Raw genomic sequence first — 57,671 nt, forward strand, 5'->3', positions numbered from 1 at the left:
CTTTCCGACCTGGCGATTGCGCTGGGCTTGCCCGTTATCCTGGTGGTGGGCGTGCGCCTGGGCTGCATCAGCCACGCCTTGTTGACCGCCGAAGCAATCGCCCGCGACGGCTTGCAACTGGCCGGTTGGGTGGCGAACATCATCGATCCGGCCACCTCACGCCTGGAAGAAAACCTAGCAACCCTGGCCGAGCGCCTCCCGGCGCCTTGCCTGGGCAGAGTGGCGCGCATCCAGAGCGTAACCGCCGAGGCTGTGGCCGGGCACCTGCAGATGGACCTGTTGGACTGACGACTTGCCAAGGTTTTGCCTATGACAAGGCACTGTGCCATTAGTGTTTTTGTCGGGCCTTTTGCCAAGCCTTCTGGTTCAATGCCAGTGCCGACCCTTTCAAGAAAACGAGCCCCGCCATGGAAATCTCAGGAAATACCGCGTTCTACGCCGGTCTGAGCACGATTCAGACAGGGCAGAACCGTGTCGACCAGGCTTCCAGCCAGATCGCCAACAACACGATCGAGCGTTCGGTCACCAGCCAATCCTCCGAAGTCCAGGTCGATCGCCTGCGCTCGGTGGATCGCAGCCAGCAATCGGACCTGGCCAGCAACATGGTGGACATGGCCCAAGGCAAGTTCCAGGTACAATTGGGCGTGAACGTCGCCAAGGCTTCCGACGAAATGCTCGGCACTTTGATCGACACATTTGCCTGATCCGACCCGACACGGACTTTGAAAACGCCGCGATAATCGCGGCGTTTTTGTCTCTAACTCCTTCTCCCTCAACTAATCTTTCCCTGCGCGTCCTGCGCACAATTCATAGCGATGGATTTCTCGCGTCCCGAACGCCTGCTAATCGATGACGAATGGCAAAAGATCGATGCTTGACAAGTTTTGGGCGTAAACGTATGTTTCAAACAACTGTTTGACCGCTACAACAAATCCGCGCGGTCGTTCATCCCCGGTTACATCAGCAGAGGTTTATCGCTATGCCTGACTACAAGGCCCCCTTGCGTGATATTCGCTTCGTTCGTGACGAACTGCTCGGCTACGAAGCGCATTATCAGAGCCTTCCGGCTTGCCAGGACGCAACTCCAGACATGGTTGACGCCATTCTCGAAGAAGGCGCCAAGTTTTGTGAGCAGGTGCTGGCACCGCTGAACCGCGTGGGTGACCTTGAGGGTTGCACCTGGAGCGAGTCCGGCGTGAAAACTCCGACCGGCTTCAAGGAAGCCTACAAGCAGTTCGTCGAAGGCGGCTGGCCAAGCCTGGCCCATGACGTCGAGCACGGCGGCCAAGGCCTGCCGGAGTCCCTGGGCCTGGCGGTCAGCGAGATGGTCGGTGAAGCCAACTGGTCGTGGGGCATGTACCCAGGCTTGTCCCATGGCGCGATGAACACCATTTCCGAACACGGCACGCCCGAGCAGCAAGAGGCGTACCTGACCAAGCTGGTGTCCGGCGAATGGACCGGCACCATGTGCCTGACCGAACCTCACTGCGGCACCGACCTGGGTATGCTGCGCACCAAGGCCGAACCTCAGGCCGACGGTTCCTACAAAGTGACCGGCACCAAGATTTTCATCTCGGCTGGCGAACACGACATGGCCGACAACATTGTCCACATCGTGCTGGCACGCCTGCCGGATGCACCCGCCGGCACCAAGGGCATCTCGCTGTTCATCGTTCCAAAATTCCTGCCGAACGCCGACGGCACCGTCGGCCAGCGCAACGCCGTGAGCTGTGGTTCCCTGGAACACAAGATGGGCATCCACGGCAACGCCACCTGCGTAATGAACTTCGACGCGGCCACCGGTTTCCTGATCGGCCCGGCGAACAAGGGCCTGAACTGCATGTTCACCTTCATGAACACCGCACGCCTGGGCACTGCGCTGCAAGGCCTGGCCCACGCCGAAATCGGCTTCCAGGGCGGCCTGAAATATGCCCGTGATCGCCTGCAAATGCGTTCTTTGACCGGCCCGAAAGCGCCAGACAAGGCCGCCGACCCGATCATCGTGCACCCTGACGTGCGCCGCATGCTGTTGACCATGAAGGCCTTCGCCGAAGGCAACCGGGCGATGGTGTACTTCACCGCCAAGCAGGTGGATATCGTCAAGTACGGCGTGGATGAAGAAGAGAAGAAGAAAGCCGATGCGCTGCTGGCGTTCATGACGCCGATCGCCAAGGCCTTCATGACCGAAGTCGGCTTCGAATCGGCCAACCATGGCGTGCAGATCTACGGCGGCCACGGCTTCATCGCCGAGTGGGGCATGGAGCAGAACGTTCGCGACAGCCGCATCTCGATGCTGTACGAAGGCACCACCGGCATTCAGGCGCTCGACCTGCTGGGCCGTAAAGTCCTGATGACCCAGGGCGAAGCGCTCAAGGGCTTCACCAAGATCGTCCACAAGTTCTGCCAGGGCAACGAAGGCAACGAAGCGGTCAAGGAGTTCGTCGAACCCCTGGCTGCGCTGAACAAAGAATGGGGCGAGCTGACCATGAAGGTTGGCATGGCGGCCATGAAGGATCGCGAAGAAGTCGGCGCGGCCTCGGTGGATTACCTGATGTACTCCGGTTACGCCTGCCTGGCCTATTTCTGGGCCGACATGGCGCGTCTGGCAGCGGAAAAACTCGCAGCCGGCACCACCGAAGAAGCGTTCTACACCGCCAAGCTGCAGACCGCGCGCTTCTACTTCCAGCGCATCCTGCCGCGTACCCGCACCCATGTTGCGGCCATGTTGTCGGGCGCCAACAACCTGATGGACATGAAAGAAGAAGATTTCGCGCTGGGCTACTAAGCCTTAGGCGATTCTCCACAAGCCGCTGCTTCTTCGGGAGTAGCGGCTTTTTCATGCCTGCCATAACCCCAATCAAGGCCTTCGACGAACCCGTGGCGAGGGAGCTTGCTCCCGCTGGGCTGCGAAGCGGCACCAAACCTGCCGAATGCGAGCATCAGACACACCGCACCCGCCGGTTTACGACTGCTTCGCAGCCGAGCGGGAGCAAGCTCCCTCGCCACAGGAGGGGCGCGGTGATTCTGAAACAATATTCATCCAATCCAACCCTAAGAAAACTCCCCCCCCTGCCGTTACAGCGATGGCAGTGTGACATCGGTCACACAGCGCAGGCACAATGCCATCCTTGATCAGTCGGGTCGGAGCTTACCCTTGCCGCGTTCTTCCGCTGTACGTCTCAGCCATTTCCTACCGTCACTGTTGCTGTTGTTGGCAGGGCTCGCGGCTGCCTACGTCAAGGATCTCAACGTATTCTTTACCTCCCTGTTCAATGTGCTTCCTACATTGGTATTGCTACTGGGGGGCGCGTATTGCTCCGTTTACCGGCGCCAGCGTGAACTGTTTCTGATGGTCACGGTGTACATCGCCTACTTCCTGCTGGACACCCAAACCGATTTCTACCGCGATAACGGTAAGGTGCGTGAAGACGCGGCGGTGGTGTTCCATCTCGTCTGCTTGTTGCTGCCGCTGTTGTTCGGGCTGTTTGCGGCGTGGCAGGAGCGCACCCATCTGTTCCAGGACATGGTGGCGCGGTTCGCGGTGTTGCTGGTTTTCGGCAGCGTGGCGCTGGCCCTGGAGCAAAGTTTCCCCCAGGCCTTGTTGTTGTGGCTTTCGGAGATCCGCTGGCCCGCGTTGCACGGCGCCTGGATGAGCCTGATCCAATTGTCCTACCCTATGTTCGCCGCCGCGTTCCTGCTGCTGGCCTGGCAATACTGGCGTAATCCCCGGCCGCTTCACGCGGCGCAACTGGTGGGGCTGCTGGGATTGTTCTGGATGCTGCCGAAAACCTTCATCTTGCCGTTCACCCTGAACATCATGTGCAGCCAGGTGATGCTGATGATTGCCGCCGCGGTCGCCCACGAGGCGTATCAAATGGCGTTCCGCGACGAGCTCACCGGCCTGCCGGGACGTCGTGCCTTGAATGAGCGCATGCAGCGCCTGGGGCGCAATTACGTATTGGCGATGAGCGACGTGGACCATTTCAAGAAGTTCAACGACACCCACGGCCACGACGTCGGCGATCAAGTGCTGCGCCTGGTGGCCAGCAAGCTGTCGAAAATCGGCGGGGGCGGTAGGGCTTATCGCTATGGTGGTGAGGAATTTGCGCTGGTGTTCGCCGGTAAAACCATTGATGAGTGCATGCCCCATCTGGAAGTCATCCGTCAGTCCATCGAGACCTACGCTATTCAATTGCGTAATTCCGACAGTCGCCCCCAGGACGATCAGCAAGGGCGCCAGCGTCGCTCGGGCGCTGGCGCCTCCAGCGTATCGGTAACCGTCAGCATCGGCGTGGCCGAGCGCATCGAGCAGCGTACGCCCGAAGAGGTGCTCAAATCGGCGGACCAGGCGCTGTATAACGCCAAGGGCGCGGGGCGAAACTGTGTGGTCGCCTTCGGGCAGAGTCGTCGTGGTGCGGTGCGCATGGAGGCCGCCGCGGGTTGAGTGATGATGGCGCATTCAGCGTCTGGACTGTGATTGTGGGCCCCGGTGGCCGGCAGTAGGTTTAAACGATCTGCTACCGGAGAAAACCACCATGCCCGAGTACAAAGCTCCCCTGCGCGACATGCGCTTTCTGATCGACCACGTCTTCGATTTCCATGGCCGCTATGCCGAACTGGGTGCCAGCGATGCCAGCCCGGACATGGTCAGCGCCATCCTCGAGGAAGGTGCTCGGTTCTGTGAGAATGTGCTGGCGCCGCTCAATCGTCCAGGTGACGAGGAGGGCTGCCATTTCGACAATGGCGTGGTGACTACGCCTACAGGTTTCCGGCAGGCGTTCGCACAGTATGTGGAAGGCGGCTGGCACGGCCTGGCGGCGGACCCAGCGTATGGCGGCCAAGGCCTGCCCAGTTCCCTGGGCCTGGTCATCAGCGAAATGATCGGGTCGAGCAACACTTCCTGGGGCATGTACCCTGGCCTGACCCACGGCGCCATGTCGGCGATCCACGCCCATGGCACCGAGGAACAGAAGCAGACCTACCTCAGCAAACTCACCGCCGGCCAGTGGACCGGTACCATGTGCCTGACCGAAGCCCACTGCGGCACCGACCTGGGCATTATCAAGACCCGCGCGGTGCCCCAGGCTGACGGCAGCTATGCGGTGACCGGCAGCAAGATCTTCATCAGCGCCGGCGAGCACGACATGAGCGACAACATCATCCATCTGGTGCTCGCCAAGCTGCCGGATGCTCCGGCCGGAACAAAGGGCATCTCGTTGTTTATCGTGCCGAAGTTCCTGCCCGACGCCGCAGGCGAGGCCGGGGAGCGCAATGGCGTTTCCTGCGGGTCGATCGAACACAAGATGGGCATCAAGGCCTCGGCGACCTGTGTGCTGAACTTCGACGGCGCCAAGGGGTTCCTGATTGGCGAGGCGAACAAGGGCCTCAACTGTATGTTCACCATGATGAACCATGCCCGCCTCGGCACCGGCATGCAGGGTCTTTGCCTGGGCGAGGCGAGTTTCCAGGGCGCGGTCAGATACGCCAATGATCGTCTGCAGATGCGCTCGCTGACCGGCCCCAAGGCGCCGGAAAAAGCGGCCGACCCAATCATCGTCCACCCTGACGTGCGCAGGATGCTCTTGACGATGAAGGCCTTCAACGAAGGCAACCGGGCGCTGACGTACTTCACTGCGCAATTGCTCGACACCGCGCACTTGAGCCGCGACGAAACCGCCCGCCAAGAGGCCGAAGACCTGTTGGCCTTCCTCACGCCTATCTGCAAAGCGTTCATGACCGACACGGGGCTTGAGGTAACCAACCACGGCATGCAGGTTCTCGGCGGCCACGGCTTTATCCGCGAGTGGGGCATGGAACAATTGGTACGCGATTGTCGGATCGCGCCGATCTACGAAGGCACCAACGGCATCCAGGCCTTGGACTTGCTGGGACGCAAGGTGCTGGGCAGCCAAGGCAAGCTGCTGCGCGGGTTTACCAAAATTGTTCATCAGTTCTGCGCCGCCAATACCGGGCATCCGCAACTCCAGGGATACATTGCGCAACTGGACGGGCTTAATCGGCAATGGGGTGATTTGACGACCCAGGTCGGCATGGCTGCCATGAAAAATCCCGATGAGGTGGGGGCCGCCTCCGTGGATTACCTGATGTACAGCGGTTACATCATCCTGGCTTACCTGTGGTTGCGCATGGCGTTGGTGGCTCAGGCGCAACTCGACAGTGGCGATGGCGACGCGGATTTTTGCCGGGCCAAGCTGGCGACTTGTGAATTTTATTTCAAGCGCCTGTTGCCGCGCACGGCCGCTCATCGCTCAGCTGTCGAGGCGGGAAGCGAATGCCTGATGAAGTTGCCGGCGCAGTTGTTTGCGCTTTGAAGGGCTGAAATATCTCCTTGGCGAGGGAGCTTGCTCCGGCTTGAGTGCGTAGCTCTCAAAAAAGGGCTGCTGCGCACCCCAGCGGGAGCAAGCTCCCTCGCCACGATAAAACATCAAATTTCGATCGTGACTAAAAATTACAAAACGGTCATGGGTTGACCCTATGTGTCGCAAAAGTTGTTGGGGTACACTCTGGCCCATTGTGAAACGCTTTCCCACGAACCAATTGTTTAGATCCTGCGAGGTTTGCCATGGCTGACTACAAAGCGCCCCTGCGCGATATGCGCTTCGTCCTCAATGAAGTATTTGAGGTCGCGAAACTTTGGGCTCAATTGCCGGCGCTGGCCGACACTGTGGACGCTGAAACTGTCGAGGCGATTCTTGAAGAGGCCGGCAAGGTCACCAGCAAAAGCGTAGCGCCCCTCAGCCGCGCGGCTGACGAGGAAGGTTGCCACTGGGCTGACGGCGCCGTCACGACCCCGGCAGGTTTCCCACAGGCTTATAAGACTTATGCCGAAGGCGGCTGGGTGGGTGTCGGTGGTGATCCGGCGTATGGCGGCATGGGCATGCCCAAGGCTGTTTCGGCCCAGGTCGAGGAAATGGTCAACTCCGCCAGCCTCTCATTTGGGCTGTACCCGATGCTGACCGCCGGGGCTTGCCTGTCGATCAATGCCCACGCCAGCGAAGCGTTGAAGGCCGCGTACCTGCCGAATATGTACGCGGGCATCTGGGCCGGCTCGATGTGCCTGACCGAGCCTCACGCCGGTACCGACCTGGGGATCATCCGGACCAAGGCTGAACCCCAGGCCGACGGTTCCTACAAAGTCAGCGGCACCAAGATTTTCATCACAGGCGGCGAACACGACCTCACCGAAAACATCATTCACTTGGTGTTGGCGAAGCTCCCGGACGCACCGGCCGGGCCGAAAGGCATCTCGCTGTTCCTCGTGCCGAAATTCATGGTCAATGCCGACGGCAGCCTGGGCGCACGCAACGCAGCCAACTGCGGTTCGATCGAGCACAAGATGGGCATCCAGGCGTCCGCCACCTGCGTGATGAACTTCGACGAAGCGGTAGGTTATCTGGTCGGCGAGCCCAACAAAGGCCTGGCGGCGATGTTCACCATGATGAACTACGAGCGCCTGGGTGTCGGTATCCAAGGGCTGGCCACTGGCGAGCGTTCCTATCAGAACGCTATCGAATACGCCGGCGATCGCCTGCAAAGCCGTTCGCCAACCGGCGCGCAAAACAAAGACAAGATCGCTGACCCGATCATCGTCCACCCGGACGTGCGCCGCATGCTACTGACAATGAAAGCCTCGAACGAAGGTGGCCGCGCATTTTCCACCTACGTGGCGATGCAACTGGATACCGCGAAATTCAGCGAAGACCCAGCCACGCGCAAGCGCGCGGAAGACCTGGTCGCGCTGCTGACGCCGGTGGCCAAGGCTTTCCTGACCGATCTGGGCCTGGAAACCACGGTCCATGGCCAGCAGATCTTCGGCGGTCACGGTTACATCCGCGAATGGGGCCAGGAGCAACTAGTGCGTGACGTGCGCATCACACAGATCTATGAAGGCACCAACGGTATCCAGGCGCTGGATCTGGTAGGGCGCAAGATCGTCGGCAGTGGTGGGGCGTTCTATAAATTGTTCGCCGATGAAATCCGTCATTTCACCGCCACCGCAAGCAACGATTTGTCGGAGTTCACCCAACCGTTGAACGATGCCGTTGGCACGCTGGACGAGCTGACCGAATGGCTGCTCGATCGGGCAAAAAACAACCCGAACGAAATTGGCGCGGCTTCGGTGGAATACCTGCAAGCGTTCGGCTACACCGCTTATGCCTACATGTGGGCGTTGATGGCCAGGGCGGCCCTGGGCAAGGAAAGCCAGGATGATTTCTACGCAGGCAAGCTGGGCACGGCGCGATTCTACTTCGCCCGCCTGTTACCGCGAATTCATTCGCTGAGCGCTTCGGTGAAGGCCGGCAGTGAGTCGCTGTTCCTGTTGGAGCCGGGTCAGTTCTGAAAACGTGTCGTGATGTAAGCAAATGCTTACATCACGTGCTGGCGATTTCCCTCTATCGGCAGATTGGATCCACGGCTAATCTAGCTTCCATGGACGTAGCGCAGGACGCGCAAAAGTAACAACACGGACACGTAGGATTCTGCCAGGAAGGCGGAGTGAAATGGATGTCAGGGAAACAGTCTGCAAAGCCCCGCTTCGGCGGGGTTTTCTTTTGCCTGCGTTTTTTGTCCGAGCATAACCTTCCCTTTGGGCGCCCCTTGATGGTCCGCACTGAACCCTGACGAGCGGTCAGGTGTCCATGAGCATATGGCAATATGGCCATCGCCAATCAGGGAGTCATCCATGGATATCATTCGCATCATCATCGCCATTCTTCTGCCGCCGTTGGGTGTGTTTCTGCAAGTCGGTTTCGGCGGGGCTTTCTGGCTGAATATTCTGCTGACGCTGTTGGGCTACATCCCGGGCATCGTGCATGCGGTGTACATCATCGCCAAGCGCTGAAAGTTTGCAGCTAGAGGATTGCTCTTGTGGCGAGGGAGCTTGCTCCCGCTGGGTCGCGGAGCGGCCCCAAGCCCTGCGATTGCTGCGCAATCGAGCGGGAGCAAGCTCCCTCGCCACAAGAGCTCGCCACTTTTTATAAGCTCGCTTCTATCACTTTTCGATAAAACAACCACTCATGCTCCAGCGCATGCGCCTGGTTCAACGCCTTGCGAAAGCCGTGGCGCTCGTCCGGGTAGTAGTGCGCCTCCACCGGAACACCGTTGTCTTCCAAGGCCTTGACCATATCGCGGGTTTGCTGCGGCACGACCACGGCATCGAGTTCACCTTGGAAAAAAATCATCGGCGCGCGGATCCGGTCGGCGTGAAGCAACGGCGTGCGGGCCCTGTAGCGTTCGGCGTCCAGTTGTGGATCGCCGATCAGCCAGTCCAGGTAGTCCCCTTCGAATTTGTGTGTCGCGCGGCCCAGGGCAGCGGGGTCGCTGACGCCGTAGAGGCTGGCGCCGGCACGGAATACGTTCCGGAACGCCAAGGCGCAAAGTGTCGTGTACCCACCGGCGCTGCCGCCACGAATGAAGGCGCAGCGGCTATCGATCAAGCCCTGCTCATCCAGATACGCGACAACCGCGCAGGCATCCTCGACATCCACCACGCCCCAGTTCAAATGCAATGCCTGCCGGTAAGCCCGGCCGTAGCCACTGCTGCCGCGGTAGTTCAGATCGGCCACGGCAAAGCCGCGCTGGGTCCAGTATTGGATGCGCGGGTCGAAAATGGGATAGCAGGCCGACGTCGGCCCGCCATGGATAAACACCACCAGCGGCGGTTTAGCCTCGGCGTCCATCGCAGGATAAAAGAACCCGTGGGCCTCGCTTGAAGCGACGGGATAGCGCAAGGTTTGCGGACAGCTGATGTGCTCGGCGGGTAACGGCGAAACGCCGCCGGCCACGATTATGGCTTCGTGGTTTTGTCGTTCAATAGCAATGACCGCCGACGGGCTGGTCGGCGAAGCGGCAATTGCATAAACGAATTGCTCATCCAAGGCCAGGCTGCGAAAGCGGCTGTAGGGTCCGGTGAACTCCTCAATCGCGCCGCTATGGCGCAGGCCCAGCCGGCCAAAACCCGCTTCGGTCCAGCTCGCCAGGTAAATGTCCTCGCCCAAGGGCAGCCACGTACAGCCGCCCAATTGCCAAGGCGCCGGGGCGTGATCGGCTTCGGCGGCAGCCAATGGTTTCAAGAAGCCGGCATCTTCGACCCAAGGCTGCCAATAACCACCCCGATCCGTCAGGCAATAAAGACGATTCGCCGCGTCGAATCGTGGTTGCTGGATGGACTCATCCCCACCTTGGCCGGCCACGCAGCGCGGCTCACTCCAACCTGCATCGTTACGCTCTGCCAACATCAGTCGCGTGGCCGTCCAGGGTTGATGAGGACGGCTCCATTCGATCCAGGCGAGGCGCTTTTGATCCGGGCTCAGGATCGGCGCGGCGTAGAAATCCGCACCCTCGGCCAGCACCTGTCGCTTAAAATCGGCCAGCCCGATCGACACCAGACGATGCTGATTGGCCTGTTCCTCAACCGCCAGCACTCGCCCCGCGGCGAAGTGCAGGTCGCCATATCGCCTCTCGCCCGAAGTCAGCGCCACGGGACGATCGCCGTCCAATGACTGGTGATACAGCTGTTGGTCGGCCTCGTTGACAAACAGCACGCCGTCATCGCTCAGGCAAAACGACCCGCCCCCGTATTCGTAGACCCGACTGCGCGCGCTGAACCCGTCCGGGGTCAGACAGCGGGCCTTGGCATCTTGCCAATGCCAGATCCGGCAGGCGCCATCCGCTGGGCGGTATTCATTCCAGAAAAGCCCTGAAGGCCCGAGTTGCAGTTCGGCAAAGTCGATGCCTGCCGCGACAGCCTGGGCGGCGCTGAGCGGATCAGCCTTTAACGATGAGGCGCGAGTTTCGTTCATTGCGAAAGGCCAATTGTTCAATGGTTTGCGTGGCATGCTCGGCGTCTTCGCGCGCCTGGAGAATCATGCCGTGGTGTTCGGATTTGCTGCACACCGGGTCGGCGTTGCTGGCGTCGCCTGTGAGCATGAACGCCTGGCAGCGGCAGCCGCCGAAATCCTTTTCTTTTTCATCGCACGAGCGGCAGGGCTCGGGCATCCAGTCGTATCCGCGGAAACGGTTGAAGCCGAACGAGTCGTACCAGATGTGCTGCATGCTGTGGTCGCGCACATTCGGGAACTGCACCGGCATCTGTCGGGCGCCATGGCACGGCAATGCGGTGCCGTCCGGCGTGACGGTCAGGAAGATGCTGCCCCAGCCGTTCATGCAGGCTTTGGGGCGTTCCTCATAGTAGTCTGGGGTCACGAAGATCAACTTGCACGGATTGCCTTCGGCTTCCAGCTTGGCCCGGTATTCGTTAGTAATGCGTTCAGCCCGCACCAGCTGTTCCCGGGTCGGCAGCAGGCCGACGCGGTTGAGGTGCGCCCAGCCATAGAACTGGCACGTGGCGAGCTCGACGAAGTCGGCTTGCAGGGCGATGCACAGCTCGATGATGCGATCGATCTTGTCGATGTTGTGCCGATGGGTCACGAAGTTCAGCACCATCGGATAGCCGTGGGCCTTCACCGCCCGGGCCATTTCCAGTTTTTGCGCGAAGGCTTTCTTCGAGCCGGCCAGCAAGTTGTTCACCTGCTCATCGCTGGCCTGGAAACTGATCTGGATATGGTCCAGGCCGGCCTTCTTGAAATCGCTGATTTTCTGTTCGGTCAAACCGATACCGGAGGTGATCAGGTTGGTGTAGAAACCCAACTTGCGCGCCTCCCCGATCAGCTCGGCCAGGTCCTGGCGCACCAGCGGTTCGCCACCGGAAAAGCCCAACTGCGCAGCGCCCATCTCCCGGGCCTCGCGGAACACCTTGAACCACTGCTCGGTGCTCAGTTCCTTGCCTTGCTCGGCAAAGTCCAGCGGATTGGAGCAGTACGGGCATTGCAGCGGGCAGCGATAGGTCAGCTCGGCCAGCAGCCACAACGGCAGGCCGACGGCGGGCTTCTCAGGCAAGGGTGATCCAGTGCTCAGCACGGGCGACCTCCATGAATTGCTCGATGTCGTCACCGAGCTCAGGCACACCGGGAAATTGTTTGTCCAGCTCAGCGATGATCGCCGCCACATCGCGCTTGCCATCGATCAGGCCACCGATCAGCGCAGCGCTGTCGTTCAGCTTGATCATGCCTTCAGGATAGAGCAGCACGTGACCTTTCTGGGCCGGTTCGTACTGAAAGCGATAGCCGGGGCGCCAATCGGGGATTTGGCTGCGATCGAAACTCATAAGGCGATTCCTTTGTGCCAGACCCGTTGGTCGGTCACGGTGTGATAGGGCGGGCGGTGCAGTTCGTAGGCCATGCTCATGGCGTCGAGCATGCTCCAGAGAATGTCGAGTTTGAACTGGAGAATCTCCAGCATGCGTTCCTGGCCTTCACGCGTGATGTAGTGCTGCAAGGTGATCGCCAACCCGTGCTCCACGTCGCGCCGGGCCTGGCCCAGGCGGGTGCGGAAGTATTCGTAGCCGGCCGGGTCGATCCATGGGTAGTGCTGCGGCCAACTGTCGAGGCGCGACTGGTGGATCTGCGGGGCGAACAGTTCGGTCAGCGAGCTGCTGGCGGCTTCCTGCCAGGAGGCGCGGCGGGCGAAGTTGACGTAGGCGTCTACGGCGAAGCGCACACCTGGCAGCACCAGTTCCTGGGAACGCAATTGATCGGGATCGAGGCCCACCGCTTGACCCAGCCGTAGCCAGGCTTCGATGCCGCCGTCTTCGCCAGGGGCGCCGTCATGGTCAAGCAGACGCTGGATCCACTCGCGGCGGATCTCCCGATCCGGGCAGTTGGCCAGGATCGCGGCGTCCTTGAGCGGAATGTTCACTTGGTAATAGAAGCGGTTCGCGACCCAACCCTGGATCTGCTCGCGTGTGGCTCGGCCTTCGTACATCGCCACGTGGTACGGGTGATGGATATGGTAGAAGGCGCCCTTGGCACGCAAGGCTGCTTCAAATTCTGCGGTGGTCAATGGCGTGTCAGTCATTTCGGGGCCTCCTACAGTTCGATGCTCATGCCGTCGTAGGCGACTTCGACATTGCGTCGCACCAGCTCGGCCCGCTCGGGTGAATCCTCGTCGAGTATCGGGTTGGTGTTGTTGATATGAATAAGGACCTTGCGTTGCTCGGGCAGTTGCTCCAGCACTTCGAGCATGCCGCCGGGACCGTTCTGCGCCAGGTGGCCCATTTCCCGACCGGTGCGGGTGCCGACGCCACGGCGCTGCATCTCATCGTCGTCCCACATCGTGCCGTCCACCAACAGGCAGTCGCTGTCGGCCATGATGTCCAGCAGCGGACCGTCGACCTTGCCCAGGCCCGGTGCATAGAACAGCTTGCCGCCGGTGCTCAGGTCTTCGACGATCAGCCCGATGTTATCGCCCGGGTGCGGGTCGAAGCGGTGCGGGGAATAGGGCGGGGCGGCGCTGCGAAGTGGCAGTGGGGTAAAGCGCAGGCTTGGGCAAGCGGCAATAGTGAAACTCTGATCGAGTTGGATGCGGTTCCAGCTCAGGCCGCCGTTCCAGTGGGTGAGCATGTTGAACAGTGGGAAACCCGTGCTCAGGTCTTCATGGACCATGTCGGTGCACCAGACCTGGTGCGGGCAACCTTCGCGCAGGCTGAGCAGGCCGGTGGTGTGGTCGATCTGGCTGTCCATCAGAATGATCGCGCCGATACCGGTGTCCCGCAGGGCCCGGCCAGGCTGCATCGGGGCAAATCCCTGGAGCTGGGCGCGAATGTCCGGCGAGGCGTTGCACAGCACCCAGCTCACGCCGTCGTCGGAAATCGCGATGGACGACTGGGTACGCGCCTGGGCCCGCAGGCTGCCGTTGCGAAAACCTGCGCAATTGGCGCAGTTGCAGTTCCACTGGGGAAAACCGCCGCCCGCGGCGGAGCCTAGAATCTGGACGAACATGGTCGCTCCATCTGCAAACCGAAAATAAAAACGCCCCGGATGACCGAGGCGTGGTGTTGCGTACTACCGCCTGCAGCAATCAACGGCTGGCGAAGTACATGGTGACTTCGAAGCCGATACGCAGATCGATATATGCGGGTTTGGACCAGGACATGGGAATACTCCTTTGGTTGGGATACTTCGGTTAGATGGTACGGGTGGAACCTATACATATAGTCCACCTCCGCTCGGAGATGTTCAGATGCTTAGGCGGCTATGTTACTAAATCTGACAAATTCCTTCGCCGCGATTCTTTGAGAAAGCTCGTTGCATGGCCGGTAACGATCATTGCACCGCGCGCCAGGGCGTTCCCGGGCACGGCGCGTTGCTCAGGCAGGAACGTCCGCCGAGGGCTTCTTTCAAACGGTGCGCGGCGTCGACCAGTTGTCCGCGTGTCATCGATGTTATGACGTCGGATAACCGTTGCAGGTAGTCCGTTGGACGACCGGCCAGTTTGCCCTGCCAGAGCAGTTCGGCTGCCTGGGCGATGGGCATCGCCGCGCTTTGAAGCTGGCTGGCCAAGGCCTGTTGCTGGCTGGTCAGGGTCGAGTCGTCTAGCTGCTGGATCAACTCAGGCAAGGTTTCCAGGAACTGCTCCATATGTTCAGCCAACTGCGCTGCCGAGGCACCGGGTGATTGGGCGCCCAGTAGCAGGCCGGTGCGTCCGTCGATCTGCTTCAGACCACTGAACACCGCATAGCCCAGTTGCAGGTCCACTCGCAGGCGTTGGTAGTACGGGGTTTGGCTCAGATGGGCGAGCAAACGCCACGCAGCCTCGTCGCAAATGTCCTGGGTTGCCGTGGGGCAGAACATCAGTACGGCGTGGTCGTCTCCTGGAATTTCGAGCGTGTGCCAGGTGCGTCCCGGAGCAGCCACGAGCGTCGACACCGCTTCTTCTCGGGCGATCCCAGGAATTCGCGCCAGAACGGGGCCCAGCGCCACTTGAGTGGCCGCCGCCAGACCGACAGCCAAGCCGTCCCATCGGGCGTTCGTCCAGACGCTCTGATCGCTGTCGGACGATGATGGCGATCGTGGGGTTTGCCGCAAGAGCTCCGGCAATTCACGCAACAGCTGTCGGATCGGTATCAAGGGAGGCTCGCTATTGGCCGGGACTGGCGGCAGCGGCTGGCCCAGTTCCACCAGCAGGTGTTCAAGTACTCGCGGCATCGGTGCCTGCAAGCCGGTCAGTTTCAGCAGGCATTGTTCGTCATGAGTCTCGAAGGTAATGTCCACGCCGGCCTGGCGGGCGTCTTCGCGCAGATCCGCCAATTGCCGATCGAGCCTGCGTTGGTGGCCGGGCGATACGGGGGCCGCCAATAGCCAGCGCAGGTACACCGCGCCTTCCGGCGAGGTATCCGGCAATGCCTGGCTGAACTGCATGGGCGAGCGTTCGCGCCGGCCCCGGCTGCGGTCTTGTGCGAATGTTCGTAAGCCGCGGTGGGCACTGGTTTGGCCGCGAATCAATCCGGCGCGGGGTGGTTCGTTGATGCTTTGCAGAAACGGGTTGGGCGAGGGCAATTGCCACGGTTCGACGGGCTGATCGACGGCGTGTAATTGCTTGAGGATTTCCCTGAGGCGCATCAGGTCGTTTTCCGACAAAGGGCCTTGACGTCCTTCGCTGTCCCAACGAGCCAGTTGCAAGGCTGTTGCCGTCTCCAGTTGGCGTTGGCGTAGCGCAGTGAACGCCTGGCGAAGTGATGCCCAGTCATCCTGAGCGGCAAAAAAACCCAGCCAATCGCGCAGCAGCGGTTGGATATCAGTCGGCACCTGGTCGCGGTCGTGCTTGAACTCGATGTGAAGCAGTGCCTGACCAGAAAATTCATACAGGGGCACGGCTTTGAGGCTGTCAGCCAGACCGCGTTGGCGCAACGTTGCAAGCAACCCGCCCGGTTTAGGGGCGTTGAGCCAGTGGCAGAGGAAATCCAAGGCTTGGGGCGAGGCGGCAGGCAAGCTTTCGAAGGCGAACAGTACGTCGAGCGAATCTTGCCGGGCCTGCTGGTACCCGGTCTCGGTTGCTGCCATGAGCCTCGGCGGTGGCTGCCTGACCTGCGTCCTGCCGGTTGGCAGGCTTTCACCGAACTGAGTGGCCAGCGCCTCCAAGGTCCCGATGCGTTGCGGGCCGGCCAGGCTCAAGGTCATCTGGCCGCTCCGATAGAAACGCTGGTAGAAATCGCGCAGCGCGCTCTGGAATTCTGGCTGTGGTACGGCGAGGCTGTCGCGATTGCCCGCATGAAAGCCGCGCAATGGGTGATCCTTCGACAGTCCTTCATACAAGGCAACCTGCCGCTGGGCCGCCGCATCCTGGGACCAGGCAATAAACTCTGCGTGCAGCACTTCCCGCTCTCGCAACTGGTCAGTCTCATCCAGACGCGGATGGGCCAGCATGTCCGCCAACCGCTCAAGCCCACCGGGCAGGGCGGCAGGTGGCAGCTCCAGGATAAACTCCGTGGTGCGTTCACTGGTACGCGCGTTGACCTGCCCGCCGTGGTCCCGCACGTAGGCCATCAGGTTCTGCCCAGTGGGAAAACGCTCCGTCCCCAGGAAGAAAAGATGTTCAAGAAAGTGCGCCAGCCCCGGCCAGGCCTTGGGCGCATCATGGCTACCGGCGGCCACGCGCAACACCGCAGCGCTGCGCTTGAGGCCAGGAGCATGACGCAACGTCAATTTCAGGCCGTTGGACAGGGTTTCGGTATGGGGGCGGAGGGAATCGGGGGCCGGCATGAGCGCTTCCAGGACTGGGATGTGCTCATGCTAGCGGATTAGCCCGGATCAGTGTTTATGCAAGTCGCCGTACAGCGCCGCACGCCGATCGTGCAGGTAGTTGTAGGCTGCCCGCGATTGCTCCATCAATTGTCGATCCAGCTCACCCACGATCAACGCTTCGTCCAGCCCCGCCAACGCCGGGCGGCTGCCGTTCGGGGCGGCAATGCTGCTCTGACCGCAATACTGCAACTCACCTTCGTGGCCGCAATAGTTGGCATAGGCCACGAAACACTGGTTCTCGATGGCCCGGGCGCGCACGGTGACGTCGGCGATGAACTCGTACGGATGCATGTTGGCGGTGGGTACCAGGATAAGCTCGGCGCCGGCCAGCGCCAGGCGCCGGGCATTTTCTGGAAACTCCAGGTCATAGCAGATCAGGAAGCCGAGCTTCCAACCGTTGAGCTCCACGATCGGCAACGCTGAATCGCCCGCGCTGAACATTGTGCGGTCGAGGTCGCCGAACAAATGACTCTTGCGATAATTGGCCAGGCGCTCGCCGTGGGCGTCGATCAATTGGACCGAATTGTAGATCTGCCCATCTTCGCTGCGCTCCGGGTAACCATAGAGAATGGCCAGGCCGGCCGCCTTGGCGATGCGGCCGATTTGCTGCGCCCATTCGCCGTTGTAGACCTCGGCCAGTACATTCACCGCATCGACCCCAATGTTGTAGCCAGTCAAGAACATCTCCGGCACCACCAGCACATCGGCACCCCTGGCTTCCAGCGCGACCTGGTGCAGTCGCTGCAGGTTGCCGGCCGGTTCCATGGGCAGCGGTGGGCATTGGTAAAGGGCTACGCGCATCGACAACTCCTTATTCGGGCAAGGCGATCGGACCGATTTCGTCGAACACATCGCCTGGCCCCGGGTTCTCGGGGTGAGTTTCACCGCCGAAATGTTTCATGATCCCCCACACGGCATTGAGCGAGGTCTGGACCGCGCCTTCTACCCAGGCGGGTGTCCATGAGACGTCATCACCGGCGATAAAGATCCCTTTTTGTTCAGCCGGCATGTCGTCTTGCATGAAGTGTGCATACATGCGTTGGTTGTATCGGTAGTGGCCCGGCAGGGCGCCTTTGAATGCACCGAGGAAATAGGGGTCGGCTTCCCAGGAAACTGTGATCGGATCGCCAATGATCCGCGCGGCGATGTCGACGTTCGGATAGATTTTTTTCAGCGCATCAAGCGCCAGTCTCACGCGTTTTTCCACGGGATACGGCAGCATTTTCAACGCATCGCTCATCCATGAGTAGGACAGGCAGATGACGCCTGGCTTGTCGTCGCCGTTGTCGAACAGGTAAGTGCCGCGAGTCAGCCGGTCGGTGAGGGTCATGCTCATCAAGTCGCGGCCGGTCTGCGGGTCCTTGTCCTTCCAGAAGGGCCGGTCGACCATCACGAATGTCTTCGATGCTTGCATGTAGCGGGTGCGGTCCAGGGCCATCCACATTTTTTGCGAGAACAGCGCTTCTTCACATTCGATCTGGGTGGTCAGCAGCCAAGTCTGGCACGTCACCAGCACGGCGGCGTATTCCCGGGTGTCACCCCAGACGTCGGTCACGGTGAAGCGGTCGTTATCGGCACGGGCAATGCGCTTCACGCCGCTGCGAGGCGCGCCCAGGTGCAACGAATTCAGGCTGGTGCCTTCCGGCCAATGCACGCAGCGCTCTGGCACGTGTTTCCAGATTCCGTGGGGGACCTGCTCGACGCCGCCGACCACCAGGTGCTGATGATCGTCGCAGTTGGTCATCACCACGCGAAAGATTTCGAGCATCGAGTTGGGAAAGTCCGAGTCCCATCCGCCAGTGCCGAAACCAACCTGGCCGAACACTTCGCGATGCTGGAACGAGAGCTTGGCGAAGGCCTTGGACGTAGCGACAAAGTCGTAGAAGGTGCGGTCATCCCACAGCGGCACCAGGGTGTTCCACAGCTCCTTGAGACGCGGGACGTCGCGGTCGCGGATCGCTTGCTGGATATCGCCGAAGCGCGAGCCAGCCTCCAATGCGTCGGCCCAGGCGTCGGCCACTTCTTGGAATAACGCCGGAAGGTCAGCCATGCTTTCTGCGTAATAGGTCTGCCCTTCAAGGTCGATGACCGTGCTGCCCGAGGCCGACGTCAACGGGTTGGGAAAGGGTTTTGTCTCCAGGCCCAGCTTGTCGACGTAGTGGTAGAACGCCGTGGACGACACTGGGAAACGCATGCCGCCGAGTTCGGCGACGATACCTTCGGCGCCGTTGAACGCTTGGGAGCGCAGGCGTCCGCCCAGCTTCGAGGCCTCGTACACCACCGGTTTGAGGCCCATTTTCATCAGCTCGTAAGCCGCCACCAGGCCGGCGATCCCGGCACCGACAATCGCTACCTCGGCGCCGTGATTGTGCTTCGGAATCATGCCCAGGCCGGCTGGGTGTTCGATCCAGTCGTCAAAGGCGAAGGGAAAGTCCGGGCCGAAAATGGTGATGGGTTTCTTGCCGTTGGCAGGGTGGCGATTGTTCTTGTTCATGGCTGACCTTGGGAGGCGACTCGGCGCGGTGTTCGCGTCTGAGTATAGGAAAGATGCCAGCCATTCTAGAGAGCATGAAACACGTTAATAAGACGCAATGTGTCGTCGTTTTGTACGTATAGCCGTCATTTTCACTGGCTAAATAGGCTTAATGACGAAACCAGCTCTTGTAGGAGCGAGCCTGCTCGCGATAGCGGGCCGTCAGCCCGTGCAAATGTTGACTGATCCGCCGCCATCGCGAGCAGGCTCGCTCCCACAGGATTTTGGGCAGGTTCTAGACGGGCTGCCCCCGGTCGATCTTGCTGCTGAGAATGATCGAAGTGGTGGTTTTCTCCACCCCGTCCACGCTGCCGATCTGGTCCAGCAGTTGATCCAGCTGTTCCGGCGAGTCGGTGCGCAGCCAGGCCACGTAATCGAACTCGCCGCTCACCGCGCACAACTGCTGGACCTGGGCCATCGCACTCAAGCGCCGCAATACGTCTTTCCCCGAGCGTGGCTGGACCTTTATGCCGACGTAAGCCTGCAAACCGCCATCGATCACTCGCTGCCCCAGACGCACGCCGTATCCGGTGATGATCTTGGATTTTTCCAGTCGAGCCAGACGCGAGGTCACGGTCGTGCGGGCGATGCCCAACTGCCGGGCAAGCACGGCGACGCTTTCCCGGGCGTTGATTTGCAGCGCCGCGATCAGCTGGCGATCAATTTCGTCGAGGACAGGAGGGCGGGTATCAGTCAAGGTCAGCTCCGGCGCAGGCATCATTGGCGGGCATGTTACAGGCTCCGGCGTTCGAAGTAGCTGATGGCAGGCAAGGCCAGCGCTTGCCAGGCTGGGGCGAGGTGCGCTTGCGAAGGCCTGAGCCAGAGGCCGTCCTCGCCGATCAGTTGTTCCGCGGGCAGCAGCAGCAAATCGTCGAGCGTAAACGACTGCGCCGCGCCTCGATCCTCATCGTCTTCGGTTTCCCAGTCGCGTTCGAAACACCGGACCCGCAGCTTTTCTTCATCGAAGCCTTCGAACTCGGGCCGATTGCCCAGCCATCGCGGATGAATCCGCAGCGTGTGCGCCTGGACATCGAGAAGCATCAGTTGCCAGCCCCGATAACTTCCGCACAGCTGCGCCACGTCAGTTGCCATGCGGGTCAGGGCCAGGTAGCGGCCATCCGAGGACCAGATCATCGAAGGGGCCAGATCGACCAAGGCGCAGCCTGAAGCCGTCAGCAGATAACCGCCAAGCCGCGGCGTACCGGCGCGCACCCAGCTGTCGGCATATTCGGTCTCGCTGCCGAACAGCCAGGCGGCGTCCCGATGAGTCGGCGCGGGCTGGATGAAATCGCCATCGGCAGTCGCCGCCTGCGGCCGATCCACCAAACGCCACGGGGGGATGACGTTCAGTTGCGAGTCTGTGGGCTGCAACTGCACCGTGTTATAGAACAGCCGGGATTGCTCGTTGGGGCGACAGAAAGACGCGTCGCTGCCGACCTCTGGCGCCGCGACATTGAAGCGCCGGAGGGGGCTGCTCTGCAGATCATTGTCGAGACGACCTACGACCACCGCCAGACTCAACCGACCATCGCGAAAGTCGAGGATCCGTTCTACCCACATGGCGGGCCCTTTCAGCAGGCGCCGCTCTTGCACGTCGGCCACCACTGCATGGGTGGCAACGGTCGTTGCCCCTCCAAAAGGCAGCAGCGCCAGGTAGCGACCACAGTCCGAGGCGCGATGATCCAGCAGCCAGCGTTCCGGCAGGAGCCAGTCACCGATCTGGCAGCGATAGCCACCAAGCCCTTCGCGATTGTCACCCTGCCAGCTCAGGCGCGCGTTTGTGCCGCCCAGCAGCGCTTGTGTCTCGATGTGCGAATCGCCCCGGCGGCCCGGGCTGTCCAATGGCATGACGATGGCCATGCGCGTCAGCTTGAACTCGCCCACCTGCACCCGACCCTGGATGTCGTGGCCCGTCTGGGTCTCGGTATCGCTGTGGATGCTGTCCAAGCGGTAGCCATACTGGCCGGAACCCGGTCGTGGATAGTCGAGGTAAGCGTCGATATGCACTTGGCCTGCATCGAGCTTCAGCAAGTCATGCCAATAAAAAGACGGTTCGGTGGTGCTCTTGATCCAAGGTAAGGGCAGGTCGCGCCAGCCTTTGTCCACTTGCCACGACCAATACCGTTCGCCTTGCGCCTCGTTGGCCTGTTCCCCGGCCAGGCACACCAGGGCGCGGTGATCGGTGCTCCACACCAATGGCGCATCGGCGGTCATCAAGAGCCCGGACGGCTGCCCATTGATGCTGACGGCATAGCGCGGCGAATACAGTGGCTCCAGGGGTCGGTCCAAATCGCGCAGCGTAGCCGGCAAGATGATGTTGCCAGCCAGGCATTGTCGACCATCAGCGGACGGACGTTCGAAGGTAGGCTGGAGATTGTCCGGGTGCCAGCCAGGCTCCAGCCAAAGATCCGCGACGGGAATCAGGTCGACTGCCTCTGCGGTTTGTAGCAGCTTTTCCAGGCGAACCTGACGGACGCCGTTATCGACCAATGGGCTGTAGCGGCCGCTCAGTTGATCAGAATCAAAAGCGTCCAGCTCCCAGAATTCGCTTTCGGCGCAGCGGTATAAGGTGCGCTGCTGGCGGTCGAGAATGACCAGTCCCCAATCCTGCCGTGACGGCACCGGCGCGGCAAAATAGCGCCCTTCGCTGGAAAACACCGCCGAAGAGCCGATCCCTTGCAAAAGTACGCCATCTGGAAACAAGTAATCGCAATACACAGGACCGCCCATGGCGATTTCACTGTGGTTGAACACCCGGATTGGCTCGCCTTCCGGGGTCAGAAGCGGCTCGTTACCGCCCCAGGCGCTTGGCCCCTTGGTGGAAACCGGTGCCAACCCAAGGCGCCGCTCCCATTTGCTGACACAGGCGAGCCCGACAATGATGGCGATGATCGCCACGAGAATGCCCCACCACTCCGGCAGCGCCCGGCCCAGGCTGAAGCCCAGGCCAAATACGGCACCCACCGTCAGCCTCGCGATGCCTCGGCCCATCGTCAGAGCGCCCAGGCGCGCGGCGAGGCCCATCAGCGACCCGAGGAAAATCACTGCCAGCAAGGCCAGCGGCGGGGGCAGAACGGTAACGAAAAAGGCTGGCACCACGAGGACGCCGAGTTGCCAGAAGAGTTCGAGGAACAGGCGGGACAGGCTGGGAGTGGCGATGATGGAGGTCTCTCGAAGGCCGGGGTTTGCAATTGTAAGTGAGCCGCACTGAAAAAAACGACGGGTCGAGGCTAACCGGCTTCATGAGGATTTTCAGAAAGGCCTGACATACACGGCCCGGTATCTCTGCTGCAATTGCGTTCCGCTATGAACTGCTCTGCAGTCTTGGGAAACAAGATGGGATCGTTAAAAGATTTTTACTGGAAGCGTTGGGTCAAGAGACACCGGTGCAAGCTTGCTGGCGGCCTCCAATCGCTGAGCAGGAGGACAGAGCTGACCCTGGAAGAGGGCGTTGCCCTTGGGCACGTCGACATTGACTCGCCGCGTCTCGCGATCGGCGCCCACACTTATATCCGCAGTGGCAGCCATCTATCCCTGGTGGCATCGATCGGTCGCTTTTGCTCAATGGGCACTGGCGTGGTGATAGGCCAGGAAAAGCACACGCATCCCACCGATTGGCTCAGCTCTCATCCTTTCCAATACACGGCTTCCCCGCTGAGTTACCGTGCCAGGACCCAAATGGCCACGATTGGCCACGACGTCTGGGTGGGCAGCCATGCCATGGTCATGGAGGGCGTCAACGTCGGCACGGGCGCGGTGATTGCAACCCGGGCAGTCGTGGCTGGGGATGTGCCGGCCTACGCAATCGTAGCGGGCGTCCCGGCCAAGGTAGTGCGGTTCAGGCACGCTCCTGATGTTATCGAGCGCCTGTTGGCGAGTCGGTGGTGGGAAATCGAGGTGGAGGAATTGAAGACGCTGCCCCTCGACGAACCTGAAACCTGCCTGGAGCTGCTGGAGCGCAAAGCTCCGGTGGCTGCTCAGTACCGAAAAATCAGCGTGACACGTAAGGGTTGTCGCGCGGGGGAAATGATGACCGTGACGTAGTGCTTGCGATTGATGGTTGTACGCTTTTTTCTGGCCCCGACAAGTCAAGATGATGACCGTCTGGAAAAGCAAAAGCCGCGCAATGCGCGGCTTTGGAGTTGGTGGGCCCACACGGACTCGAACCGTGGACCAAAGGATTATGAGTCCTCTGCTCTAACCAACTGAGCTATGGGCCCTCAGTAGGCCGCGGATTATAGCGACGGTTTCTCGGCTGTGCTATCCGAAAAATCCGATACGGTTACACGCAGAAACGTTGCGGCGAACTCTTCGGCGCACAGGGGCAGGCTGACAATGTAGCCCTGGATCTGTTCGCAGCCCTCCTCGGCGAGGAATTGTTGTTGGGCCAGGGTTTCGACGCCTTCGGCGATGATGGTGAATTGCATGCTGCGACCCAGGGCGATAATTGCCCGTACGATGGCCGCGTCGTGGGGGTCATCGGGCAGGCCGCGGACGAAGGATTGGTCGATTTTGAGGATATCCAGCGGCAGGCGCTTGAGGTAGCTGAGTGAGGAATAGCCGGTGCCGAAGTCGTCGATGGCCAGTTGCACACCGAGTTTTTTCAACTGGTGCAACACTGCCAGGGCTTCTTCGGCCTGGCTCATGATGAAGTTTTCGGTAATCTCCAGTTGCAATAAGCCCGGTTCGAGATGGTTTTCCCGCAAGAGTTGTTCGATACGACCCAGCAGGTTGGGTTGGCGCAGTTGGACGCCAGCCAGGTTCACTGACAGCGGGCCGAGGCTTTCGTGAGTGCAATTCCATTCGCATAGCTGTCGGCAGGCGGTCTCTAGCACCCAGTCGCCGATCTGCAGGATCATCCCGTTTTCTTCGGCCAGAGGAATGAAGTGTTCCGGGGGCACGTCGCCGAACGTCGGATGGGTCCAGCGAATCAGTGCCTCGGCGCCCACCAGGCTGTTGTCGACCAGGCTGATTTTTGGCTGGAAAGACAACGACAACTCGTTGCGCTCGATCGCCCGTCGCAGTTCGTGTTCCAGCGCCACGCGCTCGCTGGCTTGGGCCGTGAGGTCGCGGGTGTAGCTTTCTACCCGGTTGCGCCCCTTGGCTTTGGATCGGTACATCGCCGCGTCGGCATTCTTGACCAGCGTGGCCACGTCGCAGCCATCCTGAGGATACAGGCTGGTACCAATGCTGGCGCTGATGAAAAACTCGTGTTCACCTGCCTGGAAAGGCGCGCCAAAACAGTTCAGGAGTTTTTGGGCGATGTGCTCGGCGTCGCTGGGCTGTTGCAGGCCAGGCAGCAGGATGATGAACTCGTCGCCTCCCAGGCGCGCCACTGTGTCGATGTCCCGTAGCTGCTCGCGCAGCCGTACGGCGATGCCCTTTAGCAGCAGGTCACCGACCGGGTGCCCGAGGCTGTCGTTGATATGTTTGAAACGGTCCAGATCAAGGAACAACACTGCGCCTTGTCCCCCGTTTTCCTGCTGGCTGTTCAGGGCGGTCAGCAAGCGGCTTTCGAACAAGGTGCGATTCGGAAGGCCGGTGAGCGGGTCGTGGTGTGCCTGGTAATCGAGTCGGGCCTGGGCGTGCTTGAGGCTTGAAATATCGGCAAAAACCGCAACGAAGTGAGTGATTTGATGGCCCCGGTTGCGCACGGCGCTGATGGTTAGCCAGCTGGGGTACAGTTCCCCGTTTTTACGTCGGTTGGAAATCTCTCCTTGCCAATGACCCTCCGCCGTCAGCTGATGCCACATTGCCGCATAGAAGGCACTGTCATGTAGGCCGGAGGCCAGTAAGCGAGGGGTGTGGCCCAATGCTTCGCTTTCGCTATAGCCGGTGATTTCGGTGAAAGCGCGGTTGACGGCGTTGATGTGCTGTTGCGTGTCGGTGATCAGGACGCCCTCGGCGGTGCTTTCGAACACGGTGGCTGCCTGTTGCAGTTTTTCCTGCATGAAGTGGCGCTCAGTGATGTCCCGGGCGATGGTCAGCATGCAGTCTTCATTGCCGATGGGCAGGGGACGGCTGGACACCTCGCAGAGTCGGATCTGCCCATCGTTGCGGCGGATATGACAGCTGAAATCCTTGACGAAACCGTCCCGTTGCAGCAGGTCGAGCATCTGTTTGCGTTCATTGAGGTTGACCCAGATGCCGAGGTCCAGCGTGGAGCGATCCACCGACAGGGCGCTGTTGAAACCGGTGATGCGACTGAAGCCCTCGTTGACTTCTATCAGCAGGCCGTCGCTTTGCCGGGACAGCAACAGGCCGTCGGGCGAGGCATGAAAAGCCTTGGCGAACTTTTCTTCGGAGGTCTGCAGTTGTTGTTGGGTTTCCTTGAGTTGGCTGATGTCGCGCACGACCACCACCAGGGCGGGGGTGGTGTCGAGATCGAAGGGTTCGGCCGAGATCAGGCCGGTAAACACCTGGCCGTTGCTGCGTCGAAAGGGCATTTCGAGGTTGCGGATGCTGCCGGCCTGCAAACGCTGCAACAGGCTTGGCCCGACGCCTTGGATGCCCCAGATGTCCAGGTCCGTAGTGTTTTTGCCAATCACCTGGTCGGCACTGATGCCGATCTGTTCCTCGAAAGCTTTGTTCACTTCCAGCAGGCAGCCGTCCTGCAGGCGCGCAATCACCAGGATGTCGGGGCACTGGCGAAACACCGAGGCGAATTTTTGTTCGGAAAGACGTAACGCTTCCTCGGTGTGCTTGGCTTCACTGATGTCGATCATCAAGCCACGCATCAGCGGCTCGTGGCCGTGCTGGATGAGGCTGACGATATCCCTGACCCAGAGGCAGCGACCATCAGCAGTGATAACCCGGTAATCGACGCAGTGATCGCGGCCGGCAAGCACTTCGTGGTCGCAATAAGTCTGGGCGCGTATGAGGTCTGCCGGGTGGATGATGTTGCGCCAGAAGCCAGGAATGAGCCAATGGGCGAGAGGGTAGCCGAGCAGCTCTTCGGCGTGGGGCGACACGTAGCTGTAGGTGAAATCGCTGACCCTCGCTTCCCATGCGATGGCCGAAAGGCTCTCGACCAATCCCCGATAATGGTATTCGCTGCTGCGCAGTTCCTGTTCAAGATCGACTCGCCGGGCTATTTCCGAGCTGAGGCGACGATTGATGCGAATCACCACGGCCAGGATGCCGCCCAGCAGAAGCATTCCTGGAAGGCCGTAAAGCAGCAGATCTGACCAGAGTTGACGATAATCGCGCACATTGCCGATCCACTTTTCCTGGATCTCGCTGATTTCGGCCGACGTCATATCTGCCATCACTTTGTCCAGAATGCCCACGAGAATCTTGTTTTCCTGGGGGACGGCCATCGCCAATTGATACCGGTAGGGCGTTTCCCCACTTACGTAGAGCCCATCGAGCTTGAGCTGGCGCAGGCTCCAGACGCTGGAAGCAAGGTCACCTACCACGGCATCCACCTGATCCGTCGCCAGCGCCTGCAAGGCCGAGCTGACGTTGGGCAGGGCAACCAGATTCAGGTCGGGATGGTGATTGCGCAACAACTCGTGTGGGGCATAGTTTTCCACCACGGCGATCTTCAAGCCGTACAAGTCCTCCAGCCTGCGCGGTTGGGCGCCACCGTGATGGGCGAGGATGACAATCGGGAAATCCAGGTAGGGACGGGTAAAAGCCAGATAATTCTGGCGTTCGGGGGTGGACATGATGCCCGGCAAAAGATCGATTTTGCCCTGTGCGACCTGCTCCAGCACCACGGTCCAGCTCACTGGCTCGATGGGCGTCAATGTAATCGCCAATCGCTGGCGAATGATATCGACGTAATCGGCAGCCAGGCCTTGGTAGCGCCCCTGATCGTCGCGGAATTCGAACGGCGGCCATGAGGCATCGACACCCAGGCGCAGGTCGGGGTGGTCCTTGAGCCAGCGGCGCTCTTCGTCGGTGAGCGTCAACGCGCCGGCCGTCGCGGTCCAGGTCATCAGTGACAGCAAAAGCACGGCCGTCAGTCTGGGCATCACGGTCTCGTCTTGGCTTGGGGAGGATGTTTCGAGTGTAGACGGGCAAAAGGGCGGGGGTGGCAACGAAAGCGTTTTATCTGCGCATAGCAAAACCCCCGGCAGGGCCGGGGGTTTTGAAGGTCACTCGTCGAGGAAAGAGCGTAGATGCTCGCTTCGCGTCGGGTGGCGCAGTTTGCGCAACGCCTTGGCTTCGATCTGACGAATCCGCTCACGGGTCACATCGAACTGCTTACCGACTTCCTCGAGGGTGTGGTCGGTATTCATGTCGATGCCGAAACGCATGCGCAGAACCTTGGCTTCACGGGCCGTGAGGCCGGAAAGTACTTCGCGAGTCGCTTCCTTGAGGCTCTCAACGGTGGCGACATCGATCGGCGACTGCATGGTGGAGTCTTCGATGAAGTCACCCAGATGGGAGTCTTCATCATCGCCGATCGGGGTTTCCATGGAGATCGGCTCTTTGGCGATCTTCAGTACCTTGCGGATCTTGTCCTCAGGCATTTCCATGCGTTCGCCCAGCTCTTCCGGGGTCGGTTCGCGACCCATCTCCTGCAACATCTGCCTGGAAATACGGTTGAGCTTGTTGATCGTCTCGATCATGTGCACCGGAATACGGATGGTGCGGGCCTGGTCGGCGATCGAGCGAGTGATCGCCTGACGGATCCACCAGGTAGCATAAGTCGAGAACTTGTAGCCGCGACGGTATTCGAACTTGTCCACCGCTTTCATCAGGCCGATGTTGCCTTCCTGGATCAGGTCGAGGAATTGCAGGCCACGGTTGGTGTACTTCTTGGCGATGGAGATCACCAGACGCAAGTTCGCTTCGACCATCTCTTTCTTCGCGCGGCGGGCCTTGGCTTCGCCGATCGACATGCGACGGTTGATGTCCTTGATTTCAGCGATGCTCAGGCCGGTCTCGGTCTCCAGCGCGCTTAGCTTCTGCTGGCAACGAATGATGTCCGGTTGCAGGCGGGCAATGGCTTCGGCGTATTTGCTCTTGCCCTTGGCCAGTGCATCGGTCCAGCTTTCGTCGACTTCGTGACCAGGGAACTGGCGCAGGAAGTCTGCACGGGGCATGCGCGCATCACGAACGCACAATTGCATGATCGCGCGCTCTTGCTGACGCAGGCGATCCAAGGCACTGCGAACACGCTCTACCAAGCCCTCGAACTGCTTGGGTACAAGCTTGATCGGCATGAACAGCTCGGCCAGCGCCAACAGCTCGGCGATTGCCTGCTTGTTGTTGCGACCATGCTTTTTCAGGGCCTTGCGGGTGATCTCCATCTGGTCGGCCACGGCACCGAAGCGCTGGGCAGCGATGACCGGATCGGGACCGCTTTCGGCCTCTTCTTCGTCGTCGCTCGCTTCGGCGTCTTCGTCATCGGTATCGTCGTCAGCCTTGGCGGCTTTCGCGTCGATCGGCGGCGGCACTTCAGCGGCAGGCGGCGCGATGCCGTCGTCCGGGTCGATGTAGCCGCTCAGGACGTCGGATAGGCGGCCACCTTCGGTGGTAACGCGGGTGTACTCGGAGAGAATATGGTCGACCGTGCCAGGGAAGTGCGCGATCGCGCCCATCACTTCACGGATGCCTTCTTCAATACGCTTGGCGATTTCGATTTCGCCTTCACGCGTGAGGAGCTCTACCGTACCCATTTCACGCATATACATGCGCACGGGGTCGGTGGTGCGACCAATGTCGGTCTCGACCGCCGCCAACGCTGCGGCCGCTTCTTCAGCGGCCGCCTCGTCGGTATCGGCGTCGGCCAGCATAAGGGCATCCTTATCTGGAGCAACCTCGAATACGTTGATCCCCATGTCATTGATCATGCGGATGATGTCTTCCACCTGTTCCGGATCTGAAATATCCTCCGGCAGGTGGTCGTTGACCTCCGCGTAAGTCAGGTAGCCCTGCTCACGACCCAATAGGATCAACTCTTTGATACGAGACTGCTGTTGCGCTTTTCCGGACATAACACCCTATCCACTGAAGGTCTTGGCGGGCAAAAAACAAGCCGAGGATTATACCTGAGCTGTGACCTCACGCGCCAGTTGAGGTCGGGTTTGATGCGCAAACATTGCGGCTGAGTAAATCCCGCAATTGGTTTTTCTCTTCGCTGGTCAACTCGCTCTGGCGAGCTTTGCGCAGAAGTTGTTCCAGGTTTCGCTCGCGTTGGCGGGCGGATAAGCTAGTAATGGTGTCGAAAAACTGTTGTTCAAGGTTGTCTCCCTCTATCAGCCATTCCTTCTCGGCCAGCGCCTTCAAGAGGCGCCCCTGCTCGGTGCCATGCCACCGAGCGATCAACTGGAATGAGTTTAGCTTGGGGTTCTTCTGCACGGCTTCAAGGAGTGCGACCAGCAATTGTGTATTGCTGTGGTCCTCGGCGGCAAAATGTCCTGCGTCCTCGACCTTCTCAGCCAGTTGCGGGTGATGCAGCAAGGTGCGCAGGGCGGCCAGTGTTGGTGGTTCGACGGCGGCCGGCACGCGCGGGACACGTGGCTGGTCGCGATCGCCCCGCTTGCCGTTCTTGTCCCAGGGTTTCTTGTCCCATTTCTTGCCGCCACCGGCGGTTTTTTTCGACGTCCATTCCTGCTGAGGCGCGTAATCCTGCTGAGGTTGATGATAGTCGGCGAAATCCGGCATCGCGTCGTAATCGATGCCTGGGTCATACGCTGGCGGTGCTTCCTGCGGAGCGCTGTGCACCAATTGATTCATCGCTTCGTTGTTCAGGCCGGTGATTTCGCTGAGCCGTTGGCGCATGAGTGTGCGCAGGTTGGCACCGGGCACCTTGTCGATCAGCGGTGCCGCGAGAGTGGCCATGTGGGCCTTGCCTTCAAGGGAGCGTGGATCGGCTTCTTCGGTCAGTTGCTGGAAAAAATAATCGGCCAGCGGTTGGGCGTGCTGGTTGATCCGCGCACGAAATGCGTCGGTGCCTTCGGAGCGCACCAGGGTATCCGGGTCCTCGCCTTCGGGCAGGAACAGGAAACGTGCACGTCGCCCGTCCTGCAGGCATGGCAATGTCGCTTCCAATGCGCGCCAGGCGGCGTTGCGTCCCGCCTGGTCGCCATCGAAGCAGAACAGCACGCTGGGCACCACGCGAAACAGGCGTTTCATGTGTTCTTCGCTGGTGGCCGTTCCCAGGGTCGCAACGGCGTTGCGCAAGCCTTGCTGGGCCAGGGCGATAACGTCCATGTAGCCTTCCACGACAATGATCTCGTCGAGGTTGCGGTTGTTCTTGCGTGCCTCGTAAAGGCCGTAGAGTTCCTGGCCTTTATGGAAAACCGGGGTTTCCGGAGAGTTCAGGTACTTGGGCTTGTCATCGCCCAGAACCCGGCCGCCGAAGGCGATGATGCGCCCCCGTGTATCGCGGATCGGAAACATCACTCGGTCACGGAAGCGATCGTAGCGCTTGCCTGTCTCGGCGTTCTCGATGAGCAGGCCTGCGTCGATCATGGCGCGCTGCTGGAGCGTGTCGCTGCTCAGGTGTTTGTACAGATTGTCCCAGCCGGGCGGGGCGAAGCCGAGGCCGAAATCCCGGGCAATCTCGCCAGTCAATCCGCGGCCCTTGAGGTAGTCCACCGCCGCCTTGCGCGCGGGGTGGCTTTTAAGCGCCTGGCGATAAAAATCCGCTGCCGCCGTCAGCAGCGGATAAAGCGGCGAATCGGTGGGTTGGCGTGGCTTGTGCTGCCGGCCGCTCTCTTCCCGTGGAATTTCCATGCCTGCGGCTTTGGCCAGTTCTTCGACTGCCTGGGGGAAGTCCAGGTTGTCGTGGTCCATGATGAAGCCGAGGGCATTGCCGCCCGCGCCGCAGCCAAAGCAGTAATAGAACTGCTTGTCGGGGCTGACGCTGAAGGACGGGGTTTTCTCTTTGTGAAACGGGCAGCAGGCGGTGTAGTTCTTGCCTGCTTTCTTCATTTGCAGGCGAGAGCTGACCACGTCGACGATGTCGGTGCGGTTCAGGAGGTCGTCAATAAAGCTCTGGGGAATTAGCCCGGCCATGGCGTTCTCATCATCACTGCGCGAAATAGGGATCCGAAACCAGCAGGCATGATCGATTCCAGGTTTCGAGGCACGGCAAAAAGGTGGCTCGACCGGATCGTTTGCTTCATTGCTGTCGGAAGTGTATCTGCCGATTGTCCACTGACGTTAATTACTATCAGTACTCGACTGTATGAATGTGTTGCGCTGAATCCGGTAACGGCCGATCTGGCCACGGATAGCTCATGAGGCGGGCACGCAGGCAGGTGCCTTGGGCTGATCGTCGTTAGAGGAATCAGGGTGTGCTCGTCAGTAGCCTTGGAAGGCTCGTCAGAAGAGACGTGCACCGCTGGCAAAAGAGCCAGGTCTGACGCGGTGAAGCGGGTTGTCTAGGTCGCGTCTGCGACTTTGACGGTGAAGCATCAAGCGTTGTTCCGCAAATGCCATAAGCCCGGCTTGAAGGCCGGGCTTGGCAAGAAGCTTGCGACGGGCGTCTGTGTATTAGTACAGACGTACGGCGCGGCGCTGTTCGCGCTGAACTTTCTTGGCGTGACGCTTAACAGCGGCTGCTGCTTTGCGCTTACGCTCGGAAGTCGGCTTCTCGTAGAATTCGCGGCTACGAACTTCAGCCAGAACACCGGCTTTTTCGCAGGAGCGCTTGAAACGACGCAGAGCTACGTCGAAGGGTTCGTTCTCTTTTACTTTGACGGCTGGCATCCAGAGCTACCTTCATTCATTACCGGGGTCAACATCCTCGCGGCAAAAGAGCACTTGAAGACGTCGGTTTTTAAGGGTTGCGGATGTTAACCCCTCATCGCTCGGAATGCAAAGCCTCTGATCGAAAACCGCTGGTCGGGGCACAACGCGGCGACTATTATGCGCGCCTTCGAATTCAGCCTCTACAAGGCGCAAACCCATGCTAGTACTGGGATTAGAAACATCCTGCGACGAAACCGGCGTTGCCCTCTACGACAGTGAGCGCGGCCTGCTGGCTGACGCTTTGTTCAGTCAAATCGACCTGCATCGCGCCTACGGCGGCGTGGTGCCCGAGCTTGCGTCCCGCGACCACGTCAAGCGCATGCTGCCCTTGATCCGCCAGGTCCTGGCCGAAGCCGACTGTGTGCCGACCGAGATCGATGCCATTGCCTATACGGCCGGGCCGGGCCTGGTGGGCGCGCTGCTGGTCGGCGCTTCCTGCGCCCAGGCGCTGGCCTTTGCCTGGGGCATCCCGGCGCTGGGCGTGCATCACATGGAAGGCCATCTGCTGGCGCCGATGCTGGAGCCGCAGCCGCCGCAATTCCCGTTCGTCGCTTTGTTGGTGTCGGGTGGGCATACCCAGCTGGTCCGCGTGGATGGGATCGGTCAATACGAGCTCATGGGTGAATCGCTCGATGATGCCGCCGGGGAAGCTTTCGACAAAACCGCGAAGATGATGGGGCTCAACTATCCGGGCGGGCCGGAAATCGCACGGCTGGCAACCCAGGGTGTTGAAGGACGTTTCGTCTTTCCGCGTCCGATGTGCGATCGACCGGGTCTGGATTTCAGCTTCAGCGGCTTGAAAACCTTCGCGCTGAACACCTGGCAGCAATGTGTCAGCGCCGGGGACGACAGTGAGCAAGCCCGTTGCGACATCTCCCTGGCGTTCCAGCAGGCCGTGGTAGAGACTTTGACCATCAAGTGCAAGCGCGCGTTGAAGCAGGCCGGGCTCAAGCGTCTGGTTATCGCCGGCGGCGTGAGCGCGAACAAGGCGTTGCGGATATCCCTGGAAAAAATGCTCGGCGACATGAAGGGCGACGTTTACTACGCTCGACCACAGTTCTGCACGGATAACGGCGCGATGATTGCCTTTGCCGGCTGCCAGCGCCTGCAAGCGGGCCAGCAGGAGAGCCTGGCGATCAGCGTGCAGGCCCGTTGGCCAATGGAGCAGTTGTCGCCGCTGTGAAGCGATGTTTAGAAATGCCGTTCGCGCCCGGCGAACAGGTCGCGTAGATTGCCCCGGTGACGCCAGACGATCAGCGCGACGAGCGCTGTCATCGGCAGCAGGGCCGCCGGCTCCTGCCAAGCCAGTAATGGCAGGGTGAGCGGTGTGGCGATCAGCGCGGCTAGCGAGCTGGTGCGGGTCAGGTAGAAAGTCAGTAGCCAGGTGCAGACGGCAAGCAGGGCGGCCGGCGGATACAGGCCCAGCAGCATTCCAGCGGCAGTGGCGACGCCCTTGCCGCCACGAAAGCGAAAGTACAATGGGAACAGATGGCCGATGACGGCACAGACGCCGATCCAGGCCTGTTGCTGTAACGACAGTCCTGCAAGGCTGGCGATCAGTACCGGGAAGAGGCCTTTGCAGAGGTCTCCGAGCAGGGTCAGGATGGCGAGTTTTCGTCCGGCCAGGCGTAGCATGTTGGTGGCGCCGGCATTACCCGAGCCACTCATTCGCGGATCCGGACGACCGGTCAGGCGGCTGAGCAAAATGGCGAAGGACAGTGAGCCGAGCAGGTAGGCGAGGATCGCCAGTAACCAAAACATGCTAACCATTCCGGGCGGGGACGCCCTGATTCTAACGGCGCAATGCGCCCTTGTCGTGCTGCGGAGAAGAGTGCTTGGACAGAGTTTTTATCGAAGGCCTTGAAGTCGACACGGTAATCGGTGCCTACGACTGGGAACGAGGCATCCGACAGTGCCTGCGCCTTGACCTGAGTTTTGCCTGGGACAACCGTCCGGCCGCTGCGGGCGACGACCTGACCCTGGCGCTCGATTACGCCAGCGTATCGTCACGCATCCAGGCGTTCGCCGAGCAGGCGCAGTTCCAGTTGGTCGAGACCTTTGCCGAACGACTGGCCCAGGTGCTCATGGATGAGTTCGAAATCACCTGGCTGCGCCTGAAAGTGACCAAGCCTGGCGCCGTACCGGCTGCCAGCGGTGTGGGCGTGGAGATCGAGCGCGGATGTCGCTGACACAGGTTTTCCTCGGGCTTGGTAGCAATATCGAGCGCGAAACCCATCTATGCGCGGGGCTTGAAGCACTGGCCGGTTTCCTGGTGGACATGCGCTGTTCGGCCGTGTTCGAGAGCCAGCCGGTGGGTATCAAGAGTGGGCCTTTTTTCAATTTCGTCTTGTCGGCCTTCACTGACCTGTCGCTGATTGAGTTGGACCGTCGCCTCAAGTTCATCGAGGCCGACAACGGTCGTTATGCACCGGACCGCAAGGGCCTGCCGCTGGACATCGACGTGTTGTTGTATGGCGAGCAGGTAGGCAACTTCGACGGCTTGATCCTGCCGCGTGCCGAAATTCTCAAGAATGCCTTTGTCCTGTGGCCTTTGTCTTTGATCGCGCCGGATCGAATCCACCCTGGCGTGGGCAAAAGCTTTGCCACGTTGTGGGAAGAGGCGCAGATCGACCAGGTATTGGCCCCGGTGGCTTTCCAATGGCGAGGGCAGCAACTTACGCCACCGGATCTGCTCTGAGGCGGCGGAACCCCCGGCGAACACGCGGAAACTGGCACGACCGCCTTTAATTCGCTGCTGCTTCCTTGTAGGCCTTCAATGCCCTGAGGCGCTCACGCTTGATTGCCTCACCCAGTTCCTGTCCCTTGAAGCCCTTTTCCAACAGCGGCTGCACCGCCACTGCGCGAGCCGCTGCCGCGGCTCCCCGCAGATAATCAGCCTGTGGATAATTCCGTTCCTCAAGCCCCTTGCGCCCCCGTGCATCCATTTCGCAGGCCATGATGAACTCCTCGAAGCGCTGGGGACGGCGGTACACATCAAAGCTTTGCAACAGTTCCAGCAGCGTAGACGCCTTCAATTCAAGCGCGCGGTGTCCGTGCGTGTGATATTGGCCAACCAGCAGTGCCAATTCCTGACAGTCGCGTGGCGCCTTGAAGCGTTCGTTGACCGCTTTGATCAGCTTCAGCCCCTTGTGCTCATGGGCGATGTGTCTCGGCCATTCATGCTCGGGTGTCAGGCCTTTGCCCAGGTCATGCAGCAGGCAAGCCCAGCGCACGGTCAGCGGTTGCTTGTGCCGTGCCGACTGTTCCAGCACGCTCAGCGTGTGAGCGCCGGTGTCGATTTCCGGATGATGGACTTCGGGTTGTGGAACGCCAAACAGCGCATCCACTTCGGGCATGAGGATTTTTAGGGCGTCGCAGTCGCGCAGTACCTGGATAAATACCTGGGGCTGGCTCTCCATCAGCGCTCTGGAAATTTCCTTCCAGCTGCGTTCAGCCGTCAATGCCTCCAGTTCGCCGGATTCGCTGAGCTGGCGCATCAGCTCGAGCGTCTCGTCGGCCACCTTGAAACCCAGGGGGGCATAGCGTGCCGCAAAACGGGAAACGCGCAAGACTCTAAGGGGATCTTCGGCGAATGCGGGGGAAACGTGACGGAGCAAGCGTGCTTCCAGATCGCGCTGCCCGTGGTAGGGATCGGTGAGATTGCCGTGGTCGTCCTCGGCCATCGCGTTGATCGTCAAGTCTCTGCGGACCAGGTCTTCTTCGAGCGTGACCTCGGGGCTGGCATGGAACACGAAACCACCATAACCTCGGCCGTTCTTGCGCTCGGTGCGGGCCAGGGCGTATTCCTCGCCAGTCTTTGGATCAAGAAATACCGGAAAATCAGCCCCTACGGGGCGAAAACCCTTGGCGAGCATCTCCTCGGCAGTGGCGCCCACCACGACCCGGTCAACGTCGGTGACGGGGATGCCTAGCAGGCGATCGCGTACAGCGCCGCCGACCTTGTAGATCTGCATAAAAAACCTCCGTTGGGCCGACAGGATAAACCTTTATGTCGGACGTTCGGAGGCGAAAGCGTGATCAAAGATGAATGACGGCCAGATCCAGGCGCCCATAATCTCCTTCGGCTTGTTCGGTGCGTGGCGGCACATGATGGGTTTTCATCACTTGATCGCCCTGCAGGGTTTCCAGATGGATGTCGAACCCCCATAGACGATGCAGGTGCTTGAGTACCTCATCCGTTGATTCGCCTAGCGGTTTGCGGTTGTGCTGCTGATGACGCAGAGTCAGTGAGCGATCACCGCGGCGGTCGATGCTGTAGATCTGCACGTTGGGCTCGCGGTTGCCCAGATTGTATTGCGCCGCCAGGGTTTCCCGGATGACGCGGTAACCACCTTCGTCATGGATGGCGGGCACCAGCAGGTCATCTTTTTGATCGTCGTCAAGGATGCTGAACAGCTTGAGGTCGCGTATTACCTTGGGCGACAGGTATTGCAGGATAAAACTTTCATCCTTGAAGCTGCTCATCGCGAATTTGATCGTCGACAGCCAGTCCGAGCCGGCGATTTCCGGGAACCAGCGGCGATCTTCCTCCGTAGGGTTTTCGCACATGCGCCGGATGTCCCGATACATGGCGAAACCCAGAGCATAGGGATTGATGCCGCTGTAATACGGACTGTCGAAGCCGGGCTGAAACACCACGCTGGTATGGGAGGTCAGGAACTCCATCATGAAGCCGTCTGTGACCAGGCCCTCGTCGTACAGGTCGTTCATCAAGGTGTAGTGCCAGAACGTCGCCCACCCTTCGTTCATGACCTGGGTCTGGCGCTGCGGATAGAAATACTGGGCGATCTTGCGCACGATACGCACGATTTCCCGTTGCCAGGGCTCCAGCAGCGGCGCATGTTTTTCGATGAAGTAGAGAATGTTTTCCTGGGGCTCGGCCGGAAAGCGTGCGTTGTCCTTCTCGTTGTACTTGTCGGCGCCTTTGGGAATGGTCCGCCATAGGTCATTGATCTGTTTCTGCAGATGTTCCTCTCGATCCTTCTGGCGTCGCCGTTCCTCTTCGGCGGAGATCGGATAGGGTCGCTTGTAGCGGTCCACGCCGTAGTTCATCAGGGCATGGCAAGAGTCCAGCAAGTCCTCCACCGCGTCGATGCCATGGCGCTCTTCGCACTGCATGATGTACTGCTTGGCGAAGACCAGGTAGTCGATGATCGAGCTGGCATCGGTCCATGTGCGGAACAGATAGTTGCCCTTGAAAAAGCTGTTATGGCCATAACAGGCATGGGCCACCACCAGCGCCTGCATGCAGATCGTGTTCTCCTCCATCAGGTAGGCGATGCATGGGTCGGAGTTGATCACGATCTCATAGGCCAGGCCCATCTGGCCGCGGCTATAGGATTTCTCGGTACTGAGAAAATGCTTGCCATACGACCAATGGTGATAACCCAACGGCATACCGACGGATGCATAGGCATCCATCATTTGCTCGGCGGTGATCACTTCGATCTGGTTGGGATAGGTGTCCAGGGCATAGCGATCCGCGATACGGCTGATCTCGCGGTCGTACGCTTGTATCAGCTCGAACGTCCATTCGGAGCCGGTGGAAATAGGCTGGCGTTTCTGCTCTTTTTTGGCGGTCATGTCACTAACCTGCGCTGGAAGAGTTCACGGAAGACCGGGTAGATATCCCCGGCCGAGACCAGTTGCTGCTGGGCAAACGTATCGGAAAACGCTTCGGCAATGCGTTCGTATTCATACCACAGCGCTTGATGTTCGCGCGGCGTAATCTCGACGTACGTGTAGTACTGGACGAACGGCATGATCTGGTTGATCAGGATGTCGCGACAAATCGGCGAGTCGTCGTTCCAGTTGTCACCGTCGGACGCCTGGGCCGCATAGATGTTCCATTCGTTGGCGGGGTAGCGTTCAGCCATGATTTCCTGCATCAGCTTCAGGGCGCTGGAAACAATGGTGCCGCCGGTTTCCCTTGAATAGAAAAACTCTTCTTCGTCGACTTCCCTGGCGCTGGTGTGGTGCCGGATGAACACCACATCGATCTTGTCGTAATTCCTCTTGAGGAACAGGTACAACAGGATGAAGAACCGCTTGGCGATGTCTTTGGTGGCCTGCGTCATTGAGCCGGACACGTCCATCAGGCAGAACATGACCGCCTTGGAGCTAGGATTCGGTTGCTTCACCAACAGGTTGTACTTGAGGTCGAAGGTATCGAGGAACGGCACGCGATGGATGCGCGCGCTAAGACGCTCGATTTCCGCTTCCAAGGCCTGGATGTCGCCGAAATTGTCCGGCTCCTCCTGCTTGAGGCGGGCAAGCTCCTCCTTGGCCTCGCGCAGTTTTGCCCGGCTGCTGCCCGAAAGCGCGATGCGACGTGCGTGGGCTGAGCGCAGGGTGCGGATGATATTGATCCGCGCCGGATTACCCTCATTGCTGATACCGGCGCGCACGGTCTTGAAAGTATCGGTGCCGGTCAGGTTGCGTTTGACCAGGTTTGGCAGTTCCAGGTCCTCGAACATGAATTCAAGGAACTCTTCCTGGGTGATCTGGAAGACGAATTCATCCATGCCCTCGCCGGAATTGCCAGCCTTGCCCGGGCCCTTGCCGCCGCCTCCACCGGGTGGACGAGGGATATGCTCGCCGCTGGTGAATTCCTTGTTTCCGGGGTGTACGACGGTCTGCTTGCCGCCCCGGCCATGGTGAAGCACCGGCTCGTCAATATCCCGGCCAGGGATGCTGATCTGCTCGCCATGTTCCATATCCGTAATGGAACGACGACTGACCGCCTCCTCGACGGCCTTCTTGATGTGGTCGCGGTAGCGCCGCAAGAAACGCTGGCGATTTACCGTGCTCTTGTTCTTGCCATTCAGGCGTCGGTCGATCACATAGCTCATGGGTGCCCTCCGGGCAGCTTCAAGTGGTGAGCTGCAAGCTGCAAGTGGAAGCAGTAACCCGGCTCCAGGGTTCACACGCTTTCCTCTTGCAGCTTGTCGCTTGCGGCTTGTTGCTGGCTATTGTGATTTACGGACCCGCAGGTACCACTCGGACAGCAGCCGTACCTGTTTGTCGGTATAGCCACGTTCGACCATGCGTGTAACGAAGTCGTTGTGTTTTTGCTGGTCCTCTTTGCTGGCCTTGGCATTGAAGCTGATGACGGGCAACAGGTCTTCGGTGTTGGAGAACATTTTCTTCTCGATGACCACCCGAAGCTTCTCGTAGCTGAGCCAGGTAGGGTTCTTGCCGTTGTTGTTGGCCCGGGCGCGTAGGACAAAATTGACGATTTCGTTGCGGAAGTCCTTCGGATTGCTGATGCCCGCGGGTTTCTCGATCTTTTCCAACTCTTCGTTGAGCGCTACGCGATTGAGAATCTCGCCCGTTTCCGGATCGCGATATTCCTGGTCCTGGATCCAGAAATCCGCATACAGCACGTAACGGTCGAAAATGTTCTGGCCGTACTCGCTGTAAGACTCCAGATAGGCCGTCTGGATCTCCTTGCCGATGAACTCGATGTACCGTGGCGCCAGGTACTCCTTGAGGAAACGCAAGTAGCGCTCCCGGGTCTCCGCCTGGAACTGCTCCTGCTCGATCTGTTGCTCGAGAACGTACAGCAGATGGACAGGGTTGGCGGCGATTTCGTGGGGGTCGAAGTTGAACACCTTGGACAGGATCTTGAACGCAAAACGGGTGGACAGTCCGTTCATCCCTTCGTCCACGCCCGCGTTGTCCCGGTATTCCTGGATCGACTTGGCCTTCGGATCGGTGTCCTTGAGGTTTTCGCCGTCGTACACCCGCATCTTCGAATAGATGTTGGAGTTCTCCGGCTCCTTCAGGCGCGACAACACAGTGAACTGTGCGAGCATCTTCAGCGTGTCGGGCGCGCAATGGGCCTTGGACAGCGAGCTGTTGAACAGCAGCTTGTCGTAGATCTTCACCTCATCGGAGACGCGCAGGCAGTAAGGCACCTTGACGATGTAGATCCGGTCGATGAAGGCTTCGTTGTTTTTGTTGTTGCGGAAGGTATGCCATTCCGATTCGTTGGAGTGAGCGAGCAGAATGCCGCTGAATGGTATCGCCCCCAGTCCCTCGGTGCTGTTGTAGTTACCCTCCTGGGTGGCGGTCAGCAATGGGTGAAGCACCTTGATCGGCGCCTTGAACATCTCGACGAACTCCATCAGGCCCTGGTTGGCCCGGCACAGCGCGCCCGAATAGCTATAGGCATCAGCGTCGTTCTGTGGGAATTCTTCTAGCTTGCGGATATCGACCTTGCCCACGAGGGCCGAGATGTCCTGGTTGTTTTCGTCACCTGGTTCGGTCTTGGCCACCGCGATCTGGTTGAGGATCGAAGGATAGAGCTTGACCACGCGGAACTGGCTGATGTCGCCGCCGAACTCCGCCAGGCGCTTGGTGGCCCATGGCGACATGATGGTGTTGAGGTAGCGACGGGGAATGCCGAAGTCCTCTTCGAGGATCGCGCCGTCCTCGGTGGCGTTGAACAGCCCCAGGGGCGATTCGAAGACAGGAGAGCCCTTGATGGCGTAGAAGGGCACTTTTTCGATCAGTTGCTTGAGTTTCTCGGCCAGGGACGATTTACCGCCACCGACGGGGCCGAGCAGATAGAGAATCTGCTTCTTCTCCTCCAGGCCTTGGGCGGCATGGCGGAAATAGGACACGATCTGTTCGATGCATTCCTCCATCCCGTGGAAGTCTGCAAAGGCCGGGTAGCGCCGGATCACTTTGTTGGAAAAAATCCGCGAGAGCCTCGAGTTGGTCGAGGTGTCCAGCAGTTCCGGTTCTCCGATTGCCAGCAACAGACGCTCCGCAGCCGATGCGTAGGCACTGCGGTCTTGCTTGCAGAGTTCGAGGTATTCCTGCAGCGAGTACTCCTCCTGCCGCGTGGACTCGAAACGTTGCTGGAAGTGGCTAAAAATACTCATGACGTCACCTCGCTCGATACGTGGAGCCGGTGTCGGATCAATCAGTCGATGCTGGACAGCCGCTGGGACCCCAGTTGCCGTTTTACCCCCCAGAATGCTTTCAAGAATGCGGCTCCTGAAAGCTGACTCCCGATGATCCGCGCGCCGGTGTACCGGCTCTCCCCTGTTTTGGATGGCCTGAGGCTAAGGATAGTTCGGAATCCGAGAGGTAAAGGTTGAATACGTAATTAGTTGTGGCAGACCGTTCGTCCGCCATCGCCCAAGCCCGCGGTTCTCGTGGGCTTGGGTGTCATAAAAAATTATTCGTGGGTGCCTTGCTCTGTTTCATCAGGATAAACCGTGCGCCACAGCTCAAAGCCGCCGTCCATGCTGTACACGTCACTGAAACCCTGGCTGACCAGGTAAGCCGCTGCGCTTTGGCTGGAGTTGCCGTGATAGCAGACTACGATGGTAGGCGCATCGAGATCAGCGCCCTGGATGAAAGCGTGAAGGGAATGGTTATCCAAATGCTTGGAGCCACTGATATGTGAAGTTGCGTAAGTGGCCGGGTCGCGCACATCGACGAGCACCGCGCCTTGTTCACGCAGGGCCTGGGCCTGCTCGGGGGAGATGCGTTTGAATTCGGTCATGAGGTACTCCTGTGGCCTTGGGCGCAACGCCGGTCAAGCGTCGGTGCCGGCCGGCAATGATGCAATGGTCGATGTATTGGGTCTGGCGTGGCCCTTCTCGTCGCAATCGCAGCGCAACAACTCGCCGGTGTCGACGTTCATCAGTGTCATCGCGCTGCCCCAGACGCAGCCGGTATCGAGGGCAATAACCCCGGCTTCGTCAGTTTGGCCTTCGAGTGCCGCCCAGTGCCCGAAAATAATCTTCAGGTCGCGGGTTTTGCGCTCCTTGTGCTTGAACCACGGCGCGTAGCCGGGCGGGGCGGTCTCGATGCCTTCCTTGCCCTTGAGATCGAGCTTGCCGTCGCGGGTGCAGAAGCGCATGCGCGTGAAATAATTGGTGATGACGCGAAGACGGGCCGTGCCGGTGAGGTCGTTGTCCCATTTGACGGGTTCGTTGCCGTACATGCCGTCCAGGTAGGGGCCGAACAGGTTGTCGTCGCGCAACGCCTGTTCCACTTCGCCAGCGCACTTGAGCGCTCTGCGCAGCGACCATTGGGGTGGGATGCCGGCATGGACCAGCGCGAGGTTGCGCGCCTCGTCGTAATGCATGAGTTTTTGCTGGCGCAACCATTCAAGCAGCTCGACGCAATCGGGGGCGTCGAGAATCTCGCTCAAGGTGTCGGATTTTTTCAGGCGCTCGATGTTTTGCCAGGCGGCTAACAGGTGCAGATCGTGATTGCCGAGCACGCATACCAAAGAGTCGCGGATACCATAGAGGAAACGAAGGGTTTCCAGCGACTGCGGGCCACGGTTGACCAGGTCGCCGACTAGCCACAGCGTGTCTTTGCGTGGGTCGAACGCTACCTGCTCCAGCAGGCATTTAAGCGGGTCCAGGCAGCCCTGCAGGTCACCAACCGCATACGTGGCCATCAGTGCAGCGCTCCGGGCACCGCCAGTCGGAAGGGCTTGATGATCGCATCGAAGCGCTTACCGTCTTCGGCGAGCATTTGATAGGTGCCCTCCATGGTGCCGACCTTGGTGGTCATCACTGTTCCGCTGCTATAGCTGTGGCTCTTGCCGGCATCGATCAACGGTTGCTGGCCAACCACGCCTTCACCGCGCACTTCTTCTACATGGCCGTCGCCGTTGGTGATGATCCAATGCCGTGACAGCAGCCTGGCGGGCAGCGAGCCATTGTTGCGCACTGTGATGGTGTAGGCGAAGGCGAAGCGGTCGTGCTCGGGTTGTGACTGTTCAGCGAGGAAGCGGGTGGCGACGCTGACGTCGACCTGGTAACGAGGATCGGACATGCAAAAAGGCCTTGAAAGCGGGACGCGGGAAGAACTGAGGGAGTCAGTCTAGGCCAAGTGTCGGGTAGTAAACCAGACCGGCGTACTTCCCGATAACGGCCTCGCATGTCAAATGGCGTTGTCTTTTGGCGCGACCTGTTCACTGAGCTTGTCGGCCAGGCGCACGAAGGCCGCCAGGTCCAGTTGCTCGGGGCGCAAGCTGCCGTCAACACCCGCGGCTTCGATTTCAGCGCTGCTGAGCAGCAGTTTCAACGTGTTGCGCAGGGTTTTGCGACGCTGGTTGAAAGCTTCGCGCACTACGCGTTCCAGCAGGCGGTGATCCTTGGCCGGGTGCGGAAGGACCGCATGAGGTACAAGGCGGACGATCGCGGAGTCGACTTTAGGGGGCGGGTTGAATGCTCCCGGGCCCACGTTGAACAAATGGTCGACCCGGCAATGGTACTGGACCATGATCGATAGTCGGCCCCAATCACCACCGCCAGGACCGGCGGCGAGGCGCTCGACCACTTCTTTCTGCAGCATGAAATGCATGTCGCGGATCAGTGCGGCATTGCTCAGCAGATGGAAAATCAGCGGCGTGGAAATGTTATAGGGCAGGTTGCCAACCACCCGAAGGCTGCCCGGCGCGGCGTCCAGGCTGTTGAAGTCAAACTTCAGTGCGTCGCCCTGGTGCAGGTTGAAATTGCTCTTGCCGGCAAATTGCTGGTTGAGAATCGGCACCAGATCCTTGTCCAGTTCCACCACGTCCAGTTGCGCGCCGCTACCGAGCAGGCCTTGGGTCAGTGCACCCTGGCCCGGACCGATCTCCAGCAGGCGATCATCGGGCTTGGCATTGATGGAACGCAGGATGCGGTCGATCACGCCAGCGTCATGCAGGAAGTTCTGGCCGAAGCGCTTGCGCGCGCGGTGTTGGTATTGCTCGGTCATAAGTGGGTCTCGGCCATCTGGTAAGCGGTTTCCAAGGCGACTTGCAGGCTGCCGGTGTCGATACTGCCGCTGCCGGCCAGGTCCAGGGCGGTGCCGTGGTCCACGGAGGTGCGGATGATCGGCAAGCCCAGCGTCACATTGACCGCCGCGCCGAAGCCTTTGTACTTCAGCACGGGCAAGCCCTGGTCGTGGTACATCGCCAGCACCGCATCGCAGTGCTCCAGATATTTGGGGGTAAACAGAGTGTCGGCAGGCAGCGGGCCACGCAGGTCCATGCCCTCGCTACGCAGGCGTTCCAATGTAGGTTCGATGATGTCGATTTCTTCACGGCCCAGGTGTCCGCCTTCGCCGGCATGGGGATTGAGCCCACACACCAGGATTCGTGGCCGGGCGATGCCGAATTTTTCCTGAAGGTCGGCGTGCAGTATGCGCGTGACCCGTTCCAGGCGTTGCGGTGTGATCGCGTCGGCGATGTCTCGCAAGGGCAGATGAGTGGTGACCAAGGCTACGCGAAGGCCGCGCGTGGCGAGCATCATCACGACTTGCGAGGTTCGGGTCAGGTCTGCCAGGAATTCCGTGTGTCCGGAAAACTGAATACCGGATTCATTGATGACACCCTTGTGTACCGGGGCGGTGATCATCCCGGCGAAAGCCCCATCCAGGCAGCCTTGGCCGGCGCGGGTCAGGGTTTCCAGAACAAACGCCGCGTTTGCCGTATCCAATTGACCGGTGACGACCGGTGCGCCTAGGGGCGTATCCCAGACATACAGGCTGCCCGCAGGTGCCGGGGCATCGGGCCAGGCGTCTGGCGTAACCAACCGCAGATCGACGGCCAGCCCCAGTTGCGCGGCCCGCTCGAGGAGCAGGTCGCGGCTGGTGATGGCAATCAGGGGGTGAGGCTGGGCTTGCGAGGCGAGCAGCAGGCACAGGTCGGGACCAATGCCGGCAGGCTCGCCGGGGGTCAGCGCGAAACGCTTGGGTTTCACTGCGCGGCCTGGTCTGCACCAGGGAGTTTGATCTCGACGTAGGCTTCGTCGCGAATCTGGCGAAGCCAGGTTTGCAACTCTTCGTCGTATTTGCGGTTACGCAATACCGTCATTGCCTGTTGCTCGCGCGCCTGGGTGGTGCTGTCCGTGGCGCGACGGCCAAGGACTTCCAGGACGTGCCAGCCGTAAGGGCTCTTGAACGGCTTGGACAGTTGGCCCTGGGGTGTTTCGGCCATGACCTGGCGGAACTCGGGGACCAGCGCATTCGGGTCGACCCAGTTCAGGTCGCCACCGTTAAGGGCGGAACCCGGGTCTTCCGAGAAGCTTTTGGCCAGCTCGGCGAAGTCTTCGCCGGCGGTGATCCGCTCGTAGAGCTTCTCGGCCAGGCGCTTGGTCTCGGCTTCGCTACGGATCTCGCTCGGCTTGATCAGGATATGGCGGACATGTACTTCGTCGCGCACCTGGGTGCCGCCGCCGCGTTTTTCCAGCAGCTTGAGGATGATGAAACCACCTGGAGTGCGGGCCGGCTGGGTGATGTCGCCCACGGCCATGGCGCTGAGCTCGCGATCAAACGGAGGCGGCAATTGAGCGGCTTTACGCCAGCCCATGTCACCACCTTCCAGGGCGTTCTCACTGCCCGAACGCGCCACGGCCATCTGGCCGAAGTCAGCACCTTGCTTGAGCTGCTGGTAAACATCCATGGCCTGGCGATAGGCACTCTGAATCGCTTCGGAGTTGGCGCTCTCGGGGGTTGGGATCAGGATGTTCGCCAAGTGCAGTTCTTCAGACAGCTGCATCTTGCCCAGGTCGGAAGCGAGGAAGTTCTTCACTTCCTGCTCGGACACCTGGATGCGCTCGGCCACGCGTCGCTGACGTACCCGGCTGATGACCATCTCACGGCGGATCTGGTCGCGGGCGTCGTCAAAGGACAGGCCGTCGCGAGCCAGGGCGGCGCGGAACTGATCGATGGACATGTTGTTGCGCTGGGCAATGGTGCCGACGGCCTGGTTCAGTTCCTCATCGGTGATGCGGATACCGGAACGTTCGCCAATCTGCAGCTGCAGGTTTTCGACGATCAGGCGCTCGAGCACCTGCTGGTCCAGCACGCCCGGTGGTGGCAAGCCGCCGCCACGCTTGGCGATGGTTTGCTGCACTTCATGGACACGCTGGTCCAGTTGGCTCTGCATGACCACGTCGTTGTCGACGATGGCCACGACCTTGTCGATGGACTGTACCGCGGCGTTCGCTGCGGTACCCAGGAACAGCGCGCCCAGCATCAGCGGGCGCAGACAATCAGAAAGCTTGGTCTTCACGTTCACGATAACCTTGAATGCCTTTGTCGAGGAAACTCTCTACTTTGGCGCCGGTAAGGCCGCCGAGTCCCTTCAGAACAATTTGGAGGAAGACGCCGTGGTCGCCTTTTTCGTTTTGCGGGGCGGCTTGACTGAATTCTTCATAGTCGACCCAGTAACGGTTGATCAGGCGCAGTTTCCAGCAGCAGCTGTCGTATTCGAAACCACCGAAGGCTTCCAGGGTACGGTTGCGGTTGTAGTCATATTGCCAGCGGCTGATGGCGTTCCACTGCGGCACGATCGGCCAGATGATCGAGAAATCGTGCTGCTTGATCTTGTAGTAGTCCTTCACGTAATTCGGATCGCCCGGACGGCCATAGTCGCCACCGCCCACTTGCCATTGGCCGGTGGATTCGTCATAGCGGACCTGGTCGTTGCGATAGCGATAACCGGCGTTGATGACCTTGTTCGGGTTGTCTTCAGGCTGGTAGTGGAACATCGCGCTGCCCGAACGGGGGCTGCGGGTGTCCGGATCCCAGTTGTAGGTCGCCGTGGTGCGCCAATCGCGGTTCCAGCGATATTCGTATTCCAAGGCATACGGGGAAACGTCGGACTTGGCGTCTTCACGTGTCTTGAAGTCGATGCCTGGCAGTTGGACTTCACGATCCTTGAAGTACAAGGCCTGGCCGACGCTGATGCGCTGACGCTCGAACCCGTTTTCTTCGATCCAGCGACTGGTCACGCCAAGGGACAATTTGTTTTCGTCGCCGACACGGTCGGAGCCGGTGAAACGGTTATCCCGGAACAGCGAGGAGTAGCTGAAGGTCGATTCGCTGGTGTCGAACACGGGGATATCGCTCTGGTCCTTCTCCGGTACATAGAGATAGAACAGGCGAGGCTCCAGGGTCTGGCGATAGTTGGTGCCGAACCATTGGGTGTCGCGGTCGAAATACAGGCCACTGTCGATGCTGGCGATTGGAACACCACGGCTCTGGCTGCTGCTGTAGGTGCCGCGCAGGCGATCGGCCTCGGCGTTCTGCGCAGCGACCTGAGATCTGCCCCTGCTATCCAGGTCCAGGTCATATTGAGTGTACTGGTACTTGAGCGACGGCTTGATGTAGCCATAGCTTGCGGTCATCGGCAGGCTCATGACGGGTGCCAGGTTCAGCCGGTCGCCGTTAGCCCTGGCCAAGCCGCGGATGTTGTTATCCAGGAACGGCTCGGTGTTGCCGTCTTCATCGGTGTAGTCACCGGTGCGCAAATCACGATCAAACCGCACCAGTTCGGTCTTGTACGCGAAATCCAGTCCATACGGATGTTCGGGCAGCGAGCCATTGAAGGTGATCTGAGGCAGGCGGTTATATGGCGTGATCTTCGAAATCGTCGCCATCTGGTAAGCCTGGGCATTGAGCCGAGCGGTGTAGTTGTCGCCGCGATAGCTGACAGCGCCTTGCTGGTTCACGTAGTCCCGCGACTCGACGCCGATCTGATCGGTCTGCAGATCCTGGAAATAATACGGATCGCTGATCTTGGTGTAGTCGACTTCTGTCAGCACGCGCGAGTCGAGGCCGCCCTTGTGCTGCCAGTTGTACATGTAGCGGGTCTTGTCGTAGTCGCTCTGCCCGCTGCGCTCATCGTCTTCGTCGTTGAGGTACGCGGCGCCGAACTGGCCTTCGCTGGACTTGGTCAGGTAACGGAACTCGCCTTCCATCAACAAGCCGCGCTTGCTCATGTAGCGTGGGTACAACGTGGCGTCGTAGTTCGGCGCGAGGTTGAAGTAGTACGGGGTGACCAGCAGGAAGCCGGTATCGCTGCCGCTGCCGATGGTCGGCGGCAGGAAGCCGGACTGACGACGGTCGTCGATCGGGAAATAGATATAAGGCGTGTACAGGACCGGGAAGTCCTTGACCCGCAGCGTGACGTTGGTCGCGGTGCCGAAGCCCGTGGCCGGGTTCAAGGTGATGTTGTTGCCCTTGAGTGTCCACGCGTTGCTGCCCGGTTCGCACGTGGTGTACGTACCGTCCTTGAGGCGGATGATCGCGTTTTCGGCGCGGCGGGCGTACAGCGCGTTACCGCGGATGCGCGACTTGTGCATCACGTATTCGGCGTTGTCGACCTTGGCTTCACCGGTGTCCAGCTGCACATCGGCGTGGTCGCCGACAATCAGCGCGCCGTTGTCGCGGACCCGCACGTTGCCGTTCAGCTCGCCACGGTTCTCGGCCTGGTACAGGCTGGCCTCGTCGGCTTCGACCTGCATGCTGCCCTGGCGCATGACCACGTCGCCGGCCAGGGTCGCCACCTGTTGCTCCTGCTCGTAGCGCGAAGCCTTGGCGCCCAGGAAGGTCGGCGCGTCGCTCTTGGCGGTCTTGTCGTTCATGCCCGGACGCGTCGGCTCGATGTACGCGCCAGCGCAGTAAGGACCGGTTTCAGCCAGTTGAGCGGGCGTGAGGTTCTCGCGCGGAACCCAGTCCAAGTGACTGTAGTCTTCACTGCGCGTCTTCAAGCCGCGGCCCTTGGCTTCGGTGACGAGCATCGGCTTGTCGCCGGCCACCTCGCCCGAATCGCTGTCGGCCGGTGCGCTGCCGCTGTCGGCAACCGCGCTGCCTTCATGCACGGGACGTGGCGGCAATGCAGCGGCCGGCGTCTTGGGTGAACAGTCCCAGGCACCCGAAGCGGAGACGGAACAGTCATACTGTTGCGCCGCAACGACGAATGAAGAGGCCAGGGGTTGCAGGGCCAGCAGACTGCCGGTAACCAGCAACGGAAATTTTTTACGAAACGCGGGGGATTTCAATGCCATCTTATTAGTCCGGGCTTCCTGCGTGCCATCTGCCCGCGGTGTGGGCCGCACGCCTCTCGATGGTCTGAAAAAGATGCTGGATAATAAAGCATGACCCGCTTGACGGCTAGCGCCGTCGGAGACCCTTGCAATGCCTGACCAAGATGTACGCTTGCAACACCTGAAAGTTTGGCTCGATGAGCAGTTACCGATCCTTTTCAATCAACAGGGGTGGGGTGCCGTATCCCCGGCCACGTTGACCGCGGCCAGCAGCGACGCGAGTTTCCGGCGATATTTCCGCTGGGAAGGCGAGGGCCGCAGCCTGATCGTGATGGATGCACCGCCGCCCCAGGAAAACTGCAAACCCTTCGTGGATATCGCGTTTTTGCTGGCGAAATCCGGCATCAACGTGCCAAAAATTTATGCCGAAGACCTCGATCGCGGTTTTCTTTTGCTCAATGATCTGGGTAACCAGACCTACCTGGATGTAATCAACGGCGAAAATGCCGACGATTTATTCCGCGATGCCTTGCAGGCATTGTTGGCTTTTCAGCAATTGCCTATGGTGGCTCCGCTGCCCAGTTATGACGTTGCTTTGCTGCGTCGCGAGTTGGAGCTGTTCCCGGAGTGGTACGTCAAGCGCGAGTTGGGCATCGAACTCGATGCGACACAGCAGCAACTTTGGCAGCAGGCTTGCGAACTGTTGATCAACAGCGCCCTGGCCCAGCCGAAAGTGCTGGTGCACCGCGACTACATGCCGCGCAATCTCATGCTCAGCGATCCCAATCCAGGTGTGCTCGATTTCCAGGACGCGGTCTACGGGCCGGTGACCTACGATGTGACCTGCCTTTTCAAGGATGCTTTCCTCAGTTGGCCCGAGGCGCGAGTGCGCGGTTGGCTGGAGGATTATTGGCAGCAGGCCGGTGCCCTTGGCATTGCTGTGCAGCCGGACTTCGAAGATTTCCTGCGGGCCAGCGACTTGATGGGCGTGCAGCGCCATCTCAAGGTGATCGGCATCTTCGCGCGCATTTGCCACCGCGACGGCAAGCCGCGCTACCTGAAGGACGTACCGCGCTTCTTCGACTATATAGAAGCGGTCATCGACCGCCGTCCTGAGCTGGCGCCGCTGGATGAGTTGCTCCGCAGCCTGCGCCAATCGGCCGGGGCAAATGCATGAAGGCGATGATCCTCGCGGCGGGCAAGGGGGAGCGCATGCGCCCGCTGACGCTTACCACGCCTAAGCCTTTGATCCGTGTCGCCGAAATTCCCTTGATCGAATATCACCTGCGGGCGCTGGTCGCCGCCGGGTTTGGCGAGATCGTCATCAATCACGCCTGGCTCGGGCAGCAGATCGAAGACCACCTGGGGGACGGCTCACGGTTCGGCGTGCGCATCGTCTATTCCCCGGAAGGCGAGCCGCTGGAAACCGGCGGGGGGATTTTCCGGGCGCTGCCGTTGCTGGGCGATGAAGCGTTTCTCGTGGTCAATGGCGACATATGGACTGATTTCGATTTCAGCACCTTGCCTCGTTCGCTCGACGCGTCGGCTCATCTGGTGCTGGTGGACAATCCTGAACATCACCCAGATGGCGATTTCGTCCTCACCGACGGAAAGGTTCATGAAGGCGCGTCCACGGCCGACAAACTGACCTACAGCGGTATCGCCGTCCTGCATCCGCGATTATTCAACGGTTGCGCGGCTGGCGCGTTCAAGCTCGCACCGTTGCTGCGCAAGGCCATGGACCATGGGCAGGTCAGCGGCGAGCGGCTGCAAGGTCATTGGGTAGATGTCGGAACCCTTGAACGTTTGGCGCAGGTTGAAAAATTGATAGAAGCGAGCCGTTGATATGTGGTGGCCAGGGACTCTGATCGGAGCGGGAGCAGGCTTTGCCATAGCCAGCATCCCGGGGGCCATGCTTGGCGCATTGCTGGGACAGGCGCTGGACAGGCGCCTGAACGTCCACAGCTGGGCGCAAGTGCGTGAACGGCTGGGCGGGCGCCCGGCGTTGCGCAACGATGAATTATTGTTCGTGTTGCTCGGACGCCTGGCGAAAAGCGATGGGCGGGTTGTGGACGGTCACATTCAGCAGGCTCGCCTGGAAATGCGCGCCCTCGACCTGAGCGAACCGGCGCAGCGTCGTGCCATTGCGGCATTCAACCGAGGCAAGTCCGAGCATGATCGCTTGCGCGGTTATCTGCGTCGCCTCGCCACTCAGCCCCACGCGGCCGAAGGCGTGCTACGCGCCTGCTGGAGGATGGTCTGGGCTGACGGTCGCGCTGGCGCCAGCGAGCGCGAGTTGCTTGTCCAGTGGGGCAAATGGCTGGGTTGGACGCCGCAGCAGGTCCAGGCGTTGGCGATGGATTACGAACCGCAGAAACTGTCGCAACCCTCAAGCGGCGTGACTTATCAGGAGGCATTGCGATTGCTGGGTGTTTCGGCCACCAGCGAGCCGTCGCAAATAAAGCGGGCTTATCGCCGCTTGCTCAGCCGGCATCACCCGGACAAGATCGCCGGCAGCGGCGCCACGCCTTTACAGGTGCGTGAAGCGACCGACAGGACCCGAGAGCTGCACAATGCCTATCGTTTGATTCGCGAGCGGAGGGATTTCCGCTAATACGGGGTGCCTGTGGCGAGGGAGCTCGCTCCCGCTGGTTCACGAAGCGGCGCCTCAACCTGGCGCCGAATTTCTTACGGAGTCTCAGTTGGCTGATGACTGCTGCGCAGCCGAGCGGGAGCAAGCTCCCTTTGCCACAGATAGCTAGCGTCTCGCTTACCGCTGGGAAGGTCTCACTCCCCAGGGTTTTGCGGATTCAACCAACCCCGGACCCGACGGAACAATTGCTCTTGCTCCGCCGAACGGTTCGGCACGGCTTTGAGGGCAACCTGGCTGAAGGTCGATCCTTTCAGGCGTTTGCTCGCTTGCAAGCGCTCCAGTGCCGCGTTGCGGTCCAGTGGCTTGTCCATATAGAAGATATCGGCGGTCGCCAGCTTCAGGGTGGGTGTCAGCTCTGCCAGGCCAGGCTTGGCGGTTACCGGAGTCTGGGCCGCGACCATCACGAAGCGTTCGATCTGCGAGGGTTGCTTTTCGCTAAGGTAGCGCGCTGCCCAATAAGCGCCCGTGCCATGGCCTAGCAGCACAATGCTGCGGGCGCTCTGCTGTTCGGCGTAGGCCAGCGCCGCATCGATGCGGGCGAAAATGCGCTCGGCATCGGCGTTGGCGTGTTCTTCACCGGTTTCGGCGATGGCGGCATCCGCTGCCTCGGCTTCGCCCCCCGTCACTTGCTCGATCGGTGCGGCGGTGGTGGCGTCCGGTGCCGCGGCCGCGACGTCGGCGGGTTTGGTCTCGGGTGGCGTTTCCACGGTGCGCGGAGCGATGACGTCGCCTTGCAGGTCCGGCAGGGTGATACTCAGGCTGCTCCATTGGGCATCAGGCAGTTTCTTGCGCAGGGGGCCGACTGCTTGAGGCCAGTCAGCGGTTTCACCGGCGCCAGGGATGATGATGACGGCGCCCTTGGGCTCGCTGGTATTGGCTGGCTTCCACAGCGCGAGGAAGGCGTCGCTACCGGTTTGTAGCTGTTGCTGTTCTTGAGCGGGGACCTTTCTTACGAGCGCCGCCGCCTCTTCCTGGCTACGCTCGAGCAAGGGTTGGCGTTCGACCGGCTTTTCTCCAGCGGATGGTTCCACTGCGGCGGGTGCCGTTTCGCCAGCCTGCACAGAAAATGCACTCGGCAGGATCAGCGACAGGCACAATGCTGGCAACGCCAGGCGATAAACAGAGGGCATCGGATATTCCATGACCAGAAGTATTTCCGGCAGCCTAATGGGTTGGTCAGTATTTGTCAGTGCATGAGACTTCGATGATGCGTTATTGCTGCCTGTGGGTTATCGGCTGTTTATGGCTTCCCTTGATGGCTTGGGCTGCGCCTGCGCCGCAGGTTCATGGCGTGCAACTGAGTGCGGAACAGCGTCAATGGCTGACGCAACATCAACAGCTGCGGGTCGGCGTGGTATTGCAGGCCCCCTATGCACAATACGATCGGCGTTTACAGCGGTTGTCCGGTACCCATGTCGAGTTGATGCAATGGCTGGGCAAGACGCTGAACGTCGAGTTGACCTGGCGCAATTTCCAAGACGTCGCGCAGCTGGAAGCAGCGGTACGTGACGGCGAAATCGATGTCGCGCCCGGCCTGACCCAAACCCCGGTCGGGCTCAGGCTCTGGCAGTTTTCCGACCCTTACATGCGAGTGCCGCAATTGATCGTCGGCGCGCAGAAAAGCGCCGAGGGCGTGGAGCTGGAGAAGCTCGACGGCCAGGTCCGCGTTGCGGTGCGCATGCCCAGCGCCACGGCGGATTATCTGCGCAGCAATTACCCAGCGTTGAACCTGCAAGGGGTGCCGATGGAGCGCGAGGCGCTGCAATTGTTGCTGACCCAGCAGGCCCGGTTCGCGGTGGTCGATGAGGCGCAGCTGGGACGGTTGATGGTCGAGCCCGAGTTCTCGGAACTGGCGGTGGTGGGCGATATTGGGTCGCCACAGCTGCTACGGGTCGCCACGCGCCGGGACTGGCCCCAGTTGGCCGAAATTATCGACAAGGGGCTGCAAGCCATCCCGGCCAAGGAACTTGAGCAACTGCACAGTCGTTGGCTCAAGCCGAAATACCCGCGCCTGACCGAAACTCCGGGTTTCTGGCAGAACCTGACCTTGCTGTTGCTGGCATTGCTGCTCGCCAGCGTGGCCACCGTGTCTTGGCAACGCCGCCAGCAACGTGGACTGGAGCGCCGGTTGCGTGCCGCGCGAGAGGACATCGCCCAACGCACCGCCAGCGAAGCAGCCTTGCGGCTGACGCAGTTTTCCATCGATCAAAGCACGGTCGGCATCCTCTGGGTCAACTGGGACAGTCATGTGCGCTACGCCAACCGCGCCGCCGAAACCATGCTGGGCTACGGCCCGGGCGGAATCATCGACCGCCCGCTGATCGATTTCGAGCCGGGCTTGCACATGGACCGTTGGTTGAATTTGTGGAAGCGCGCACGAGCCAGTGAAGACGGGCCGCAGAGTTTCGAGACCGAATGTGTGCGCGCCGATGGCAGCATCCTGCCGGCCGACGTTTCCCTGAGCTTCCTGCGTTTTCGCGATGCCGAATACCTGGTCGTCTACCTAAACGACGTGACGGAGCGTCGACGCGCACTGGCGGCTTTGCGTGAAAGCGAGGCGCGCCTGCAAGGCATCGCGGCGAACGTGCCGGGGTTGGTCTTTCGCCTGGAGCGGGCTCCGGTGACTGGACAAATCGACTTTGCCTACATCAGCGAAGGCAGTGAAAGCCTGGTGGGCTACTCCCCGGCGACTTTGGCCCGCAGTGATACCGGTCTGCGCAGCCTGGTCCATCCGGACGACAAGGCCGATTACCACCGCACCCAGGACCAGGCGCTGGACAGCGACAGCGACTGGTCATGGCAAGGCCGCATCCTGACGCGCGAAGGGCAGCAACGCTGGGCCGAGATCAAGGCAATCACACGTCGTCTCGAGGATGGCGCCTACGTCTGGGACGGTATCGTCTGGGACATCACTGAAAGCAAGCGCATCGAACTGGAGCTGGCCAGCTCGCGTGAACAGTTGCGTGAGTTGTCGGCGCACCTGGAAAGCGTAAGAGAGGAAGAAAAAGCACGTATTGCCCGGGAGGTCCATGACGAGCTGGGCCAGATGCTGACGGTGCTGAAGCTGGAGACTTCCATGTGCGAATTGGCCTACGCGCAGCTGGATCCTGGCCTGCAGGAGCGGCTCAACAGCATGAAGCGCTTGATCGCCCAGCTGTTTCAACTGGTGCGAGACGTGGCGACAGCGTTGCGCCCACCTATCCTGGATGCCGGTATCGCTTCGGCCATTGAATGGCAGGCACGGCGTTTCGAGGCGCGTACCCACATCCCGTGCCTGGTGCAGGTGCCTGACAACTTGCCACCGTTGAGCGACGCGAAGGCCATCGGTCTGTTCCGGATTCTCCAGGAAGCGCTGACCAATGTGATGCGCCACGCCCAGGCGCATACTGTGGAACTGACGCTGACCCAGGAAGGCGGCCATCTATGCCTGACGGTCAGCGATGACGGTGTAGGATTCATTGCCGACGCCAGTAGGCCAACGTCCTTTGGCTTGGTTGGCATGCGTGAGCGTGTGTTGATCATGGGCGGACAGTTGACTCTGGACAGCGAGCCGGGGGAGGGGACGACCTTGTCGGTGCGCGTGCCGTTGGGTGAGGCATGACGGGAGTGGTTATCCGGGGTGACCGCATCGCGAGCAAGCTCGCTCCCACATGAATTAATGTTACGCGAGCTTGCTCGCGATGAGACTCTGAATCTGGAGAACAATGTGATCCGTGTACTGGTAGCCGAAGACCACACCATCGTCCGCGAAGGGATCAAGCAGTTGATCGGCCTGGCCAAGGATCTGGTGGTGGCGGGGGAGGCGAGCAATGGCGAACAACTGCTCGAGACCCTGCGACACGTGCCCTGCGAAGTCGTGCTGCTGGATATTTCCATGCCGGGCGTCAACGGCCTGGAGGCGATCCCACGGATCCGGGCGTTGAACAACCCGCCGGCCATCCTGGTGTTGTCCATGCATGACGAAGCGCAAATGGCGGCTCGCGCCCTTAAGGTCGGCGCCGCCGGCTACGCCACCAAGGACAGCGACCCGGCTTTGCTGCTCATGGCGATTCGAAAGGTCGCTGCCGGCGGACGCTACATCGACCCGGACCTGGCCGACCGCATGGTCTTCGAAGTGGGCCTGACCGACACCCGACCGCTGCATTCCCTATTGTCGGAGCGCGAGTTCTCAGTCTTCGAACGCCTCGCCCAAGGCGCCAATGTCAACGACATCGCCCAGCAACTGGCCCTGAGCAGCAAGACCATCAGTACCCACAAGGCGCGGCTGATGCAGAAACTCAACATCACCTCGCTGGCGGAACTGGTGAAATACGCGATGGAGCACAAGTTGCTCTGAATCCCACCATCGTCCCCTTGTGGGAGCGAGCTTGCTCGCGATAGCGTCGGACCATTCAGCGCATAGGTAGCTGACAGACCGCCATCGCGAGCAAGCTCGCTCCCACAGGGTTTGTGTCGGCATATCCATTTGCGACACGCCCCAGCACAGCGCTTGCCCCGGTTTGCAGCTCGCTGCTTGAAACTTGCCACTGCACTTATCCAATCCCGCCACCCGTGTAGGGAAATCCCTACCCCGACTCTTCCATCCGGCTGAGGCGATTCTCTCCTGCGGCCCGATTTGCGCGGGTCCCGGGCTCCACTAGGCTTGGACTCACAAGCAGTCATCAATACAAAAGGTGCGGGTATGAGCCAGGTCGATTCAAGCGCGGGGGCCAGTGATGTGCTGGTCAGCTTTCGTGGTGTGCAAAAGAGCTACGACGGCGAGAACCTGATCGTCAAAGACCTCAACCTGGACATTCGCAAAGGCGAATTCCTGACCCTCCTCGGACCTTCCGGCTCCGGCAAGACCACCAGCCTGATGATGCTCGCCGGTTTCGAGACTCCGACCGCCGGTGAAATCCTGCTGGCTGGCCGTTCCATCAACAACGTGCCGCCTCATAAGCGCGACATCGGCATGGTGTTCCAGAACTACGCCTTGTTTCCCCACATGACCGTCGCCGAGAACCTGGCCTTCCCGTTGACCGTTCGCGGCTTGAACAAGAGCGACGTCGGTGATCGGGTCAAGCGAGTCTTGAGCATGGTCCAGCTGGAAACCTTTGCCCAGCGTTATCCGGCGCAATTGTCCGGTGGCCAGCAGCAGCGCGTGGCCCTGGCCCGGGCGCTGGTGTTCGAGCCGCAACTTGTCTTGATGGACGAACCCCTTGGTGCATTGGACAAACAGCTGCGCGAACACATGCAGATGGAAATCAAGCACCTGCACCAGCGCCTCGGTGTCACCGTGGTCTACGTGACGCACGACCAGGGCGAAGCCCTCACCATGTCCGACCGTGTGGCCGTGTTCCACCAGGGCGAGATCCAGCAGATCGCCCCGCCGCGCACACTGTACGAAGAACCGAAAAACACCTTCGTCGCCAACTTCATCGGCGAAAACAACCGCCTCAACGGCCGCCTGCACAGCCAGACCGGCGATCGGTGCCTGGTGGAGTTGGGGCGCGGTGAGAAAGTCGAGGCCCTGGCCGTCAATGTCGGCCAGCCTGGCGAGCCGGTCACGCTCTCGATCCGGCCGGAGCGGGTGAGCCTCAACGGCTCCAGCGAACAATGCGTCAACCGCTTTTCAGGGAGGGTGGCGGAATTCATCTATCTGGGCGACCACGTCCGGGTTCGCCTGGAGGTCTGCGGCAAGAACGACTTCTTCGTGAAACAGCCCATTGCCGAGCTCGATCCCGCGCTCGCCGTCGGGGACGTGGTTCCGCTTGGCTGGCAAGTCGAGCATGTGCGCGCGCTCGATCCCCTTTTAGAGGCGAACTGATCGCCCCCCTGCTGTACCAACACCAACCCTGCACGTGGAGAGAACAATAAATGTTGAGATCCTTGAAGTTCACAGCCCTGACATTGGGCATGATGGGTGCGGCAAGCGCGATGGCGGCGGGCCCGGACCTGACCGTGGTGTCTTTCGGCGGGGCGAACAAGGCGGCTCAGGTCAAAGCCTTTTACGCACCTTGGGAAGCTGCCGGCAATGGCAAGATCGTGGCGGGCGAGTACAACGGCGAAATGGCCAAGGTCAAGGCCATGGTCGATACCAAGAGCGTCTCGTGGGACCTGGTGGAAGTCGAGTCGCCGGAATTGTCCCGTGGCTGCGACGAGGACATGTTCGAGCAGCTCGATCCGGCCTTGTTCGGCAAGACCGAAGACTACGTCAAGGGCGCCATCCAGCCTTGCGGCGTGGGCTTTTTCGTCTGGTCGACCGTGCTGGCATACAACGCCGATAAGCTGAAAACCGCACCGACCAGCTGGGCTGA

Annotated in this window: 46 protein-coding genes and 1 tRNA gene (2 of these 47 only partly in view); 18 read left to right on the plus strand and 29 right to left on the minus strand. The window is 60.4% G+C overall.

Going from position 1 to position 57,671, the window contains the following annotated elements:
• From bioD to M1D68_RS02345, 7 genes are all read left to right on the plus strand, one after another.
• Window positions 1–288: the 3' end of a dethiobiotin synthase gene (bioD, locus tag M1D68_RS02315; protein WP_457969168.1), read on the plus strand. 393 nt of this gene lie to the left of the window's left edge; only the last 288 of its 681 coding nucleotides appear in the window; its start codon lies off the left edge, out of view; the stop codon is at window positions 286–288.
• A gap of 119 nt (window positions 289–407) precedes the next feature.
• On the plus strand, window positions 408–704 hold the full coding sequence (locus tag M1D68_RS02320) for a pyrroloquinoline quinone biosynthesis protein PqqE (protein WP_420764904.1): 297 nt from the start codon (window positions 408–410) through the stop codon (window positions 702–704).
• A 275-nt stretch (window positions 705–979) separates the two neighbouring features.
• The gene (locus tag M1D68_RS02325; RefSeq protein ID WP_420764903.1) at window positions 980–2,785 is read left to right on the plus strand and encodes a phenylacyl-CoA dehydrogenase; all 1,806 of its coding nucleotides are present in this window, start codon (window positions 980–982) and stop codon (window positions 2,783–2,785) included.
• Window positions 2,786–3,154: 369 nt separating this feature from the next.
• On the plus strand, window positions 3,155–4,444 hold the full coding sequence (locus M1D68_RS02330) for a GGDEF domain-containing protein (protein ID WP_420764902.1): 1,290 nt from the start codon (window positions 3,155–3,157) through the stop codon (window positions 4,442–4,444).
• Window positions 4,445–4,535: 91 nt separating this feature from the next.
• Window positions 4,536–6,332: an acyl-CoA dehydrogenase C-terminal domain-containing protein gene (locus M1D68_RS02335; protein ID WP_457969170.1), complete on the plus strand. Its 1,797-nt coding sequence runs from the start codon at window positions 4,536–4,538 to the stop codon at window positions 6,330–6,332.
• Between the two features lie 251 nt (window positions 6,333–6,583).
• Window positions 6,584–8,362, plus strand: coding sequence for an acyl-CoA dehydrogenase C-terminal domain-containing protein (locus M1D68_RS02340; protein ID WP_457969171.1), 1,779 nt, complete (start codon window positions 6,584–6,586; stop codon window positions 8,360–8,362).
• Between the two features lie 342 nt (window positions 8,363–8,704).
• Complete coding sequence (locus tag M1D68_RS02345) at window positions 8,705–8,863, plus strand: YqaE/Pmp3 family membrane protein (protein WP_038436734.1); 159 nt, start codon at window positions 8,705–8,707, stop codon at window positions 8,861–8,863.
• Between the two features lie 133 nt (window positions 8,864–8,996).
• Here M1D68_RS02345 and M1D68_RS02350 read toward each other — a convergent pair whose 3' ends face one another.
• From M1D68_RS02350 to M1D68_RS02400, 11 genes are all read right to left on the minus strand, one after another.
• A complete protein-coding gene (locus M1D68_RS02350; RefSeq protein ID WP_457969172.1) occupies window positions 8,997–10,823 on the minus strand; it encodes a prolyl oligopeptidase family serine peptidase in 1,827 nt (608 codons plus the stop codon).
• The gene (pqqE, locus tag M1D68_RS02355; protein ID WP_457969174.1) at window positions 10,789–11,919 is read right to left on the minus strand and encodes a pyrroloquinoline quinone biosynthesis protein PqqE; all 1,131 of its coding nucleotides are present in this window, start codon (window positions 11,917–11,919) and stop codon (window positions 10,789–10,791) included. Before pqqE ends, M1D68_RS02350 begins: the two co-directional genes overlap by 35 nt.
• Window positions 11,912–12,187, minus strand: coding sequence for a pyrroloquinoline quinone biosynthesis peptide chaperone PqqD (gene pqqD / locus M1D68_RS02360; RefSeq protein ID WP_434561971.1), 276 nt, complete (start codon window positions 12,185–12,187; stop codon window positions 11,912–11,914). Before pqqD ends, pqqE begins: the two co-directional genes overlap by 8 nt.
• Complete coding sequence (gene pqqC, locus M1D68_RS02365) at window positions 12,184–12,936, minus strand: pyrroloquinoline-quinone synthase PqqC (protein ID WP_457969176.1); 753 nt, start codon at window positions 12,934–12,936, stop codon at window positions 12,184–12,186. The genes pqqD and pqqC overlap by 4 nt, the downstream gene beginning before the upstream one ends.
• Before the next feature lie 11 nt (window positions 12,937–12,947).
• Window positions 12,948–13,859: a pyrroloquinoline quinone biosynthesis protein PqqB gene (gene pqqB, locus M1D68_RS02370; protein ID WP_457969177.1), complete on the minus strand. Its 912-nt coding sequence runs from the start codon at window positions 13,857–13,859 to the stop codon at window positions 12,948–12,950.
• A gap of 79 nt (window positions 13,860–13,938) precedes the next feature.
• Complete coding sequence (gene pqqA / locus M1D68_RS02375; RefSeq protein ID WP_003177660.1) at window positions 13,939–14,013, minus strand: pyrroloquinoline quinone precursor peptide PqqA; 75 nt, start codon at window positions 14,011–14,013, stop codon at window positions 13,939–13,941.
• A gap of 170 nt (window positions 14,014–14,183) precedes the next feature.
• Entirely contained in the window at window positions 14,184–16,619 is a 2,436-nt protein-coding gene (gene pqqF / locus M1D68_RS02380; RefSeq protein WP_457969178.1) for a pyrroloquinoline quinone biosynthesis protein PqqF, read from the minus strand.
• 48 nt (window positions 16,620–16,667) lie between these two features.
• Window positions 16,668–17,462 (minus strand): carbon-nitrogen hydrolase family protein, encoded by a 795-nt coding sequence (locus M1D68_RS02385; RefSeq protein WP_457969180.1) that lies wholly within the window; start codon window positions 17,460–17,462, stop codon window positions 16,668–16,670.
• Between the two features lie 10 nt (window positions 17,463–17,472).
• On the minus strand, window positions 17,473–19,155 hold the full coding sequence (locus tag M1D68_RS02390) for a flavin monoamine oxidase family protein (protein ID WP_420764892.1): 1,683 nt from the start codon (window positions 19,153–19,155) through the stop codon (window positions 17,473–17,475).
• Between the two features lie 274 nt (window positions 19,156–19,429).
• On the minus strand, window positions 19,430–19,891 hold the full coding sequence (locus M1D68_RS02395; RefSeq protein WP_420764891.1) for an Lrp/AsnC family transcriptional regulator: 462 nt from the start codon (window positions 19,889–19,891) through the stop codon (window positions 19,430–19,432).
• 35 nt (window positions 19,892–19,926) lie between these two features.
• The gene (locus M1D68_RS02400; protein ID WP_457969182.1) at window positions 19,927–22,290 is read right to left on the minus strand and encodes a hypothetical protein; all 2,364 of its coding nucleotides are present in this window, start codon (window positions 22,288–22,290) and stop codon (window positions 19,927–19,929) included.
• A 240-nt stretch (window positions 22,291–22,530) separates the two neighbouring features.
• Between M1D68_RS02400 and M1D68_RS02405 the strand changes: the two genes are divergently transcribed.
• Window positions 22,531–23,238: a CatB-related O-acetyltransferase gene (locus M1D68_RS02405; protein ID WP_434609195.1), complete on the plus strand. Its 708-nt coding sequence runs from the start codon at window positions 22,531–22,533 to the stop codon at window positions 23,236–23,238.
• A 99-nt stretch (window positions 23,239–23,337) separates the two neighbouring features.
• On the opposite strand, the gene M1D68_RS02410 is transcribed toward M1D68_RS02405, so the two are convergent.
• The 5 genes from M1D68_RS02410 to rpsU form a co-directional block, all read right to left on the minus strand.
• Window positions 23,338–23,414, minus strand: a tRNA-Ile gene (locus M1D68_RS02410).
• A 15-nt stretch (window positions 23,415–23,429) separates the two neighbouring features.
• Window positions 23,430–27,173: a bifunctional diguanylate cyclase/phosphodiesterase gene (locus M1D68_RS02415; protein WP_420764888.1), complete on the minus strand. Its 3,744-nt coding sequence runs from the start codon at window positions 27,171–27,173 to the stop codon at window positions 23,430–23,432.
• Between the two features lie 123 nt (window positions 27,174–27,296).
• A complete protein-coding gene (gene rpoD, locus M1D68_RS02420; protein WP_420764887.1) occupies window positions 27,297–29,144 on the minus strand; it encodes an RNA polymerase sigma factor RpoD in 1,848 nt (615 codons plus the stop codon).
• Between the two features lie 67 nt (window positions 29,145–29,211).
• Window positions 29,212–31,170, minus strand: coding sequence for a DNA primase (gene dnaG, locus M1D68_RS02425; protein ID WP_420764886.1), 1,959 nt, complete (start codon window positions 31,168–31,170; stop codon window positions 29,212–29,214).
• Between the two features lie 480 nt (window positions 31,171–31,650).
• Window positions 31,651–31,866, minus strand: a complete 216-nt coding sequence (gene rpsU / locus M1D68_RS02430; RefSeq protein WP_002551877.1) for a 30S ribosomal protein S21 — start codon at window positions 31,864–31,866, stop codon at window positions 31,651–31,653.
• A gap of 199 nt (window positions 31,867–32,065) precedes the next feature.
• Between rpsU and tsaD the strand changes: the two genes are divergently transcribed.
• The gene (gene tsaD / locus M1D68_RS02435) at window positions 32,066–33,091 is read left to right on the plus strand and encodes a tRNA (adenosine(37)-N6)-threonylcarbamoyltransferase complex transferase subunit TsaD (RefSeq protein ID WP_434609198.1); all 1,026 of its coding nucleotides are present in this window, start codon (window positions 32,066–32,068) and stop codon (window positions 33,089–33,091) included.
• An 8-nt stretch (window positions 33,092–33,099) separates the two neighbouring features.
• Here the strand turns inward: tsaD and plsY are convergent, their stop codons facing one another.
• Window positions 33,100–33,669 (minus strand): glycerol-3-phosphate 1-O-acyltransferase PlsY, encoded by a 570-nt coding sequence (gene plsY, locus M1D68_RS02440; protein WP_420764884.1) that lies wholly within the window; start codon window positions 33,667–33,669, stop codon window positions 33,100–33,102.
• A gap of 74 nt (window positions 33,670–33,743) precedes the next feature.
• Between plsY and folB the strand changes: the two genes are divergently transcribed.
• Complete coding sequence (gene folB, locus M1D68_RS02445; protein ID WP_420764883.1) at window positions 33,744–34,097, plus strand: dihydroneopterin aldolase; 354 nt, start codon at window positions 33,744–33,746, stop codon at window positions 34,095–34,097.
• A complete protein-coding gene (gene folK, locus M1D68_RS02450) occupies window positions 34,088–34,606 on the plus strand; it encodes a 2-amino-4-hydroxy-6-hydroxymethyldihydropteridine diphosphokinase (RefSeq protein WP_420764882.1) in 519 nt (172 codons plus the stop codon). The genes folB and folK overlap by 10 nt, the downstream gene beginning before the upstream one ends.
• Window positions 34,607–34,652: 46 nt before the next feature.
• Here the strand turns inward: folK and M1D68_RS02455 are convergent, their stop codons facing one another.
• The 11 genes from M1D68_RS02455 to M1D68_RS02505 form a co-directional block, all read right to left on the minus strand.
• A complete protein-coding gene (locus M1D68_RS02455; RefSeq protein ID WP_457969186.1) occupies window positions 34,653–35,882 on the minus strand; it encodes a multifunctional CCA addition/repair protein in 1,230 nt (409 codons plus the stop codon).
• A 64-nt stretch (window positions 35,883–35,946) separates the two neighbouring features.
• The gene (locus M1D68_RS02460; protein WP_434561990.1) at window positions 35,947–37,512 is read right to left on the minus strand and encodes a SpoVR family protein; all 1,566 of its coding nucleotides are present in this window, start codon (window positions 37,510–37,512) and stop codon (window positions 35,947–35,949) included.
• Window positions 37,509–38,780 carry a YeaH/YhbH family protein gene (locus M1D68_RS02465; protein WP_420764879.1) on the minus strand — a complete coding sequence of 424 codons (1,272 nt, stop codon included), beginning with the start codon at window positions 38,778–38,780 and terminating at the stop codon, window positions 37,509–37,511. The genes M1D68_RS02460 and M1D68_RS02465 overlap by 4 nt, the downstream gene beginning before the upstream one ends.
• Window positions 38,781–38,897: 117 nt before the next feature.
• Entirely contained in the window at window positions 38,898–40,820 is a 1,923-nt protein-coding gene (locus tag M1D68_RS02470) for a PrkA family serine protein kinase (RefSeq protein ID WP_420764878.1), read from the minus strand.
• A 299-nt stretch (window positions 40,821–41,119) separates the two neighbouring features.
• Entirely contained in the window at window positions 41,120–41,449 is a 330-nt protein-coding gene (glpE, locus tag M1D68_RS02475) for a thiosulfate sulfurtransferase GlpE (RefSeq protein WP_420764877.1), read from the minus strand.
• A gap of 33 nt (window positions 41,450–41,482) precedes the next feature.
• The gene (locus M1D68_RS02480; RefSeq protein WP_445571238.1) at window positions 41,483–42,358 is read right to left on the minus strand and encodes a symmetrical bis(5'-nucleosyl)-tetraphosphatase; all 876 of its coding nucleotides are present in this window, start codon (window positions 42,356–42,358) and stop codon (window positions 41,483–41,485) included.
• Window positions 42,358–42,738 carry a Co2+/Mg2+ efflux protein ApaG gene (apaG, locus tag M1D68_RS02485; protein ID WP_420764875.1) on the minus strand — a complete coding sequence of 127 codons (381 nt, stop codon included), beginning with the start codon at window positions 42,736–42,738 and terminating at the stop codon, window positions 42,358–42,360. The genes M1D68_RS02480 and apaG overlap by 1 nt, the downstream gene beginning before the upstream one ends.
• 108 nt (window positions 42,739–42,846) lie before the next feature.
• A complete protein-coding gene (rsmA, locus tag M1D68_RS02490; protein ID WP_420764874.1) occupies window positions 42,847–43,665 on the minus strand; it encodes a 16S rRNA (adenine(1518)-N(6)/adenine(1519)-N(6))-dimethyltransferase RsmA in 819 nt (272 codons plus the stop codon).
• Window positions 43,662–44,651: a 4-hydroxythreonine-4-phosphate dehydrogenase PdxA gene (gene pdxA, locus M1D68_RS02495; protein WP_457969190.1), complete on the minus strand. Its 990-nt coding sequence runs from the start codon at window positions 44,649–44,651 to the stop codon at window positions 43,662–43,664. Before pdxA ends, rsmA begins: the two co-directional genes overlap by 4 nt.
• Complete coding sequence (surA, locus tag M1D68_RS02500) at window positions 44,648–45,964, minus strand: peptidylprolyl isomerase SurA (RefSeq protein WP_420764872.1); 1,317 nt, start codon at window positions 45,962–45,964, stop codon at window positions 44,648–44,650. The genes pdxA and surA overlap by 4 nt, the downstream gene beginning before the upstream one ends.
• A complete protein-coding gene (locus tag M1D68_RS02505; RefSeq protein ID WP_420764871.1) occupies window positions 45,945–48,743 on the minus strand; it encodes an LPS-assembly protein LptD in 2,799 nt (932 codons plus the stop codon). The genes surA and M1D68_RS02505 overlap by 20 nt, the downstream gene beginning before the upstream one ends.
• Before the next feature lie 130 nt (window positions 48,744–48,873).
• On the opposite strand from M1D68_RS02505, the gene M1D68_RS02510 reads away from it, so the two are divergent.
• Genes M1D68_RS02510 through M1D68_RS02520 form a run of 3 tightly spaced genes read left to right on the plus strand, consistent with a single transcriptional unit; the run spans window position 48,874 to window position 51,336 of the window.
• Entirely contained in the window at window positions 48,874–49,899 is a 1,026-nt protein-coding gene (locus M1D68_RS02510) for an aminoglycoside phosphotransferase family protein (RefSeq protein WP_457969192.1), read from the plus strand.
• Window positions 49,896–50,567, plus strand: a complete 672-nt coding sequence (murU, locus tag M1D68_RS02515) for an N-acetylmuramate alpha-1-phosphate uridylyltransferase MurU (RefSeq protein WP_457969194.1) — start codon at window positions 49,896–49,898, stop codon at window positions 50,565–50,567. The genes M1D68_RS02510 and murU overlap by 4 nt, the downstream gene beginning before the upstream one ends.
• 1 nt (window position 50,568) lies before the next feature.
• Window positions 50,569–51,336, plus strand: coding sequence for a TerB family tellurite resistance protein (locus M1D68_RS02520; RefSeq protein ID WP_420764868.1), 768 nt, complete (start codon window positions 50,569–50,571; stop codon window positions 51,334–51,336).
• 173 nt (window positions 51,337–51,509) lie between these two features.
• Here the strand turns inward: M1D68_RS02520 and M1D68_RS02525 are convergent, their stop codons facing one another.
• Entirely contained in the window at window positions 51,510–52,505 is a 996-nt protein-coding gene (locus M1D68_RS02525; RefSeq protein ID WP_434609215.1) for an alpha/beta hydrolase family protein, read from the minus strand.
• Window positions 52,506–52,579: 74 nt separating this feature from the next.
• Here M1D68_RS02525 and M1D68_RS02530 point away from each other — a divergent pair, with 74 nt between their 5' ends.
• The 4 genes from M1D68_RS02530 to M1D68_RS02545 all read left to right on the plus strand — a co-directional run.
• Window positions 52,580–54,976, plus strand: coding sequence for a PAS domain-containing sensor histidine kinase (locus M1D68_RS02530; protein ID WP_434609218.1), 2,397 nt, complete (start codon window positions 52,580–52,582; stop codon window positions 54,974–54,976).
• Between the two features lie 57 nt (window positions 54,977–55,033).
• On the plus strand, window positions 55,034–55,711 hold the full coding sequence (locus M1D68_RS02535) for a response regulator (protein WP_457969196.1): 678 nt from the start codon (window positions 55,034–55,036) through the stop codon (window positions 55,709–55,711).
• A gap of 345 nt (window positions 55,712–56,056) precedes the next feature.
• Window positions 56,057–57,181, plus strand: coding sequence for an ABC transporter ATP-binding protein (locus M1D68_RS02540; RefSeq protein ID WP_420764864.1), 1,125 nt, complete (start codon window positions 56,057–56,059; stop codon window positions 57,179–57,181).
• A gap of 50 nt (window positions 57,182–57,231) precedes the next feature.
• On the plus strand, window positions 57,232–57,671 hold the start of the coding sequence (locus M1D68_RS02545; RefSeq protein WP_042730717.1) for an ABC transporter substrate-binding protein. It continues 604 nt past the right edge of the window; 440 of the gene's 1,044 nt are visible here — the first part of the coding sequence; the start codon lies at window positions 57,232–57,234; its stop codon lies beyond the right edge, outside the window.

The organism is Pseudomonas sp. R4-84 (genome assembly GCF_054130985.1).

Coding starts and splice junctions, on each gene's coding strand:
- M1D68_RS02320 (WP_420764904.1), top strand. CDS start 408: ATGGAAATCTCAGGAAATACCGCGTTCTACGCCGGTCTGAGCACGATT.
- M1D68_RS02325 (WP_420764903.1), top strand. CDS start 980: ATGCCTGACTACAAGGCCCCCTTGCGTGATATTCGCTTCGTTCGTGAC.
- M1D68_RS02335 (WP_457969170.1), top strand. CDS start 4,536: ATGCCCGAGTACAAAGCTCCCCTGCGCGACATGCGCTTTCTGATCGAC.
- M1D68_RS02340 (WP_457969171.1), top strand. CDS start 6,584: ATGGCTGACTACAAAGCGCCCCTGCGCGATATGCGCTTCGTCCTCAAT.
- M1D68_RS02345 (WP_038436734.1), top strand. CDS start 8,705: ATGGATATCATTCGCATCATCATCGCCATTCTTCTGCCGCCGTTGGGT.
- M1D68_RS02350 (WP_457969172.1), bottom strand. CDS start 10,823: ATGAACGAAACTCGCGCCTCATCGTTAAAGGCTGATCCGCTCAGCGCC.
- pqqD (WP_434561971.1), bottom strand. CDS start 12,187: ATGAGTTTCGATCGCAGCCAAATCCCCGATTGGCGCCCCGGCTATCGC.
- pqqC (WP_457969176.1), bottom strand. CDS start 12,936: ATGACTGACACGCCATTGACCACCGCAGAATTTGAAGCAGCCTTGCGT.
- pqqB (WP_457969177.1), bottom strand. CDS start 13,859: ATGTTCGTCCAGATTCTAGGCTCCGCCGCGGGCGGCGGTTTTCCCCAG.
- pqqF (WP_457969178.1), bottom strand. CDS start 16,619: ATGCCGGCCCCCGATTCCCTCCGCCCCCATACCGAAACCCTGTCCAAC.
- M1D68_RS02385 (WP_457969180.1), bottom strand. CDS start 17,462: ATGCGCGTAGCCCTTTACCAATGCCCACCGCTGCCCATGGAACCGGCC.
- M1D68_RS02390 (WP_420764892.1), bottom strand. CDS start 19,155: ATGAACAAGAACAATCGCCACCCTGCCAACGGCAAGAAACCCATCACC.
- M1D68_RS02405 (WP_434609195.1), top strand. CDS start 22,531: ATGGGATCGTTAAAAGATTTTTACTGGAAGCGTTGGGTCAAGAGACAC.
- M1D68_RS02415 (WP_420764888.1), bottom strand. CDS start 27,173: ATGCCCAGACTGACGGCCGTGCTTTTGCTGTCACTGATGACCTGGACC.
- rpoD (WP_420764887.1), bottom strand. CDS start 29,144: ATGTCCGGAAAAGCGCAACAGCAGTCTCGTATCAAAGAGTTGATCCTA.
- dnaG (WP_420764886.1), bottom strand. CDS start 31,170: ATGGCCGGGCTAATTCCCCAGAGCTTTATTGACGACCTCCTGAACCGC.
- rpsU (WP_002551877.1), bottom strand. CDS start 31,866: ATGCCAGCCGTCAAAGTAAAAGAGAACGAACCCTTCGACGTAGCTCTG.
- tsaD (WP_434609198.1), top strand. CDS start 32,066: ATGCTAGTACTGGGATTAGAAACATCCTGCGACGAAACCGGCGTTGCC.
- plsY (WP_420764884.1), bottom strand. CDS start 33,669: ATGTTTTGGTTACTGGCGATCCTCGCCTACCTGCTCGGCTCACTGTCC.
- folK (WP_420764882.1), top strand. CDS start 34,088: ATGTCGCTGACACAGGTTTTCCTCGGGCTTGGTAGCAATATCGAGCGC.
- M1D68_RS02455 (WP_457969186.1), bottom strand. CDS start 35,882: ATGCAGATCTACAAGGTCGGCGGCGCTGTACGCGATCGCCTGCTAGGC.
- M1D68_RS02460 (WP_434561990.1), bottom strand. CDS start 37,512: ATGACCGCCAAAAAAGAGCAGAAACGCCAGCCTATTTCCACCGGCTCC.
- M1D68_RS02465 (WP_420764879.1), bottom strand. CDS start 38,780: ATGAGCTATGTGATCGACCGACGCCTGAATGGCAAGAACAAGAGCACG.
- M1D68_RS02470 (WP_420764878.1), bottom strand. CDS start 40,820: ATGAGTATTTTTAGCCACTTCCAGCAACGTTTCGAGTCCACGCGGCAG.
- glpE (WP_420764877.1), bottom strand. CDS start 41,449: ATGACCGAATTCAAACGCATCTCCCCCGAGCAGGCCCAGGCCCTGCGT.
- M1D68_RS02480 (WP_445571238.1), bottom strand. CDS start 42,358: ATGGCCACGTATGCGGTTGGTGACCTGCAGGGCTGCCTGGACCCGCTT.
- apaG (WP_420764875.1), bottom strand. CDS start 42,738: ATGTCCGATCCTCGTTACCAGGTCGACGTCAGCGTCGCCACCCGCTTC.
- rsmA (WP_420764874.1), bottom strand. CDS start 43,665: ATGACCGAGCAATACCAACACCGCGCGCGCAAGCGCTTCGGCCAGAAC.
- M1D68_RS02505 (WP_420764871.1), bottom strand. CDS start 48,743: ATGGCATTGAAATCCCCCGCGTTTCGTAAAAAATTTCCGTTGCTGGTT.
- M1D68_RS02510 (WP_457969192.1), top strand. CDS start 48,874: ATGCCTGACCAAGATGTACGCTTGCAACACCTGAAAGTTTGGCTCGAT.
- murU (WP_457969194.1), top strand. CDS start 49,896: ATGAAGGCGATGATCCTCGCGGCGGGCAAGGGGGAGCGCATGCGCCCG.
- M1D68_RS02520 (WP_420764868.1), top strand. CDS start 50,569: ATGTGGTGGCCAGGGACTCTGATCGGAGCGGGAGCAGGCTTTGCCATA.
- M1D68_RS02525 (WP_434609215.1), bottom strand. CDS start 52,505: ATGCCCTCTGTTTATCGCCTGGCGTTGCCAGCATTGTGCCTGTCGCTG.
- M1D68_RS02530 (WP_434609218.1), top strand. CDS start 52,580: ATGATGCGTTATTGCTGCCTGTGGGTTATCGGCTGTTTATGGCTTCCC.
- M1D68_RS02535 (WP_457969196.1), top strand. CDS start 55,034: ATGTTACGCGAGCTTGCTCGCGATGAGACTCTGAATCTGGAGAACAAT.
- M1D68_RS02540 (WP_420764864.1), top strand. CDS start 56,057: ATGAGCCAGGTCGATTCAAGCGCGGGGGCCAGTGATGTGCTGGTCAGC.